We start from the raw sequence: 57,671 nt of genomic DNA on the forward strand, positions 1-57,671 counted from the left end.
ACCGTTCATCACCGACTCCGGGTAGTTCTCGCCCAGGGTCTTGAAGAAGCGCGCCATGCCATCGGGCTTGATGCCGGCGCGCGCCAGCAGGTAGATGGCCAGGGCATCGGCCGCGCTGTCGAATTTTTCGGGCATCGGGCGCAGGCCGCCGGTCCCGATCAGCATCGAGGTGTCCGGGCGCAGGCTTTGCAGATTGTCGATCATGCCGGCCGCGGTGCTGGTGGTGCGCTGCAGGCCCGGATGGCCGAGGATATTGTGGGCCATGTCGTGCGCGATCAGGAAGGCCAGTTCGGCCTCGGTTTCGGCCATCAGCATCAGGCCGCGCGTGATCAGGATGCGGTTGCCGTCGATATAGGTGTTGGCATTGTCGGCGTTGCCGAGCTCCACGCGGAAGGCGCAGGCGCGCGTGACGGGCAGCTGGATCTGCTGGGCGTCGCCATTGCGCACGATGCTCATGCGCAGGGCCGGCATGCTGGCCGCGAGCGGCCCGAGCACGCCACCGGCCACGCTTTCGGCATTCGGCCCGGTCGGCAGCGGACGGCCCTCGGCCGCCACCAGCTGGTCGCCGCGGCGCAGACCGGCGCGCGCGGCGCCGGAGCCGGCCAGCACGCTGGTCACCTGCAGGCGGTCGCCCATGCCCAGGCCCAGCTGGGCGGCGTCGACCAGATCACCCGGATACGAGTATTTGTTCTGCGCCGTGAAGCCGAGCAGATTGCGGCTATAGCTCTTGCACAGGTCGGCGTTATTGATCAACAGCGGCGCCGCCACCTGATACAGACGTTCGCGCGTCTGCGCGACCTTGATCAGGAGTTCGATGTCGGCCGCCATTTTCGGCGTCATCTGCGGCGTCTCCGGCTTGCTGGCTTCGACCGGGGCGGCAGGCGCCGGAGCGGGCGCGCGTTTCAGCAGGCTGCAGGCGGGCAGCAGCAGGGCCACGCCCAGACACAAGATCGTTTGCCTTACACCGGGGACGCGCGTCATGGAGATCCTTTCGTTCAGTGTTTGCCGGTGCTGCCAAAGCCACCGGCGCCGCGTTCACTCTCAGGGAAGTCATCGACCAGATTGAACTGAACTTGAACCACCGGCACCACCACCAGCTGCGCCAGGCGCTCGAAGGGATGGAGCGTGAACGGCGTCTGGCCGCGATTCCAGGTCGAGACCATGAGCTGGCCCTGGTAGTCGGAGTCGATCAGGCCCACGAGATTGCCGAGCACAATACCATGCTTGTGGCCCAGGCCCGAGCGCGGCAGGATCACGGCCGCATAGCCGGGATCGGCCAGATGCACGGCCAGGCCGGTCGGCACCAGCACCGTCTGGCCGGGCGCGATCTCGAGCGGGGCGTCGAGGCAGGCGCGCAGATCGAGGCCGGCCGAACCGGGCGTGGCGTAGGCGGGCAGATAGTCGCGCATGCGCGCGTCGAGGATTTTCAGGTCAACTTGCATGGTTCAGGTCAGGAGCGAATTCATTTCGATGCGCTTGGCGATCTCGGAGATCAGCTGGCGCGCCAGGGTCAGTTTGTCGGCGCGCGGCAGCACCGTGTGGCCGGTATCGTCGAACAGTACGATCTCATTGTCGTCCGAGCCGAAGGTGTGGTGGCCGATATTCCCGACCAGCAGAGGGATGCCTTTCTTGATGCGCTTGCTGGCCCCGTATTCGACCAGGTTCTCCGATTCGGCCGCGAAGCCGACGCAGTAAGGCCAGCCCGAGAGCGTGGTGGTGGAGGCCACCGAGGCCAGGATATCCGGGTTCTGGGCGAACTTCAGGTCGAGCGAGGCGCCTTCCTGCTTTTTCACCTTGTGGTCGCTGGCGTTGACGACGCGCCAGTCGGCCACGGCGGCCACGCCGATGAACACATGCTGGCCGCCGATCGCGCCCATCACCACGTCATACATCTGCTGTGCGCTCTTGACGTCGATGCGCTGCACGCCGTGCGGCGTGGGCAGGGTGGTCGGGCCGGACACCAGGATCACGTCGGCGCCGGCTTCACGCGCGGCGCGCGCCACCGCATAGCCCATCTTGCCCGAGGACAGATTGGTGATGCCGCGCACCGGGTCGATCGCCTCGAAGGTCGGGCCGGCCGTGATCAGCACGCGCCGCCCCTTGAGCACCTTGGGCTGGAAGGCGGCGATCAGTTCTTCCATCAGTTCGGCCGGCTCCAGCATGCGGCCCAGACCCGTTTCGCCGCAGGCCTGGGCGCCGGCGCCGGGGCCGAACACGTGCACGCCGTCGGCGCGCACGGTGGCCACATTGCGCTGCGTGGCCGGGTTCTGCCACATCTCCACATTCATGGCCGGGGCGATCATCAGCGGCACCCGCGCCGGGCGCGCCACGCACAGGGTCGACAGCAGATCGTCGCAGGCGCCGTGCGCCAGCTTGCGGATAAAGTCGGCCGAGCAGGGCGCGATCAGCACAGCGTCGGCCTCGCGCGTGAGGTCGATATGGGCCATGTTATTGGCGATGCGCCCGTCCCACTGGTCGGTGTAGACAGGCTGGCCGGACAGGGCCTGCATCGTCACCGGGGTGATGAAGTGGCAGGCCGCCTCGCTCATCACGACCTGCACGCTGGCGCCTTCCTTGCTCAGCAGGCGGCACAGTTCGGCCGCCTTGTAGCAGGCCACGCCGCCCGACAGGCCGAGGACGATACGCTTGCCTTTCAGGTCCATGCTCATGGGGCCTCCTAGTGCTTGTTCACGCGCCGCAGTTCATCGATGATGAAAAGGATAGCGCCAATCGTGATCGCGGTGTCGGCGATATTAAACGCCGGGAAGTGGCCGAGGGTCTCGTGATGGAAGTCGAGGAAGTCCACCACCTTGCCGTAGATGAGGCGGTCGATCACATTGCCGATGGCGCCACCGGCGATCAGGGCCAGGGCCCAGCAGAACATGCGCTGGCCGGCGTGGCGCTTGAGCAGGTAGATGATGTAGGCGGCCGCGCCGATGCCCAGGGCCGTGAAGAAGTAGCGCTGCCAGCCGCCGGCGTCGTGCAGGAAGCTGAAGGCGGCGCCCGGGTTGTACACGAAAACCAGATTGAAGAAGGAAGTCACCACCCGCGTTTCGTACAGCTGGAACAGCTTGGTGATGACGATCTTCGACAGCTGGTCGCACAGGATCACGATGGCGATCACGCCCAGCCAGGGGGCGAGCGTGCCGCGCGGACCGGCCGGCACGGCGCTGAAGGAGGGCTTACCTGCGGGTTTCTTAGCCTGGGCCATGAACGGTCCTTATGCGAACTGGCGCGCTTCGCCGGCGCCGAACAGATTGCTGTGGCAGCGGCCGCACAGGCCCGGATGCTCGGCATGGCTGCCGACGTCCGGACGATAGTGCCAGCAGCGCTCGCACTTGGCGTCGGGCGAAGCCGTCACCGTCACGCCTTCCTCGGCCTCGCTGGCGACCTGCTCCACCGTGGCCTTGGAGGTGATGAAGATGAACTTCAGGTCCTCGCCCAGGCTCGCCAGCAGCGCGTACTTGGCGCCGCTGGCCTTGATGTGCAGTTCCGCCTGCAGCGAGGAGCCGATCGCACCGGTGCCGCGCACGTCTTCGAGCTGCTTGGTCACCAGCGCGCGCACCTCGCGCAGCTGGGCGTACTTGGCCAGCAGGGCGGCGCCATCGGCCACGCCCGGCACCTGCCAGTGGGTCTGGGTGAAGATGGTTTCGTCGCTGGCCGCATACTGCTCCTTGCCGAACACCGCCCAGGCTTCTTCGGCCGTGAAGGACAGCACCGGCGCCATCAGGCGCAGCAGGGCATGGGTCAGGTGCCACAGGGCCGTCTGGGCCGAGCGGCGCGCGCGCGAGCCCGGCGCCGTCGTGTACAGGCGGTCCTTGAGCAGGTCCAGATAGAAGCCGCCCAGGTCTTCCGAGCAGTAGGTCTGCAGGCGCGCCACCACCGGGTGGAATTCATAGGCCGCGTAGTAGCCGCGCAGTTCGCCCTGCAGGGCCGCCATATTCGCCAGCGCCCAGCGGTCCACTTCGAACAGGTCGTCGGCCGCGATGGCGTCGCGCGCGGCGTCGAAGTCCGAGGTATTCGCGATCAGGAAGCGCAGCGTGTTGCGGATGCGGCGATAGGCTTCGGTCACGCGCTTGAGGATCTCGTCCGAGATCGACAGCTCGCCCGAATAATCGGTCGAGGCGATCCACAGGCGCAGAATGTCGGCGCCCAGGGTATCCGAGATCTTCTGCGGCGCCAGCGTGTTACCGAGCGACTTGGACATCTTGCGGCCTTCGCCGTCGACCGTGAAGCCGTGCGTCAGCAGGGCCTTGTAGGGCGCGCGCCCATTGAGCATCGAGGACGTCAGCAGCGACGAATGGAACCAGCCGCGGTGCTGGTCCGAGCCTTCCAGGTACAGGTCGGCCGGGAACTGCGACTGCGCCGCATGCGAGTGACGCAGCACCGTCTCGTGGGTGGTGCCGGAGTCGAACCAGACGTCGAGCGTGTCCTTGTTCTTTTCATAGACGTCGGCGTCGTCGCCGAGCAGGCTGCGCGGGTCGAGCGCGTGCCAGGCATCGATGCCGCTCTTTTCGATCAGCTGGGCGACCTGCTCCAGCAGTTCCGGCGTGCGCGGGTGCAGGGCGCCGGTTTCCTTGTGCACAAAGAAGGCCATCGGCACGCCCCATTGGCGCTGACGCGACAGCGTCCAGTCGGGGCGGTTGGCGATCATGCCGTGCAGGCGCGCCTTGCCCCAGGACGGGTAGAAGGCCGTCTCGTCGATCGCCTTCAGGGCCGTCTGGCGCAGGGTCGGGCCGCCGTCTTTCGGGGCCAGGTCCATGCCGGCGAACCACTGGCTGGTGGCGCGGTAGACGATCGGCGTCTTGTGGCGCCAGCAGTGCATGTAGGAGTGGTCGAACATCTTCAGTTCGAACAGGGCGCCGGCTTCGCGCAGGGCTTCGCAGATCGGCTTCGAGGCTTCCCAGATCGTCAGCCCGCCGAACAGCGGCAGGGTGGCGGCGAATTTGCCGTCGCCCAGCACCGGGGTCAGGATGTCCTTGTCCTGCAGGCCGTGCGCCTTACAGGACAGGAAGTCGTCCAGACCATAGGCCGGAGCCGAGTGCACGACGCCGGTGCCGGAGTCGGTGGTCACATAGTCGGCCAGGTACATCGGCGACAGGCGGTCGTAGAAAGCGTCGCGCGCGTGCAGCGGGTGCTTGAAGGCGATCCCGCCCAGGGCCGCGCCGTGGCAGGTGGCGATGGTGGTGCCTTCGAGCTTGTAGCGCGCCAGGCAGGCGGTGACCAGGTCCTGGGCGAGGATCAGCAGCAGCGGCTTGCCGTCGCGCTCGACCTGCACCAGCGCGTACACGACTTCCGGATGCACGTTCAGGGCCTGGTTGGACGGGATGGTCCAGGGCGTGGTGGTCCAGATCACGACGAAGCCATCCTGGGTGGGCAGGGCCGGCAGGCCGAAGGCGGCGGCGATCTTGGCGTGTTCGGCAAAGGCGAAGCCGACGTCGATGGCCGGGTCGCGCTTGTCCTGGTATTCGACTTCCGCTTCCGCCAGGGCCGAGCCGCAGTCGAAGCACCAGTTGACCGGCTTCAGGCCGCGGTAGACATAGCCCTTCTCGAGCAGCTTGCCGAGTGCGCGCAGCTCATTCGCCTCGTTCCCGAAGGCCATGGTCAGGTAGGGATTGTCCCACTCGCCGAGCACGCCGAGGCGGATGAAGTCCTTCTTCTGGCGTGCGATCTGCTCATGCGCGTAGGCGCGCGCCTTGGTCAGCACCTCGGCCGTGGGCAGGTTCTTGCCGAACTGTTTCTCGATCTGGATCTCGATCGGCATGCCGTGGCAGTCCCAGCCCGGTACGTAGGGCGCGTCGAAGCCATCCATGGTCTTCGACTTGATGACGATGTCCTTCAGGATCTTGTTGACGGCATGGCCCAGGTGGATGTCGCCATTGGCATACGGCGGGCCGTCGTGCAGCACGAACTTCGGGCGGCCGGCAGCGGCCTTGCGCACGCGTTCATAGATCTTCTTGTTCTGCCAGTCCTTGACCCAGTTCGGCTCGCGCTTGGCGAGGTCGCCGCGCATCGGGAAGGGCGTTTCCGGCATATTCACCGGGTACTTCTGTTCGGTTTTCTTGTCAGACATGTTGGTTTCGTTTCTGTGAAATTCGGGAAGGCGCAAAGGCGCAGACAGCAGCGTGCGGACGCACGCGCCTAAATTCGGTCGGTGGCATTCATGGCCCCGCTGCGGCGCGCGAACCAGGCGCGCGCCGTGCGCGCATCCTCGTCGATGGCGGCGGTCAGGGCCTCCAGACCGGCGAACTTGGCCTCATCGCGGATCTTGGCGAGGAATTCGACGCGCACCAGGCGCCCGTAGACCTGCTGATGGAAATCGAAGATATGCACTTCAAGCAGCATGCGCCCGGCGTTCTCGACCGTGGGACGCACACCGAGGCTGGCCACGGCCGGCAGCGGTTCAGGCCCCAGGCCATGCACCTGCACGATGAAGATGCCCGCCAGCGCAGGCCGATGGACGACGCGCACATTCAGGGTCGGATAGCCGATCGTGCGGCCCAGCTTCTGGCCATGCAGCACATGGCCGGAGATGAAGTAATCATGGCCGAGCAGATGCTTGGCCTCGACAAAATCGCCGGCGCCCAGGGCGGCCCGCACGGCCGAGGACGAAATGCGCTGGGCGCCGTGCATGACCGTGTCGAGCACGGCGACCTCGAAGCCATGGCGCGCGCCGGCCGCTTCCAGCGTGGCGATATTCCCGGCGCGCCGGGCGCCGTAGCAGAAGTCCGCGCCCACCATCAGCCATTTCACATGCAGACCAGCGACCAGCACGCGCTCGACGAACGCGTCCGGGCTCATGCTGGCGAAGTGGGCATTGAAGTGTTCGACGACGACGCGGTCGATGCCGGCGCGCTCGAGCGAGCCGAGTTTATCGCGCAGGGTAGCGATGCGCCTGGGCGCCTTGGACAGGTCCCCGATTTTCTCGGCGAAGAACTCGCGCGGGTGCGGTTCGAAGGTCATCACGGCGGCCTCGACGCCCATGGCCTCGGCCTGCGCGCGCACGCGGGCAAGCAATGCCTGGTGGCCGCGGTGGACCCCGTCGAAATTGCCGATCGTAAGCGCGCACGGAGCACGTGCCCGGTCATTAGGAAGACCGCGGAAAACCTTCATCAAAAGCGGTGGCGACAGTAAAACCTTGATTATACGGACAATCCGCCCAGCGGTCATGGTCTGTAACGGAACGGGGTCAGGTCCGGCAATCGGACATTTGAGAACTTTGCACGTCGGCGGCTGTCACGCCGTCGCTATGACAGCGCTGCGCGGCGAAAGTTCTCAAATGTCCGATTGCCGGACCTGACCCCGAAAAAAAACGCTGCCGGCTTGCGCGGGCAGCGTTGGCTGGGGGCAGGGCGGTTTAGCCGCTGATGCCGCGGTTGGCGGCCATCACCCAGTAACGGGCCAGAGCGGCCGAACCGTCGTTGCCACCGACCGATTTCCAGGTCGAGATGGCCTGGGCTTTCTTGCCCGCGACGTTGTAGGCGATGCCCAGGTGCAGCTTGGCTTCGTCCGGATACTTCATGCCGCCCGCTTTGATGGCGTTTTCCATCATCGTCAGGCCTTCCTGGGTCTTGCCGGCCCAGACCAGCTGGTAGCCGAGGGCCGCCAGGCCGTCGTTGTCCTTCTGCTTCTCGAGCGAAGCCTGGAGGGTGGCGACGTTCTTGGCGTTTTCTGCCACGTTCTTCTCGGCCAGGGCCTTCAGACGCTCGTGACGCTGGGCGTCGGCACCGCTGCCGAGCAGACCGGATTTGAAGCCCTTGTCGATCACCTTGACGGCTTCGGCGTTGGCGCCCGACTGGATCACCAGCTGGCCCATTTCCAGGTATTCCGACGGCTTCTTCAGCAGGCCATTGGCGAATTTCAGACGGTACACGTCCACGGCCAGGCGGCTCGAGAAGTTCTTGTCGGCCTGCACGCGCTGCAGCAGGTCGGTCCAGACTTCGGTGGTCGGGTAGGCCGAGGCCAGGCGCTCGATGGTCTTCACATAGCCAGCCTTGTCGCCGGTTTTGTTCTGCAGGTTGGCCAGCTGGGTCAGATTGTCCTTGGACGGGGTACGGCCGGCTTTCTCATCGGCCGAGATGTCCTGCTGGATTTCCTTCATGGCTTCCGCGGTCTTGCCCATCGCGATCAGGTTCTGGATCAGGTAGACACGCATCTTCGGATCGTTCGACTTGGCAATGGCGGCATTGGCCTTGTCGTAGGCCTTCATGCGGGTGTAGATCCCGATCAGGCCTTCATTGAATTTGGAGGCTTCGTCTTTCGACAGCTTGCCCGAGCTGAGCAGGGCTTCGAAAGCCTTGGCAGCTTGTTCGTTGTCGCCGGCAGCGGCAGCGGCGGCGGCGCGCGTGCGCTCGATCAGGTAGACCTCGTTCGGGGTCTTACCACCAACGCTATCGAGTTCGCGCAGCTTGGCCAGGGCTTCCTTGTGCTTGTTGGCCTTCATCAGCTTTTGCGCTTCCGTCAGCGGGCCGCCGATTTCCGGGCGCACCGATTCGGCAGCGATGGCGACAGAACCCAGACCCACGATCGGGGCAGCGGCGGTGAAGCCGAGGGCGGCGAGGGCGAAGCTCAGTTGCGCGAGGCGAATTTTATTCATGGAAAAAACTCTTTCTTTCAAATGCGAAATAGGCAGGATAGCCTGCCTATTTCGGATGCGGAACACCGGATTACTGGAACTGCTCGTTACCGATCATACCGATCTTGGCGACACCCAGACGCTGGGCCGAAGCCATCACGCCTGCCACCACCTTGTACGGCACCAGCTTGTTCGGACGGACATGCACTTCCGGCTGGTCTTTCTCGGTGATGGCGCCGACTTGGGCCATCTTCGCTTCCAGCGCCTGACGGTTCGGGATCACCTGGTTGTCCCAGGAAATCGTACCGTCGAAGTCCACGTCAATCGTCACCACGACCGGCTCAACGGTCGACGGCGGCGGGGTGCCAACCGGCATGTTCAGGTTCACCGAGTGGTTTTGTTTCGGGATAGTGATGATCAGCAGAATGATCAGAACCAACAGGACGTCGATCATCGGCGTCATGTTCATTTCCATCATCGGTTCCGGCTCGCTGCCACCGCCCCCCTGGGGCACACTCATACTCATGCTAAATCCTTCGAAATTTTGACGGATGCGGGGGAGGGGACTCCCCCGCGGCACTGACAGGATTAACCCTTATCAGGCGGTTCCGTGATGAAGCCAACCCGCTGGATGCCAGCACGCTGCGCCGTGTAGATCACCTTACCGATGAACTCATAACGCGTGTCCTGGTCGCCGCGCACGTGCACGACGGGTTGCGGAACCTTCACCGATTCCTTCTTGAGGAACTCGAACAGTTCGTTCGTGTCCGCAAGACGCTTCTGGTTCCACCAGAATTCGCCATCTTTGTTCACAACAATGTTGACGTCTTCAGGCGTGGTCTTGACCACCTGGTTGACCTCTTGCGGCAGATTGATCTTTTGCAGCTTGAGGACGACCGGGCTGGTAATCAGAAAGATGATCAGCAGAACCAACATGATGTCCACGAGGGGCGTCGTGTTGATCTCTGAATTCAGCTGATCCTCACCTCCGCTTTCGGAGCCGACGGACATCGACATAATTTAGCCTTTTTTGCCAGTAGCGGTCGACATGGCGCCGGACACCAGCACCGAGTGCACGTCAGCCGAGAAGGAACGCACGTCTTCCATGCAGGTCTTGTTACGACGCACCAGCCAGTTGTAACCCAGCACGGCCGGCACAGCGACCAGCAGACCGAAGGCGGTCATGATCAGGGCTTCACCCACCGGGCCGGCCACTTTGTCGATCGAGGCGTTACCGGTCATACCGATGTTGGTCAGTGCGCCGTAAATACCGATCACGGTACCGAACAGACCGATGAACGGTGCGGTCGAACCGACGGTGGCCAGGAAGGACAGGCCGTCTTGCAGGCGCGACTGGACTTTGTCCACAGCGCGCTGGATCGACATCGTCACCCAGGTCGACAGATCGATCTGTTCGAGCAGGGCGCCGTCGTGATGAGCGATGGCTTTGGTGCCGGTTTCAGCGATGAAGCGGAACGGCGAGCCAGCCGACAGGGTGGCGGTGCCAGCCTGGATCGAAGCGGCTTTCCAGAACTTGGCCTGGGTTTCTTTCGACTGCTTCATGATCTTGGCCTGGTCGATCAGTTTGGTGACGATGATGTACCAGGAGCCGATCGACATGATCGACAGAATGATCACGGTGCCTTTGGCGACCGGGCCCGAGTTCCAGGCGGCGGCGATGCCGTACGGGTTTTCCACTTCTTGCTTTTCTTCGGCTTTCATGGCCGGTGCTGCAGCAGGAGCGTCAGCAGGTGCGCTTGCCGCCGGAGCCGAGGCAGCAGCCGAGGCCGGCTCTTCGGCGAAGGCCGGGCTGGACACCAGCGCTGCGACCGCCGACACCGAGAACAGGACAGCCGCCAGGACAGCGGACAAACGGGTATTCTTAAACATGCTTCCTCCAAAAAATTTAAAGAATCAGTTCGCTGAACTACAGGAGATAGACAACGAATTCACTACCAAAAGGAAGCGGTGGATCGCACCGCCTCGATTTTATTCCAGCGTCCAGACGTACTGCATCTGACTCCAGGACTGCTCTGCCTTACCATCCGTCGTGCCAGGTTTGAACTTGCACTTCGAAATACCTACGACAGCGGCTTTATCCAGATCGCGGAAACCCGAGGATTTCACGATTTGGGCTTCCACCACGCGACCGTCGACACCGATCAGGAACTTCAGCGTCACGGTACCCGTTTCTTCATTCCGCAGCGAGGACTTCGGCCATTCCGGCTTGGCGCAGGTGCTGAAGTCGACGACGGCCGGGATATGCACCGGGGCGGTCGATTTCGGGGCCGGGGTCGGCTGCGGCAGCGATTTCTGGATTTCCGTCGTGGCCGGGCGCTGGCTCGTCGTCTGCGAGATGGTGTTCTGCACCGGCGGCGGGTTGGCGACCTGGACTTCAACCGGCGGGATGAAGGGCGGAGGCGGCGCCTTGGTTTCCGGCGGCGGCGGCGGCGGCGGCACTTCCTTCGGCGGCGGCGGTTTCACCTCCTCGATGATCTTCGTCTCGACCTCTTCCTTTAGCTTGGCCACCATGCGTTTGCCAAGACCGCTGACAATGCCGTAGCCCACGATAATGTGGAAGATGATGACGATGGTAATGCCCGTCATATTCTTCTTCGGGGCTTTGTCATGCGTAAAATCCATGCGTGCTCTCTCCAGTACCTACTCTCTGTGTTGCTAGTCACCCCACAAACACGACAAAAAAACTGGCCGCATCAGGGACATCGGCGAATTATACCTACGAATTCTTTTTTTCACAGCCATTTTTGACATCAAAAATCCCGTGATTGCCCTATAACACAAGGCTTTCTGGCGATTCCTGTAATCAAAAAAACAAGCAAAAAAATCACGCTTCTGAAGCAAATTTTTGGCAGGTCGCCAAAATTGCGCCGTTCACGCTGATCCGAATAATTTAATTCGAGCCACTTATGTTATCGCAAAATTTGATTGTGCACATTCGCAGAATCGATATCCACTTCATCTTCCGTATGCGTCAAGCCGGCCGGGGCCGATTGGACGCAAGAAAGACGGCGCCTGGGCAGGGCACCGTGTGCGGGCTATAAGCATAGCAGATATCAGGTATTAGAACTTCGATATGTATGTGAAATAATTTACGCGCGATTGCGTTTTTCACGTTTACATTCGATGCAGCTGACGACATTCCCTGAGGGATCAACGGTTTCCAAGCGGACATCAAAGCCCCACAGCCGGGCGACGTGCTTGAGCACTTCATTGGCCTGCTGATTGAGCGGCCGGCGCTGGAACTGGGTGTGCCGCAAGCAGAGCGCGCGGTCGTCGTTGCGGTTGACCGACCACACCTGGATATTCGGCTCGCGGTTGCCGAGGTTGTACTGGTCGGCCAGCTGCTGGCGCACATAGCGGTAGCCGGCCTCGTCGTGGATGGCTGAGACCGTCAGCTTGTCGCTGCGGTCGTCGTCGAGCACCGAGAAGAAGTGGAATTCGCGGATCAGTTTGGGCGACAGGAACTGGGCGATGAAGCTCTCATCCTTATAGTTGCGCATCGCGAAGTCGAGCGCCGTCAGCCAGTCCTTGCCGGCCAGGTCGGGGAACCAGGCGCGGTCTTCGGGCGTCGGCTGTTCGCAGATGCGGCGGATGTCGCTCATCATCGCGAACCCGAGCGCATACGGATTGATGCCGTTGTAATAGGGGCTGTTGACGGGCGGCTGATAGATGACATTGGTGTGACTTTGCAGGAATTCCAGCATGAAGCCGTCGCCGACGATGCCTTCTGCATAGAGCTGCTGCAAAATCGTGTAGTGCCAGAACGTGGCCCAGCCTTCATTCATCACCTGGGTCTGGCGCTGCGGATAGAAGTACTGCGAGATCTTGCGCGAAATGCGGATCACCTCGCGCTGCCAGGGCTCGAGCAGGGGCGCATACTTTTCTATGAAGTAAAGAACATTTTCTTCAGGCTCGGGCGGGAAGCGTTTGACCTCCAGCGGGCTGATCGCTTCTTCGCGGCGCGGAATCGTGCGCCACAATTCATTGACTTGCGATTGCAGGTATTCCTCGCGTTCCTTCAGGCGCGCGCGTTCCTGCTGCAGCGAGAGCCGGGCCGGGCGCTTGTAGCGGTCCACCCCGAGGTTCTGCAGCGCATGGCAGGAGTCGAGCAGTTCCTCGACGGCGTCGATCCCATAGCGCTGTTCGCATTCGGCGATGTAGTTCTTGGCAAAGACCATGTAGTCGACAATGGCTTCCGCATCCGTCCAGGTGCGGAACAGGTAATTGCCTTTGAAGAAGGAGTTGTGCCCATAAGCAGCATGGGCGATCACCAGGGCCTGCATCGCCAGGCTGTTCTCTTCCATCAGATAGGCGATGCAGGGATTGGAGTTGATCACGATCTCGTAGGCCAGGCCCATCTGACCGCGTTTATAGCTTTTCTCGGTGCTGAGAAAGTGCTTGCCAAACGACCAGTGGTGATACGACACCGGCATGCCGACCGAGGCATAGGCGTCCATCATCTGTTCGGCCGTGATGATCTCGAGCTGATTGGGATAGGTGTCCAGGCGGAAGGCCTTGGCCACGCGGCGGATTTCTTCATGCGCCTGCTCGATCAGGTCGAAAGTCCATTCCGACTGTTCGGGCAGGGCGCGCGGATTGGCAGGGTCTCGGGGCATGGCGCTTATTTCGGCTGTTTTTTGAACAGTTCGCGAAACACCGGATAGATGTCGGCCGGTGTCACGATCTTCTGCATCGCAAAGTTGGCGAATTGCTCCTGCACTTCGCTGTACTGCTCCCACAGGTTCTGCGGCGGGCCGTCGGTGATTTCGACATAGGTGTAGTACTGGACCTTTGGCATGATCTGATTGCTCAGGATCTGGCGGCACAGCACCGAGTCATTGTCCCAGTTGTCGCCATCCGAGGCCTGGGCCACATAGCTGTTCCAGTCGCCCTGGCCGAAGCGCTCGTCCATGATCTTGGCCAGCAGATGCAGGGCCGAGGACACGACCGTGCCGCCCGATTCGCGCGAATGGAAGAACTCGTCTTCGGTGACTTCCTGCGCGGCCGTGTGGTGGCGGATGAAGACCACCTCGATCTTGTCGTACACGCGTTTCAGGAACAGATAGAGCAGGATGAAGAAGCGCTTGGCCGTGTCCTTGCGGCTCTCATCCATCGAGCCCGAGACGTCCATGATGCAAAACATCACGGCCTGGGTCATGGGCTTGGGCACCTTGATGCGGTTGCTGTAGCGCAGGTCGAACGGATCGATGAAGGGAATCGCGTGCAGGCGCATGCGCAGATGGTGGATCTGCTGGCGCAGGCTTTGCACGCGCTCGTCTGTTTCCTCGACCTGCTCGTCGAGCAGATCGAGCAGGGCCTGCTCGGCCTCGGCCAGGGCCTTGCGCGGCCGGCCGCCGACGGCGATGCGGCGGCCGAGCGCGCCGCGCAGCGAGCGCAGCACGTGGATATTCGAGGGCGTGCCCGAGATGTTGTAGCCGGCACGCTGGCTTTTCAGATCGGTAGTGGCGGTCAGCTGGGTTTTGACCATATTCGGCAATTCGAGGTCTTCGAAGAAGTAATTCATGAATTCCTCGCGCGAGAGCTCGAAGATGAAATCGTCCTCGCTGGTTTCCTCGCTATTGCCGGCGCGCCCGCGGCCGGAACCGCCGCCGCCGCCTTTCGGTCGCGGAATCTGGTCACCCTTCTGGTATTCGGTATTGCCCGGGCTGACCACTTCCCAGACGCCGCCGCGCGCGTGGCCAAAGCGCGGCTCATTCACGTCCTTCACCGGGATCGAGACCTTTTCGCCGTTCTCGATATCGGTGATCGAACGTCCCTTGATGGCGCGCCCGACCGCGTCTTTGATCTGGTTCTTATAGCGCCGCAAGAACCGTTCGCGGTTGATGGCCGACTTGTTCTTGCCCTGCAAGCGCCGGTCGATAAGGTAGGTCACTGCGCCTCCCATACAAAACAGGGGAAGGCGGGGCACGCGGCCCCGCGTCACGGCTTAGGAGGACTTGCGCACGCGCAGGTACCACTCGCACAGCAGGCGCACCTGCTTGGCCGTGTATCCCTTTTCCACCATGCGCGCCACAAAGTCGGCGTGCTTGGTCGCTTCTTCGGAGCTGGCCTTGGCATTGAACGAAATCACCGGCAGCAATTCCTCGGTATTCGAGAACATCTTCTTCTCGATCACCGTGCGGAATTTTTCATAGCTGGTCCAGGACGGGTTCTTGCCGCCATTCGTGGCCCGTGCACGCAAAGCGAAATTGACGATCTCGTTGCGGAAGTCCTTGGGATTCGAGATCCCGGCCGGCTTCTCGATTTTTTCGAGCTCGGCATTGAGGGCTTCGCGGTCGAAGGATTCGCCGGTATCGGGATCGCGGAATTCCTGATCCTGGATCCAGAAATCGGCGAAGGTCACATAGCGGTCGAAGATGTTCTGGCCGTATTCGGAATAGCTTTCCAGATAGGCGGTCTGAATTTCCTTGCCGATGAAATCGACATAACGCTGCGCGAGGTGCTCCTTGATATAGGAGATGTACTTCTGTTCGGTCTCGGGCGGGAATTGCTCGCGTTCGACCTGCTGTTCGAGCACGTACAGCAGATGGACTGGATTGGCCGCCACTTCGGTGTTATCGAAGTTGAAGACCTTGGACAGGATCTTGAAGGCAAACCGGGTCGACAGGCCGGCCATGCCTTCATCGACGCCGGCGTAATCCTGGTATTCGTGGATCGACTTGGCCTTGGGATCGGTGTCCTTGAGGTTTTCGCCATCGTAGACCAGCATCTTGCTGAAGATGCTCGAATTCTCGGGCTCCTTCAGGCGCGAGAGCACGGCGAATTGCGCCATCATCTTCAAGGTGCCCGGCGCGCATGGCGCCTTGGACAGCGAGGAATTGCGCAGCAGCTTGTCGTAGATGCGGATTTCGTCATTGACGCGCAGGCAGTAGGGCACCTTGACGATGTAGATGCGGTCGAGGAAGGCCTCGTTATTGCGGTTGTTGCGGAAGGTCTTCCATTCCGATTCGTTCGAGTGGGCCAGAATGATGCCCTCGAAGGGAATCGCACCAAAGCCCTCGGTCCCCTTGTAATTGCCTTCCTGGGTGGCCGTCAGCAGCGGGTGCAGCACCTTGATCGGCGCCTTGAACATTTCGACGAATTCCATCAGGCCCTGATTGGCCAGGCACAGGCCGCCCGAATAGCTGTAGGCGTCCGGATCGTCCTGGGCATAGTCTTCGAGTTTGCGGATATCGACCTTGCCGACCAGGGAGGAAATGTCCTGGTTGTTTTCATCGCCCGGTTCCGTTTTCGAAATGGCGATCTGGCGCAGCACCGAGGGATAGCGTTTGACGACGCGGAATTTGGTGATGTCGCCGCCGTATTCCTGCAGGCGCTTGACGGCCCAGGGGCTGGGAATGCTGCGCAGATAGCGGCGCGGAATGCCGTAGTCTTCTTCGAGAATCTTGCCGTCCTCGTCCTCATTGAACAGGCCGAGCGGCGATTCGTTCACGGGCGAGCCCTTGAGGCAGAAGAAGGGCACTTCCTCCATCAGGGATTTGAGTTTCTCCGCGATCGAGGATTTGCCGCCGCCCACAGGGCCGAGCAGATACAGAATCTGCTTGCGTTCTTCGAGGCCCTGGGCCGCATGGCGGAAGTAGGAAACGACCTGTTCGATGACCTCCTCGCAGCCATAGAAATCGCGGAAGGCGGGGTAGAGCTTGATGACTTTGTTGGAAAAAATGCGGGACAGGCGGGTGTCGGTACGGGTATCGACCAGAGTCGGTTCGCCGATGGCGGCAAGCATACGTTCAGGCGCGGAGGCATAGGTCAAAGGGTCTTTCTTGCACAAGGCAAGGTACTCCGACAGGGAGTACTCCTCTTCGCGATGACGCTCATAACGCGCTGCGTAGTTGTCGAAGATGGTCATGGTCTGTCCTTTTCTAAACGAGTCACTGTGTATGGCCGCGAAAAAAGTCTGGCGGCCCAGTCCCCTGGTGTGGTCGTACTCCTTCTTTTTCTTGTGGCGTTTCCAGGCGCTTTAGTTTCACGGTTTGTGAAACAAAAATCCTGTCACGTTAGTCGTTGTTTGTCCCAGATCAAACTGGTGTTTTTGGCGGAGAGCGCAAGCCCTGTGAATTCATTATGTGCCTCTTGGTTCTGGAAGTAAACAATTTAGCTTGTGATGAAATGTTACTGAACTAAGCCATTGATTTCGCCTGCGAAAACACGGATTCCGGCGTGTTGTATTGTGCTGATTTTTGCGTGCGCGAATGGTGCCCGGACAAGACAAAAAGTCTGCCTGAAGTTGAGTCGGCGTGGCGCACCGCATGCACATGTTTTCGTCCTGGCATGAAGGCTGTTAGACTCGCCGGATCAACCAAGGAGTCAGCATGATGAATGAGAGCTTGCGCCAGATCGTGCGCGCGATGCCGAAGGCCGAATTGCATATCCACATCGAGGGTTCGCTCGAGCCTGAACTGATCTTCGCGCTGGCCCAGCGCAATGGCGTCAAGCTCAGCTATCCGACGGTCGAGGCCCTGCGCGCGGCCTATGCCTTCACGGACCTGCAATCCTTCCTCGACATTTACTACGCCGGCGCCAGCGTGCTGCTGCACGAGCAGGATTTCTACGACATGACCATGGCCTATCTGCAGCGCGCGGCGGCCGACCAGGTGCGCCATGCGGAGATTTTCTTCGATCCGCAAACCCACACCGAGCGCGGCGTGCCGTTTGCCACCGTCATCAACGGCATCCACCGCGCCTGCCAGGAAGGGCCGATCAGCGCCAGTCTGATCATGTGCTTCCTGCGTCATCTGCCCGAAGAGTCGGCGCTGGCCACGCTCGAACAGGCGCTGCCGCATCGCGACAAGATCATCGGCGTCGGACTCGATTCCTCCGAAGTCGGCCACCCGCCCGAGAAGTTCGCGCGCGTGTTCGCCCAGTGCCGCGCGCTCGGCCTGCATGTGGTGGCGCACGCGGGCGAGGAGGGGCCGCCGGCCTACATCGCGTCCGCGCTCGACGTGCTGCAGGTCGAGCGCATCGACCACGGCGTGCGCATCCTTGAAGATGCCGCGCTGACGGCGCGCGTGGCGCAGGCCGGCATTGCGCTGACCGTGTGCCCGCTGTCGAATGTGAAGCTATGCGTGTTCCCCGAGATGGGCGCGCACAATCTCGTGCAGCTGCTCGATGCCGGTCTGGCCGCGACCATCAACTCGGACGACCCGGCCTACTTCGGCGGCTACATGAACGCCAATTTCGAGGCCGCCTTCGACGCCTTGCCGCTTGGCCTCGCGCATGCGCAGCGCCTGGCGCGCAACAGCTTCCAGGCCGCCTTCCTGCCGCCCGCGGCCAAACAGGCCTTCCTCGCCGAGGTCGACACTTACTTCGCTCAGATCTGATGTTTGCCCAAGCCCTGCGTATGAGCTGGCGCGACTGGCGCGCCGGCGAACTCCGTTTCCTCGTGCTGGCCCTGATCGTGGCCGTGGCCGCGCTGTCGGCCGTGAACTTCTTTGTCGACCGTCTGCGCAATGGACTCGAACGCGATGCCCACCAGCTGCTGGGCGCGGACTTGGTGATCGGCGCCGACCTGCCGATTGCCCAGAGCTGGCGCGACGAAGCGCGCCGGCGCGGCCTGCAGCTGGCCGAGACCGTGATCTTCCCCAGCATGGCGCAGCAGAACGATCAGGTCACGCTGGCGGCGGTGAAAGCCGTGAGTAGCGGCTATCCGCTGCGCGGCAACCTGCGTGTGAGCGCGCGCAGCGGCGATCTGGATGGCCAGCCGACGCGCGAGGTGCCGGCGCCGGGCACGGTATGGGTCGATGCGAATCTGCTGACCACCCTGCATACCGATCTGGGCGCCACCCTGCGCCTGGGCGAACGCAGCTTCCGCATCGCGCGCCTGATCGCGCTCGAACCGGACAAGGGCTCATCCTTCGTGAATCTGGCGCCGCGCGTGATGCTCGCGCTCGATGATCTGGAGGCCACGGGCCTGAGCGGCAACGGCGCGCGCCTCGGCTACTTTCTGCAGGTGGCCGGGCCGGATATGGGCGCCGTGGCCGGCTTCGAACGCTGGGTGCGCGCCGAAATCAGCCAGCGCAATCTGAAGGGCGTGCGGGTCGAATCGCTTGAAAACGGCCGTCCCGAGATGCGCGCCACGCTGGAACGCGCGAACCGCTTCCTGTCCCTGGTCGGCCTGCTGTCGGCCATGCTGGCGGCGGTGGCCGTGGCGATGGCCGCGCGCCGCTTCATGCTGCGCCATCTGGACGCCTGCGCCATGCTGCGCTGCCTGGGCCTGACCCAGAACCAGGTCAGCCTCATGTACCTGATCGAATTTCTGCTGGTCGGCCTGGCCGGCAGCCTGCTTGGCGTGGCCCTCGGCTTCGGCGCGCATTATGTGCTGATCGAACTGGTGGGCAGCCTGGTGGTGGACAGCGGTCTGCCGCCGGCTGGCTGGCTGCCCGCCGTGCAGGGCGTGGCCACGGGCCTGCTGCTGCTGCTTGGCTTCGCGCTGCCGCCGATTCTGCAATTGCGTAATGTGCCGCATAACCGCGTGATCCGGCGCGAAGCCGTGCCGCCGCAGCCGGCCGCCGTGCTGACCTATGGCCTGGGCCTGGCTGCGTTTGGCGCGCTGCTGTGGTGGCAGTCGGGCGACCCGCAAATCGCGCTGTACACGGGCGTTGGCTTCGTGGCCGCGCTGGCCCTGTTTGCGCTGGTGGCCTGGCTCGGCCTGCGTCTGCTGCGCGCGCTGCGCGGCAGCCTCACCCACCAGGGCTGGCGCTTCGCCCTGAACGGGCTGCAGCGGCGTCCCGGCGCCACGGTGCTGCAGGTGGTCTCGCTCGCGCTCGGCCTGATGGCCCTGCTGCTGTTGACCGTGGTGCGTTCGGACCTGATCAGCGCCTGGCGCGCCTCGACCCCGCCGGACGCGCCGAACCGCTTCATCATCAATATCCAGCCCGACCAGACCGCGTCCCTGCAGGCGCGCCTGCGCACGCTGGGTGTACCCGAGGCGACCCTGTATCCGATGATCCGCGGCCGTCTGCTGGCCATCAACGACAAGCCGATCACCGCCACCACCTATGCCAGCGAGGATGCGCGCCGCATGGCCGACCGCGAATTCAATCTGTCGACGATGAAGGACATGCAGAGCACCAACCAGATCGTGGCGGGGCGCTGGTATGTCGACGGTCCGGGCGTGGCCGAAGCCTCGGTGGAGCAGGGCATTGCGCGCACGCTCGGCATCCGCATCGGCGACGCGCTGCGCTGGAACATCGGCGGGCAGATCGTCGACGTGAAGGTCACCAGTCTGCGGAAGCTCGAATGGGGTTCGATGCGGGCAAACTTCTTCGTCATCATCAACCCGGCGGCGATGGCCAACACGGCGCAGACCTTCATGACGGCCTTCCATCTGGCGCCGGCCGCTGGCCAGGGCGTGGCCGCGCTCACGCGCGACTATCCGAATCTGACGGTGTTCGACGTCAGCGCCATCGTCAAGCAGTTGCAGGACGTGCTCGATCAGGTGATCGCGGCGGTGGAATTCCTGTTCGCCTTTACCCTGGCTTCCGGCCTGCTGGTGCTGTATGCGGCCTTGATGGGATCGCAGGAAGAACGGATGCGCGAGGCGGCGCTGCTGCGCGCGCTGGGCGCCACGCGGCGTCTGCTGGCGCAGGCGCAGTGGATCGAATTCCTGCTGGTGGGGGCGCTGGCCGGGGCGCTGGCCGCCAGCGGCGCAGCCGTCATGGGCTGGGCGCTGGCGACCTACCAGTTCAAGTTCGCCTGGAGTTTTTCGCCGCTGGTCTGGCTGGCCGGTCTCGGTGCGGGTGCGCTGTGCGCGGCGGTCGGCGGCTGGTTCGGTCTGCGCCGCGTGCTTACACAGCCGCCGCTGCAAACGCTGCGTGAGGCGTGAGCCCGCTCTGGTGGGCGCGCCAGGACAGCACCGGCTGCGCGAGTACGCGCGCCGGTAGTTTGAACAGGGCCCAGTACCAGGTCTGGCGCCCGCTCAGCACGCGCGCCGGCTGCACGTAGCGGTACCAGTCGCTCGCGTTGGCGCGGCTGTACATGCCGTCGCCGTCGTAAAAATAGGGCACCACCACGCGGTCGCGCAGGGCGCTCACCAGCGCTGGCGGGGCATCGGTGTCGCAGGCCATTTCGTAATGCGCCTGCATGCCTTCCTCGGTCTGCAGCACCAGCAGCGAGGCGTCGCCATTGGCTTCCAGGAGCAGCACGCCGGCCGGATCGGGATAGACATAGTGCTCGACGAAGCCGTGGCGCGCGCGCAGATCGTCGACCAGAGCCACCACATTGGCGCTATTGACGAAGCTGAGGAACTGCACCGACAGCAGTTCGCGCAGCACCTTACCCTGGTCGAGGAAAAAGCGCTGCTCGAGGCGGGCGATGTCCGATTCGAGCGTGGCCAGCGCGTCGCGGTCGCCCTTGCGGAAGTAGCGGTCGATCAGGCCGCGGTGGAAGGCGTCGATGGCGATCTTCTCATCGGCCGCGCCGGTGAACAGGATCTTCTTGCAGGGCAGGTCCTGAATCGCTTCGCAAAATTCCAGCCCGTTCATCTGCGGCATCGAGTAGTCGACCACCAGCACCGAAGGCGTATGAAAGCGCGCGCCGTCAAAGGCCGCGTGGTGGATGGCGCCGACGTCGCACGAGACTGTGCACTGGCCGCTGTCGAAATGCGCGGCCAGGCCGGGCACGCGCGGCGGGCTGTGGCTGCGCAGCCAGTCGATGGCGGCGCGCGCGTCGGTGAAGCCGAGCGTGGCCCGTTCGGGGCCGAACTGAAAGGCCAGGCTGCGCAGGAAGCTTTCGCTGTCGTCTACCAGCACGGTGGTACTCGGATGCAGGCTAAGGGCAAGGGGCTGCATACTCACTCCGGAAAGTCGATGACCATGATGGTGTAGGCGCCTGCGCGGGACAGGCAGCGGATGCGCGCGTGCCAGGCGTGCAGGATGTCGCGGCACAGGGCCAGGCCGATGCCCGATCCGGAGCCCGCGGGGAAGCTGACAAAGCGGTCGAAAATCACAGGCAGGGCGTCGGGCCCGATGCCGCAGCCGGTGTCGATGAACAGCAGGCGGCGCTTGTCGACGATGACGCGCACGCGCCCCTTGCCGGCGCGGCGGATCGCCTTGAAGGCATTGCGCAGCAGGTTAAGCAGCACCACCACGCACAATTCCTGCTGGCCGTGAAACTGCAGCTCGTGGCGAATCTGGATGGCGACCGCAGCGCGCTGCTCCTCGCCGGTGAACGGATAGCGCTCGAGCATGGCCTCGAGGGCGGCGCGCACCGATACCGTCTCCGTATCGGCCGGACGGCGTTCGATCGCGCTGGCCGACAACAGAAACAGCTCGATCAGCTGATTCATGTGGCGCACCTCGAACTGGATGCGCTCCAGCGCCGGATGCTGGAGCTGGCGCGTGAGCCCGCGCGCATTGGCCTCCACGCTGGCCAGCGGCGTGCGCAGTTCGTGCGAGACGGTCGCCAGACCCTGGGCCATGCCGGCCAGCTTTTCCTGCTCCAGCACGCGCCGTCCCACCTTGGCCAGCGAAATCACCACGATGGTGAAGACATGCACGGGCCATTGGGCCAGTACGGCGCTGGAGAACAGCGGCGCGTCCGGCGCCAGCGACCAGGCCAGCAGGGCCGCCGCCGCCGTGCCGAGCAGGTAGGCGCCCAGGGCCATCGCAGTCGGGAAGTGAAACAGCACGATCAGCGCGATCAGCAGCGACTGCGACCAGACGGGCGAGGCCCCGTTCATCAGGTACATGAAGGTGAAGAAGAAGGGCAGCTCGAAGCACAGACCGAGAAACAGGTAGGGCGCCAGCAGGCGCGCCGGCATGCGCTCGCGCAGGAACAGCGCGGGCAGGCAGATCAGCACTCCGGTCAGGCGCAGGCCCAGGTTCTCGTAGGGCTGGGGGAACCACATGGTCCAGACCAGGAAGTAGAGCGGCATGCCGATCACGGCCACCCAGGCCAGGGCCATCAGGCGCATGGTGACGTCGCCATGGCGGTGCGTGCTGTACAGCCAGCCGCGCGCAAAGCGCTGCATCGGACGCAGCCAGGGGTCGGAAGGATCGGAAATCGCGGTCGTCGGCATAGTTGAGGTATATCAAGAACGCAGGGTGGGCCATTTGATATTTCTCAAACCTCGGTCTGGTGTTCAGGCGGCTTGTTATAGCGCTAACGAAAATGGAACTCCTTATTCATTCGGAGGAAGCTATGACCGCCATCCGCAAGACCCCCGCCCCGGCCGAGCGCCGCCTGCCACCGTTTATCACCCGCCGCATGGACGATCACTACGTCGAGCGCGTGCAGAAGCTGCTCGGCGGCGAGCATATGCATGTGTGGGCGCCGGCCCCGCAGGACGCGCTTTACCTGGCCAGTAACGACTATCTGTGCCTGCTGCGCGAGCCGGCTTTGCGCACAGCGCAGGCGCGCAGCCTGCTGGCGCAGGACGGGAGCCTGCTGATGTCCTCGGTGTTCCTGCAGGCGGGCAGCCGCCAGCACCGGCTGGAGGCGCGGCTGGCGGATTTTCTCGGCGCCGGCGACGCCGTGCTGACCCAGTCCGGCTGGGCCGCCAATGTCGGCCTCCTGCAAAGCCTGGCCGGGCCGGGCGTGCCGGTCTACCTCGACATGCTGGCCCATGCCTCGCTGTGGGAGGGCGTGCAGTCGGCCGGCGCGCAGGGCATCGGCTTCCTGCATAACGATATGCGCCACCTGGCGCGCCAGCTGAACCGGCATGGCGCCGGCGTGATCGTGGTCGATGCGCTGTACAGCACCAATGGCGCACTGGCGCCGCTGCCCGAGGTGGTGGCGCTGGCCGAGGCCAGTGGTTCGGTGCTGGTGGTGGACGAATCGCATTCGCTCGGCACCCACGGTCCCGGCGGGGCCGGTCTGGTGGTGGCGCATGGGCTGACCGAGCGCGTGCACTTTCGCACCGCCTCGCTGGCCAAGGCCTTCGCCGGGCGCGCGGGCCTGGTCAGCTGCTCGCCCGAGTTCAAAGGCTATTTTCTGTCGGCCTCGCGGCCGGCGATCTTCAGCTCCTGCCTGCTCGATCACGAGCTGGCCTGGTTCGATGCTGCGCTGACCCTGATCGAGGACGCCGAGGAGCGCCGCGCCGCGCTGCGCCGCCACACGCGTCAGGTGCGCAGCGGCCTGCGCGCACTCGGCTATCCGGTCGACAGCGGCACCGAGCAGATTATCGCCCTCGAGGCCGGGCCCGAGCCGCGCACGCTGGTGCTGCGCAAGGCCCTCGAGCGGCGCGGCATCTACGGCGCCGTGTTCTGCGCGCCGGCCACGGCCAAGAACCGCTCGCTGGTGCGCCTGACTCTGAACGCCGGCCTCAGTCAGGCCGATATCGCGCGCCTGCTGGCGGCCTGCGCCGACATGCGCGCCGAGGTCGAGCTGCAGGCCTGGGCGCGGCCACGGACCGCGGCCGCTGCGCTATCATGCCAGGATGAGCGAAACGAACACCCCCACCCTGTATGAGATCCTCGGCGGCGCCGACAAGCTGCGCGAGATCGTCGACCGTTTTTACGACCTGATGGCGCTCGAACCCGAGTTCGCCGGTATCGCCGCCATGCACCCGCGGCCCGACGACAGCTCGCGCGAGAAGCTGTTCATGTTCCTGAGCGGCTGGACCGGCGGGCCCAGTCTGTTCATCGAAAAGTACGGCCACCCGATGCTGCGCGCGCGCCATCTGCCGTTCGCCATCGGCACCAGCGAGCGCGATCAGTGGCTGCGCTGCATGGCCTGGGCGCTGGAAGAGTGCGGCATCGAGCAGGAGCTGCGCCTGCAGCTGATGCAGGCCTTTTTCCAGACCGCCGACTGGATGCGCAACAAGGCCGGCTGACATGGGGCAGACCGAATTCCTCGTGCTGCTGCTGCTCGGCGGCGTGGTGGTCGCGCTGCAGGTGCTGGCCATGCTGCGCGGGCGCGGCGAGATCGAGCGCGAACTGCGGCGCGAACTGGCCAGCACGCGCCAGGAGCTGGCCGCGCTGCTCGCCCAAAGCCGCGACGAGCAAAGCGCCAGTCTCAAACGCGTGGGCGATTCGCTGAACCAGGTGATCAGCAATCTGACCGAGTCGAACGCGCGGCGCCTGCTCGAAGTGCGCGCCACGCTCGAGATGAAGATCAGCGATCTGCAGAACGATAACGCGCGCCGGCTCGACGCGATGCGCGAGACCGTCGACGAGAAGCTGCAAACCACGCTCGAGACGCGCCTGAGCGAGTCCTTCCGCCAGGTCAGCGAGCGGCTCGAGAAAGTGCACCAGGGCCTGGGCGAGATGCAGCAGCTGGCCGTCGGCGTGGGCGATCTGAAGCGCGTGCTGACGAACGTGAAAACACGCGGCACCTGGGGCGAAGTGCAGCTCGAGATGCTGCTCGAGCAGATGCTCACGCCCGAGCAGTACGCGAAGAATGTCGAGACCATCCCCGGCAGCGGCGCGCGCGTCGAATTCGCGCTGCGCCTGCCGGGCGGCAGCGAAGGCGGCCAGCCCGTGTGGATGCCGATCGACGCCAAATTCCCCAAGGAGCAGTACGAGCGCCTGCTCGACGCGGCCGAGCAGGCCGATGCCGAGGGCGTGGCCCAGGCCGGGCGCGAGCTGGAGAAGGCCGTGCGCCACGAGGCGCGCACGATCGCCGAAAAATACCTGGCGCCGCCGCACACGACCGATTTCGCGATCCTGTTCCTGCCAACCGAAGGCCTGTACGCCGAGGTGGTCAAGCGCAGCGGCCTGGTGGACGAGCTGCAGCGGCAGCAGCGCGTGAGCGTCGCCGGCCCCTCGACCCTGCTGGCCTTGCTGAACAGCCTGCAGATGGGATTCCGCACTCTGGCGCTGGAAAAGCGCGCCTCCGACGTCTGGCAGGTGCTGGGGGCAGTGAAGACCGAGTTCGGCAAATTCGGCGACGTCCTGTCGGCCACGCGCCAATCGCTCGAGCAGGCCGCACGCAAGATCGAGAGCGCCGAAGTGCGCAGCCGCCAGATGGCGCGCAAGCTCAAGACCGTCGAAGCCCTGCCCGCCGACGAAGCCGAACGCCTGATCGGCCCCGACTAACAATCCTGAACGGTGTCAGGTCCGGCAATCGGACATCTGAGAACTTTGGCTGCTGCCGATTGTCTCGTCGTTCGCGCGACAAGTCTGGTGGCGGAAAGTTCTCAGATGTCCGATTGCCGGACCTGACCCCGTTCCGTTATACGAGGCCGTCGAAGAGGAGGATGTCGACTTCGTCGCCGGCGGCGAGGTCGCCTTGCTCGGCCGGTAGCACGACGATGCAGTTGGCTTCGACCATCGAGCGCAGGATGCCGCTGCCTTGGTTGCCCGTCAGGCGCACGTGCTGGCGGCCGTCGCCGCCCAGCTCGACGATGCCGCGCTGGTATTCGGTGCGCCCGGGCCTCTTGCGGATCGGGCCTTGGCTGCGCACGCGCAGCAGTGGCAGCGGCAGGCTCGCGCCCATCATCGTCAGCAGCGCCTCGCGCACGAAAAAGTAGAAGGAAATCATGGTCGCGACCGGATTGCCGGGCAGGCCGAACAGCATGGCGCGCGCGCCGATGCGGCCGAATGCGAGCGGACGGCCGGGGCGCATGGCCAGCTTCCAGAAGGCGACTTCGCCCAGGCGTGCCAGCACGGCGCGCGTGTGGTCGGCGTCGCCGCTGGAGACGCCGCCGCTGGTGATGATGGCGTCCGCGTCGGCACTGGCGGCGCGCAGCGCGGCTTCGAGCGCGTCGGGGTCGTCGCGCACGATGCCGAGGTCGCGCACCTCGCAGCCGAGGCGGGCGAGCATCGCGCACACGCTGCTGCGGTTGCTGTCGTAGATGGCGCCGGGGCCAAGCGGCTCGCCGGCCGCGCGCAGTTCGTCGCCGGTGGAGAAGACGGCCACTTTCAGGCGCCGCCGCACGCTCACGCTGGCGATGCCGAGCGAGGCGATGAGGCCGAGGTCGGCCGGGCGCAGCACGCGGCCGGCGTGCAGGGCGGGGCGGCCGGCGCGCAGGTCTTCGCCGGCGAAGCGGCGGTTGGCGCCGGGACGCACGCTGCCGGCCGTGATCGTGATGGCGGCGGCGTCGGCCGCGCTGACCAGCTCAAAAGGGATGACGGTGTCGCAGCCGTCCGGCATCACGGCCCCGGTCATGATGCGTACGCAGGCGCCGGCGGCGACGCTGCCGGTATAGGGCTGGCCGGCGTAGGCGGTGCCGCTCACGCGCAGGCTGGCGCTGCCGCTGGCGGGCAGGTCGGCGCCGCGCAGCGCGTAGCCGTCCATGGCGGAGTTGTCGTGCGCGGGCACGTCGATCGGGGACATCAGGTCCTGCGCCAGTACGCGCCCCAGGGCCTGGGCCAGCGGCAGGGCTTCGACCTCGGGGACGGGGTTCAGCATGGCCTGGATCACGCGCTGGGCGGCTGGCACGCTCATCGCGTCAGGATCGTAGCTGGGCAGGGTGGCGGTGGCTTGGCTCAGGCTGGGCATGGCGAAGGTGTGCAGGTCGGCGCGGCTGTTCATGTTGCGGAAGGCGGCGGCATCCGGAAAGCGGACTTCGGCCACCTTCAGGCCGGGCCACCACCCACGCATTTTACGCCCGCCGCCGGCCAGATAGGCCTGTAACTGCGGCGCCAGTGCGGTCTTGAGCAAACTGCAGGTCGGGTGCAGGCGTAGCTGGCCGTCGTCCTCGGTGACGGCGACAGCCAGATCGGCCTGCTCGGCTTCGAGCGCGGCCAGCAGGCGCGCGGCCAGGTCGGCTGGCAGGAAGGGCAGATCGCAGGGCACGACCAGCAGCAGCGGCGTGCGCGCCGCGCTCAGGGCGCGCTCGAGTCCGGCCAGGGGGCCGGCGAATCCCGGCAGCCGATCGGGCAGCACCGGATGGCCGTAGGCGGCGTAGCGGTCGCCGTTGCGGTTGGCGCTGATGCTGATCTGGGCGCACTGGGGACGCAGGCGCTCGAGCACGTGTTCGATCAGCGGCCGTCCCCGCAGCAGTTGCAGGCCTTTGTCGGCCTCGCCCATGCGGCTGCCGCGGCCGCCGGCCAGCAGCACGGCGCTGATGCGTTCGTCCACCTTAGCCGCCGATGTAGGACATTTCGACCTTGCGCGCGCCGTCGCCCAGACCGGGCGTGGCAGCGGTGCGCAGCTCCGAATAGCGGTCGGCGCGGCCGCGCCAGATCTGGCCGATGGCGCCGGCCAGTTCGGCATCGCTGGCGCCGCCGCGCAGCAGCGCGCGCAGGTCGTGGCCGCTGCTGGCGAACAGGCAGGTATACAGCTTGCCCTCGGTGGACAGGCGCGCGCGCGTGCAGTCCTGGCAGAAGGCCTGGGTGACGCTGGAGATCAGGCCGATTTCGCCGCCGCCGTCGCGGTAGCGGTAGCGCGACGCGGTTTCGCCGCTGTAGTTGGGGGCGATCGGCTCGAGCGGCATGTCGGCGCTGATGCGGCGCACGATCTCGGCCGAGGGCAGCACTTCATCCATGCGCCAGCCGTTCGAGGCGCCGACGTCCATGTATTCGATAAAGCGCAGCACGTGCGGCGTGGCTTTGAAGTGGCGCGCCATTGGCAGCACCTGGTCGTCGTTCATGCCGCGCTTGACCACCATGTTGATCTTGATCGGGCCGAGGCCGGCCGCATGCGCGGCGGCGATCCCGTCCAGCACATCGGCCACGGCGAAGTCGACGTCGTTCATGCGCTTGAAGGTGGCGTCGTCGAGCGCGTCGAGCGAGACGGTGATGCGCTGCAGGCCGGCCGCCTTGAGGCCGCGCGCTTTTTTCGCCAGCAGCGCGCCATTCGTGGTCAGGGTCAGGTCGAGCGGCTGTCCGGCCGGCGTGCGCAGTGCGGCCAGCATGGCCACCAGGTCTTCCATGTTTTTGCGCAGCAGCGGCTCGCCGCCGGTCAGGCGGATTTTTTCGACGCCGTGGGCGACGAACACGCGCGCCACCCGCGTAATTTCCTCGAACGACAGCAGGGCGCTGTGCGGCAGGTAGACGTAGTCCTTGTCGAACACGTGCTTGGGCATGCAGTAGACGCAGCGGAAATTGCAGCGGTCGGTGATCGAGATGCGCAGGTCGCGCAGCGGGCGCGCCAGCTGGTCGGCCAGCAGACCGCGCGGCGTTTCGGGCGCGGCGTCGAGGCGGGCCGGGGCCGGCTGGATGGGGATGGTCTTAGACATGTGCATACGATAGCATGAGGCCCGCAAACGCACAGGCGCCCACCACCTGCAGGGTGCTGGCTTTGAAGCGGAATAGCAGCAGGCAGGCCGCGCCGAACAGGGCCAGCGCGCGCCAGTCGATGGCGCCGGCCTGCACGAACACGTGCTGGCCAAAGAACACGGCCAGGCTGAGGATGACGCCGACCACGGCTGCCGAAATCGCCGTCAGCGGCGCGGTCAGGCGCACGTTGCCGCGCGTCGATTCGACCAGCGGCCCGCCGGCCAGAATGAACACGAAGGAGGGCAGAAAGGTGAAGAAGGTGGCGACCCAGGCGCCGAGCAGGGCGCCGCCGGCGCCGCCGGTCTGCCAGCCGCCGAGGAAGCCGACGAAGGTGACGATCATGATCAGCGGGCCGGGCGTGCTCTCGCCCAGGGCCAGGCCATCGATCATCTGGGCCGGCGTCAGCCAGTGCCAGGTGTCGACCGCGCCTTGCACCACGTAGGGCAGCACCGCATACGCGCCGCCGAAGGTGAGCAGGGCGGCCTTGCTGAAGAAGCCGGCCATCAGCGGGAAGGTGGTGTCGTGGCCGTAATGCCGGACCAGTGCGACCCAGCTGTAGACGCCGAGCTGCAGACCGAAGGCAGCCGTCCAGGCCAGACGCCGCCAGGAGAACAGGGCATGCGGCGGCGTCGGGGTGTCGTCATCGATCAGGGCGCGGCCGTAGGAGGCGTGCGGTGCGCCGGCGTGTCCGCCCGCGCGGAAGTAGTGCGGCGTCCAGCGGCCGCCGCCCCAGCCGATCAGTGCGGCCGCCAGCACAATGGCGGGGAAGGGCAGGGCAAACCAGCTGATGGCGGCAAAGGCCAGCACGGCCAGGGCCATCAGCAGCGGATTGCGCAGCGTGCGGCCGGCGATGCGCCAGGCGGCGGCCAGCACGATCGCCACGACGGCGGGTTTGACGCCGTACAGCACGCCTGCCACGGCCGGCAGGTGGCCGAACGCCAGATAGATCCAGCTGAGCGCAACCAGCAGCAGCAGGGCCGGCAGCACGAACAGCACGCCGGCCACCAGTGCGCCGGGCAGGCGGTGCATCAGCCAGCCGATGTAGATGGCCAGCTGGGTCGCCTCGGGCCCCGGCAGCAGCATGCAGTAATTGAGGGCATGCAGGAAGCGCTGCTCCGACATCCAGCGGCGCCGCTCGACCAGTTCCGCATGCATCAGCGCGATCTGCCCGGCCGGTCCGCCAAAGCTGATGCAGCCGAGCTTCAGCCAGTACCAGAAGGCCTGGCCGAGCGTGAGGGCGGCGGGGAGCTGATCCTTGGGCAGCGCTGCGCTGGTGCTCATGCGTCAGATAAGGGCGGCGTCAAATGCAATGGCGGAGATTGTACGTGTTTACGCCGGATCAGGTGATCGGGATGTCGAACCAGCGCCGGCCCGGCGTGCGTTCGACGCGGATCTGCCCGCCCTGCAGCTTGTAGCTCAGGTAGGCGTGGTGGCGCGGCTGGCTCAGCACGGCGGGATTGAAAATGACGGTGTTTTCGCCGCCGCTGCGGCGCGCCGACAGCGTCACCAGGCCGGGGTGGCCTTCGTGGCGGATGCGCGCGCCGACCGACTGCGCGAAACTGTAATCGCTCTTGTGCAGCAGGTCGGGAAAGTCGGCCGCCTTGGGGCGCAGGTCGAGCAGGGCGGCGCGGCAATGCACGGTGTAGATGCGGCGCTCGGCCGTCACGGCCTCGTGTTCGAAACCGGCGTCGCGGATCAGGCCGTGATACCAGTGCCAGGCCGTTTCCCAGGCCGTGGTCTCGACGCTGTCGCTGCCGTACCAGACCCCGTAGCGGCCGTCGGAAAAACGGCTCTGCTGCCAGTGCGCGAACGGCCACTGGATGGCATTGAACCAGGCCGCGTCCTCAAACGGGCGGTCGATCACGGGCTGGGGCGAGCGGTAGACCGGCGGCTTGCTGGCGTCTTCGACCTGCTGGGCCAGGGCCCAGTCGGCCGCTGCTGGGCTGAGGTCGTCGAACAGGTCTTCGCTGACGCGCAGCGAGACGATATTGCGCAGCAGGCGCGCATCGACCTCGACCAGGGCGAGGCCGCTGAAGATGGAACTCATCCGCGTGCCCGGTCGAGATAGGCGCGCACCATCAGCAAGCCGGCAAAGCCCCATTCGCTGACCACCTCGACCGGCGTGCGCTGGTCGAAGGCGCGGTTGCGCGTGCTCATCCAGCGGTAGGCCAGCTCGCGGTTGTGCGGGAACAGCAGGCGCAGGTTCTTGTGGATGCCGAGCAGATGGCCGACGCGCTCGAACTGGTCGCGGCTGGTGCCGATCGGTTCGCCCTTGCGGTAGCGCGCCAGAGCGGCGCGGTTGCTCGGCGCGAGGCCGAGCAGGCTGGCCTGGTCCTCGGTCGACAATTGCCAATGGTCGAGCAGCGTCATGACCATGCGGGCCAGGGCGCTGCGGTCGGTGCTGGGGGCGCTAAAGCTGTCGGCAAGGGCTGGCATGGCAGTTCCTCCTGCCAGCCAGTATAGACGGTTGTTGCGAAGCTTGCAGAATGTGTTGCGATCGAAACGAATCAGTCCAGCCGGGCTTCGATCAGGGCCAGCAGTCTGGCCAGGCTTTCGTCCACCGATTCGACCGCGCTATTGAGCACGAGTTCGGGCGCGGCGGGCGCTTCGTAAGGGTCGCTGACGCCGGTGAAATTGGCAATGCCACCGGCCTGTGCGCGCCGGTACAGGCCCTTCACATCGCGTTTGGCGCAGACGTCGAGCGGGCAGGCGCAAAAGACTTCCAGGAATTCACCCGCCGGCATCAGCGCGCGCACCTGGTCGCGTGCCGCCTGATAGGGCGATACCAGAGCCACAATCGCGTGCACGCCCGATTGGGCGACCAGGCGTGCAATTTCGCCGGCGCGGCGGACGTTTTCCATCCTGTCTTCGCGGCTGAAGCCAAGGTCCTTGCAGAGACGGTCGCGCATGTCGTCGCCGTCCAAAATCACGCTGGCGTGGCCGCGTGCCCGAAGTTGTGCTTGCAGTTGCAGCGCCAGCGTAGATTTGCCGGCGCCCGAAAGCCCCGTGAGCCAAATGACTAAACCCTTTGGCTGGGTCGTAGAATAATTCATCGCGCTATCGTATGCGATGCGCGCTGAAGTGACCAGTCTTTACAGGGCGTCTTCCACTCGTTGAAAGCCACCTTTCGCCAGCCAGGCCAGATACCCGTTCTGGCGCTGGCGCAAGGCCCGCATGCGCACATCGGTGGCCGTCAATGGCCCGCGCCAGCGCTGCAGCGCCAGGGCCAGGCAGACGTCGCCATAGTGGTCTTGGGCCGCGCTACTACCTTCCTCATTTGCCTGACTGACTTTCATGTTCGCGCTCCTCGGAGTTCGTGTAAGCCCCTGTCGTCAATCACCCTTCTGCATTAGGCCGATTCCTACATGGGGATCAGTGTAAGTCCTAAAAGCGCTTCGGATTTGATTTTCATCAATGTGTGGTTTCTTGGAAAAAAAGAAGGGGAGCCGCAGCTCCCCTTGCTTGATGACCGGCTAGGCCAGTTTAGTCGGCGCGCGTGTGCACCTGGACCAGCGGCTCGCTGCTGACCGGCGGGACCGGCTTGCGCTCACGCGGCACACGGACCGGCGGCACGGACTGGGCAGCGGCTTCCTTGGCAGCACGCAGTTTTTCCGGATCGGTCGTGGCCATGGTCAGGCCGGCGGCGGCCAGCACCGCATTCAGATCGGCCGGGGCCGCTGCTTGCACGGGTGCGGGCTCGAGATTGAGCGCAGCCTGGACGGGCGCCGGCGATTCGAGCACCGGGGTGGCTTCCACCACCACCGGCGCAGCCTCCACCACCGGAGCGGCTTCATGCGCCAGCGGCGCAGCTTCCGCCACCGGAGCGGCTTCAGGCGCTGCGGGTGCAGCTTCGGCCACCGGAGCGGCTTCGGCCGCCGGGGCAGGCTCGGCCACCGGGGCAGGCTCGGCCACCGGGGCAGGCTCGGCCACCGGGGCGGCATCGGCCACGCTGGCGGCTTCCACCACCGGTGCCGAAATGACGACATCATCGGCGGCGCTCGGCGCCGGTGCGGCTTGCGCGGTCACCACGGCAGCCGGGGCTTCCACTGCCGATTCCACAGCGACCATCACCGGCGTTGCGGCCGGAGCCGGTTCCACCAGCTCGGCGGCTTCGGCACCCTCGGCTTCGCCCTCGGCGCCGTCGGCGCTTTCCACGCCGCTCAGTTCGGCCTGGTCGCGGTCGCGTCGATTGCGGTTACGGCCGCCACGACGGCGGCGGCGGCGCGGCTCGCCTTCACCTTCGACCACTTCGACGATTTCCTCGCCGTTCGGGCCAATGGTGGTGATGGTTTTCGGCACGGCCGGGGCCTCTGCCTGTTCCGGACCGGCATTCGCCACCAGGGCGGCGGCGACGGCTTCTTCCGGTTTGGCCTCGGCGGCCGGCTGCTGGACGCGCGGCTCACGCGGCTCACGCGGTTCGCGCGGCTTGCGTTCGCCACGTTCGGCACGCTCGCCACGTTCAGCGCGTTCGCCACGTTCCGGACGTTCGGCCTTAGCGGCCTGTTCCGGTTTGGCCGATTCGGCGCCCTCGCGCTGCGGCTTGTTGCGCTGGCGGCGGTTTTCACCTTCGGGCTTGGCCGTCACCTCGTCCTTGGCCTGCTCATCACGCTCGCCACGGCCACGGCCGTTACGGCCGCGCTGACGCTGACCACGGTTGCCGCGTTCGCCACGCTCGCCAGCTTCCTTCTTGGCCGGGGCCGCTTCGGGAGCGGCGACGACCGCTTCCGGCTTCTTGCGGAAGAAACCAAACAGGCGGCTGAAGAAACCTTCCTCCTCGACCGGGGCGGCGACCACTTCGGCGGCCTTGGGGGCTTCGACGCGGTCCACCATCGGCGCCGGCTGGGCCGGAGTGATGCTCTTGACCACGGCTTCCTGGCGCGGCTTGGCTTCTTCCTTCTGGCGCTTGCTGAAGGCCATGTCGGTGTCGGCCTGTTCTGCCAGCGTGTAGGACGCGGCCTGCAGTTCCAGACGCGGATCGTCGTGCTTGATGCGCTCGAGCTTGTAGTGCGGGGTTTCCAGATGCTTGTTCGGCACCAGGGTGACCGAGATGCGGTGGCGGTTCTCGATCTTCATCACTTCGCCGCGTTTCTCGTTCAGCAGGAAGGCGGCCACATCGACCGGCACCTGGACGTGAATCGTGGCGGTGTTTTCCTTCATCGCCTCTTCCTGGATGATGCGCAGCACCTGCAGGGCCGAGGACTCAGCGTCGCGGATGTGGCCGGTGCCCGAGCAGCGCGGGCAGGCCACGTGGCTGCCTTCCGACAGCGAGGGGCGCAGGCGCTGACGCGACAGCTCCATCAGGCCGAAGCGCGAAATCTTGCCCATCTGGACACGCGCGCGGTCGTGGTGCAGGGCGTCCTTCAGACGCTGCTCGACTTCGCGCTGGTTCTTGGCCACTTCCATGTCGATGAAGTCGATCACGATCAGGCCGCCCAGGTCGCGCAGACGCAGCTGGCGCGCCACTTCATCGGCCGCTTCACAGTTGGTGTGGAAGGCCGTCGTCTCGATGTCGGTGCCGCGCGTGGCACGGGCCGAGTTGACGTCGACCGAGACCAGGGCCTCGGTGTGGTCGATCACGATCGCGCCGCCCGAGGGCAGGGGCACGACGCGCGAATAGGCCGTCTCGATCTGGTGTTCAATCTGGAAACGCGAGAACAGGGGCACGTCGTCGCTGTAGCGCTTGACGCGGTGAACCATGTCCGGCATCACATGGCTCATGAACTGGTGTGCCTGTTCATAGATCGTGTCGGTATCGATCAGGATCTCGCCGATATCGGGCTGGAAGTAGTCGCGGATGGCGCGGATCACGAGCGAGGATTCCTGGTAGATCAGGAAGGCGCCCGAGGCCGACTTGGCGGCGCCTTCGATGGCGCGCCACAGTTGCATCAGATAGTTCAGGTCCCACTGCAGTTCTTCGACCGTGCGGCCGATGCCTGCGGTGCGGGCGATCACGGACATGCCGCCGGGGATGTCCAGCTTGTCCATGGTTTCGCGCAGTTCCTGGCGTTCTTCGCCTTCGACGCGGCGCGAGACGCCGCCGCCACGCGGATTATTCGGCATCAGCACCAGGTAGCGGCCGGCCAGGGAGATGAAGGAGGTGAGTGCGGCGCCTTTGTTGCCGCGCTCCTCTTTCTCCACCTGCACCATGATTTCCTGGCCTTCGCGCAGGGCTTCCTTGATGGAGGCGGTGCGCACGTCCACGCCTTCGCGGAAGTAGGTGCGGGCCACTTCCTTGAACGGCAGGAAGCCGTGGCGGTCTTCGCCGTAATTGACGAAGCAGGCTTCGAGCGAGGGCTCGATGCGCGTGATCACGCCCTTGTAGATATTGGATTTGCGTTGCTCGCGCCCGGCCGTCTCGATATCGATATCGATCAGGCGCTGGCCGTCAACGATGGCGACGCGCAATTCTTCCTGCTGCGTCGCGTTGAACAACATGCGTTTCATTGTGTACTCCGCGGCCTCGAGGGCCGTTCAAGCCACCGGTGAGGGTGGCAGGACCAGTTGGAGTACGCCGGAGAGACAACGCGGGAGGTGGGTATGCCTTGACGCACGGCCAGACCGCTGAAAAAGCGGCCACCGTGACGGGGCGCAGACGGGCCAATCGTCAAACCGAGTGATAACAACAATCCTGCGATATCCCCGCCACAGGCAGGGGCGCACATCCGGCCAGCCCGAAGGCGGCCTGGGGCGCGATCGCGAAAACGGCAAGCGTTATCGGCGCCATCAACCCGGCGAGCCCACCAAACAGGCGCGCTTGCCGGTACTTTATCCTTACAATTCCTCGCGTAAGCTCATCAACTCTGCGACCTTACCGATGACAACTGTGGCTGGCACCTGGCTGGACGCAGGGAGGGGCGTACTTGTTTTCCATCAAATTTGCAAATGGCGAGGCCGATGGACAGGCCCCCGTGTAAAATATCGTTCTAATTCTTACACTAGCAGAGGTTTCACCGCCGCCTGTCGATTATATATTCAAAATGAAGGACTTAGAGAGAATTTCTGGGAAGACTGGCCAAACGGCAACGCAATCTCCGGTCCTGCCACAAGTCCAGCTGCTCACCATTGGTGAAGAAGACGCTGGCCAACGAATCGACAACTTCCTGATGCGCGTGTGCAAAGGCGTGCCCAAGAGCCACGTCTACCGCATCCTGCGCTCGGGCGAAGTGCGCGTGAACAAAGGCCGTATCGACCAGACCTATCGGCTGGCCGAGGGCGACGTGGTGCGCGTGCCTCCGATCAGAATTGCTGAAAAAGAAAGTTCCGGCGCCGCCCCGGCCGGCAGTTTCCCCATCCTGTTCGAGGACGCGCATCTGCTCATCATCGACAAACCGGCCGGCGTGGCAGTGCACGGCGGCTCCGGCGTGTCCTACGGCGTGATCGAGCAATTGCGCGCCGCCCGGCCCGAGGCCAAGTTCCTCGAGCTGGTGCACCGGCTCGACCGCGAGACCTCGGGTTTGTTGCTGCTGGCCAAAAAACGCAGCGCCTTAACCAATTTGCATGATCAGATGCGCGACGGCTTGACCGACAAACGTTATCTGACGATGGTAAAGGGCGACTGGCAGGACCAGCGCCGCCACATTAAGTTGCCACTTCACAAATATTCAACGCCCGATGGCGAGCGGCGCGTGGTGGTGCAGGCGGGCGGCCAGGCCTCGCACACGGTGTTCAACCTGATCCGCCGCTGGCCCGGCTACGCCTTGCTGGAGGCCGAGCTGAAGACCGGGCGCACGCACCAGATTCGCGTACATCTGTCATCGTCTGGTTTTCCTATCCTAGGTGACGATAAATACGGCGACTTCGCGCTGAACAAAGCCTTACAAAAAGCCGAAGGCCAGCGCGTGGCCCTGAAGCGCATGTTCCTGCATGCCTACAAAATCACCTTCACGCATCCGGCGACTGGCGAAAAGATGACGGTAAGCGCCAAGCTGCCCGAAGAATGCGAGCGCTTCGTCGCCAGCCTGGGCAGCGACAAGGCCCAAGCCCCAGCGAAGCCGAAGTACGAGTCGTAGGGCGGGTCTTTAGACCCGCGCATCGCCGCGAACACCCACGTGCCGGCCCATATCCCAACCGTCCCGGCGCATGTCCGGTCCGATACGCGTCCCGAAAGCAAAGCGAGCTCTACCGCAAAGACGCACTCAAAGCACAAGTCAACCAGATCGGCTGACAAATAAATGGCTCGCCAAGCCGTTTAGCTAAGCGGCCCAGCCACTCCCACTTTAAGCGCGCGGGAAGGACGGTCATTTAAACCCGTGCCCACCCGCGCTCCCATGCCAAAAATGCACCCATGCAAAAAAGCGCACGCCGCGCTCGCCAACCGGCCTGAAAACCGTCAAAATCACACCAAAGCCTGCGGCCGAACAACACCGCTTTGAAAAGCGAGCGGCCAGCCCCAACCATTGCAGTAGAAATGCCAAGAAAACAATTTGATCTGATCGTCTTTGACTGGGACGGTACGCTGATGGACAGCACTTCGACGATCGTGCGCTGCATCCAAGCCGCCGCGCGCGACCTCGGCCTGCCCATTCCCAACGAAGATGCCGCCTCCCACGTGATCGGTCTCGGCCTGCACGAAGCGATGCAAGTGGCGATGCCCGGCCTCGAGGCCAGTATGTACCCCCGGCTAGTCGAGCGATATCGCTACCATTACCTGTCAAAAGACCACGAACTGACGCTATTTAAAGGCGTGGAGCCGATGCTGCAGGAGCTGTCCCAAGACGGCTACTTTCTCGCCGTCGCCACCGGCAAAAGCCGGGTAGGCCTGAACCGCGCGATGAGCGCCGTCGGCGTAATGTCCCTGTTCGACGCCACCCGCTGCGCCGACGAGACCTTTTCCAAGCCCCACCCCGCCATGTTGCAAGAGCTGACGCGCGAGTTGGGCCAGGACCTGCGCCGCACCGTGATGATTGGCGACACCACCCACGACCTGCAAATGGCCAACAACGCCGGCGCCGCCGGCATCGCCGTGCGCTACGGCGCCCACCCGGGCGAGCATCTGGACAGTTGCGCCCCGATCTTCTCGGCCGGCACCGTGGCCGAGCTGCACGCCTGGCTGAGCGAGAACGCCTGATGAGCGACGCCCTGTACATCTGCGCGTCCGAAGCGGTGGCCGAAGGGGGGAAGGGCGTCCGTTTCCCTGTCACAGCATTTGGCGACGCCGCCACCGGATTCGTGGTGCGCTACGACGGCCAGGTGCGCGGTTATCTGAACCGCTGTGCCCACGTGCCCATCGAGTTGGACTGGAATGAAGGCGACTTCTTCGAATCCAGCGGCTTGTACATCATGTGCTCGACCCACGGCGCCATCTACGTGCCCGAAACCGGCCACTGCGCGGGCGGCCCCTGCAAAGGCGGACGCCTGCGACCGATTGCCGTGCACGAAGCCGACGGCAAAATCTACTGGACACCTGACGAATACATCCGTCCCCCACAAGCCTGATCGCCATGAACGAAGACCTGCCGACCGCCGAGACGCCCAAGGAGCCCAGCCGGGCGAACTGGGAGCGCGAGACCCTTGAAAAGCTCGTGTTTGCCACCGTGCGCGAGCAGCAGGCAGCACGGCGCTGGAGCATCTTCTTCAAACTGACCTTCTTAGGCCTGCTTTTCCTCGCCATCTACAGCTATTTTGATCTGCACTGGTTCGGCGGCGACGCCGACGCCGTGGGCCGACACACCGCCCTGATCGAAATCCACGGCAGTATCGAGTCCGAAGGTTCCGGCTCGGCCGCGGCCGTCATCCCGTCCTTGAACAAAGCCTTCGGCGACAGCGGCTCGGTCGCGATTGTCCTGCACATCAACAGTCCGGGCGGCAGCCCGGTGCAGGCCGGCATGATCGTCGACGAGATCTGGCGCCTGCGCAAAGGCTATCCAAACAAGCCGGTATATGTGGTGGTGGATGAGATCTGCGCTTCAGGCGGCTACTACATCGCCGCCGCCGCCGACAGAATTTACGTGAACAAAGCCAGCATTGTCGGCTCCGTTGGCGTGCTGATGGACGGTTTTGGCTTCACCGGCACGATGGAAAAGCTGGGTGTCGAGCGCCGCCTGCTGACGGCCGGCGCCAACAAAGGCTTCCTCGATCCGTTCAGCCCCCAGTCAGAAAAACACAAGGCCCACGCCCAGGCGATGCTGGACGAAATTCACCAGCAGTTCATCCAGGTGGTGCGCACCGGGCGCGGCAAGCGCCTGAAGGAAACTCCAGACATGTTCTCCGGCCTGTTCTGGACCGGCGCCAAAGCCGTGGACATGGGCCTGGCCGACGGCTTCGGCACGGTCGACAGCGTGGCACGCGATGTGGCCAAAGCTGAAGACATCATCGACTACACCCAGCATGAGAATCTGCCTGAGCGCGTGCTGAAGAAATTTGGCGCGGCGGTTGGGGCGGGTGCAATCAAATCCCTGCAATCGGCGCCCGCACCATTGTTAAAGTAAGGCTTGGCTATCTATACGTCTTGCTTGAGATGAAATCTACCACCCATGAGCCACGTAATGTAATTGGGTTCGCTTGAGTCGGGTTGTGTCGCGCATTGGTTTTGAGATGGCGTACCTGCCCGCCAGCGGAGCAGTGCAAGTCGATAAGTCAATTGTGCCACGTGAGCACGCGCAAGCCACCTCTTCTCCTGATTGTGGATTTCGCTGAGCGCGGTCTTTGCGGCTAAGCGGATCGGTGTCATCACAGCGCCTTTGCGAAAATTCATCCGGAGTAGATCAATTCTCCGTATTTCCTAGTTCTTGCTTAGGTATATTCCTACGACGATATTCAGTGTATTTCCTGTGGCGCGCTCTAGCCTAGTCTGCATTAAGACTCACGTAATGCAGTTCTCACCATTGTTTTTTCATCGTTATCATAATATTTAAAGTGCGTTGAGCGCTGGCGGCGCTGATTTGTATCGTCATGTATATCGGCCGGGTTTGCCGCAATCGCTCTGTTACAATTTCGGCGATAGCCGATGGGCAATTCTTGACGCAATATGAGTGCAGCGAACTTGGTTTGGCATAAAGGAACGATCGAGCGGCCGAGTCGCGCTGTCGCTAACCAGCACGGCAGTGGCGTGATATGGCTGACCGGCCTTTCAGGGGCGGGGAAGTCGACCATCGCGAGCCGGGTCGAAGCAAGTCTGCACGCAAGTGGTTGCCGTACGTTCGTCCTGGATGGCGACAACCTTCGCCATGGCCTTTGTTCCGATCTCGGCTTTTCGACAGAGGACAGGCGTGAAAACGTGAGGCGGGTCGGCGAGGTGGCGCGGCTCTTTGTGGATGCGGGCCTGATTGTCATCGTCGCCTTGATTTCTCCGTTCAAATCCGACCGTGAGCGCGTTCGCCAGCTTTTTGGTGCGAATGAGTTTTTCGAGGTCTACTGCGATTGCGCTTTGGATGTGTGCGAAGCTCGTGATCCGAAAGGACTCTATAAGCGTGCGCGCGCTGGGGAAATACCGAATTTCACGGGACTGGCTTCGCCCTACGAGCCTCCCGATCATCCCGAACTGATCCTGAAGACCGCGTCGGCGACTTTGGAGCAATGCTCACAAGAAGTGGTTGGCTTGCTGCATAGATACGATGTGGTGCCCAATATTTCCGTGCTCCCTTGATCCCGTGTAGTGCTTGGCCGTGACGGACGCCGGCCGCATCCGTGGCGCGGACTATATTTACAATTCTGATCGCGTCATTCGCGATGCCATTGCTGGCTGCTGACATATTGCGACGGATATAGATAAAATTTCATGACTTGATGTGTCATTGGTAGCATTATTGCTTGTAAAATGACGTGCTCCGATAGGCCGTTGGCGGCAAGCCAATATCGGTGCTCGGCTGTCGCACTACATTTCTCGGAGTAGTATTGAATCGTATGGCAATAATTTGTATCACGGGTTTCCGGCCGCAAGGCCTCTTGGAATTGCAACGAGTGCTAGAGCAGTGTGGCCTGCCTAAGGCCCGTGCGGCTTCCGGTGGATTCGAATTGACGTTTGCAGCGTGGAGCCAAGCTTTTCTGGAAATGGGGGCGGGAGCCTCAGAGGACCCGCGCTTGCTGGAGCAAGCAGGCGAATTGTTGGCGGCAAATCGGCATGCCACGCACTGCACCTGGATCGACCAGAACGGTCCGCATGCCCTGGAGACTTGGGCAAAGCTCGACGCCGATATTCGTTTTATCTTGGTTGGCTCGCGTCTGGAAGATGCTGTGGCGGCACATCTGTTCCTGAGTGAGTCACAGGCGGCGCCAAAGCCCTTGGACGAGGTCATTTCCAGATGGGAAGCTGTACATCGAAGCATGCTGCAATTTGCGTGTCGGCATGCCGAGCGCTGCCTTTTTATCTGGGATACCGCCTTGACCACGCTCGACGCCGATCTGCTGGATGCGCTCAGTACCCACTTGGCGATTGATGTTCAGCTGCCGGGAAAGCACATGTCGGAGATAGAGGCAGAGCCAGTCGCCACGGCTTTGGCTTTGAAGCTTGTTGCCCCCTACCGGCTGGCGTGCGAACTCGCCGATGAATTGGATGGCACCGTTCTTCAAGCGGGAACGGGCCTCCAAGCTACGATGACTTCGGCCAATTTGGCGGACGCCTATCATCGATTGGTTGAGCGGGCTTGGACTGCCGGCCGCGACCACGAGGTGGACCGACAGGCCGTCCTCGAGGGGCGCTATCGGGAGGCTGAGGCCGAGCATCGGGCATACCAAGCGCTGTTGGAAGCCAATATCGAAGAATCGAAGCAAGATTACGCGGTGCTCGATGAGCAGAATCGGCTTTTGCTCGAAGAATTGGACAATTTGCATCGTCAACGCAATGCGGACCTGCAGGCCAGCGCGGGCAAGGAGTGTCTGATTCAGGAACTCCAAGCGCAACTCGAGCAATTGCGCAAGGAAGCGATGCAATTAAGTGCATCAAAGTATGAGGCTCAGCTTCTCGCTGAATCGCAGATTGCGGACCTTCATGCTGAAATTGAGTTGATGCAAGCTCAAATCGATTTGCTGCCCTTATTTAGAGAGCGTATTAGCGCCTTGGAGAGCAAGGCCAACGAACGCGAGCAGTATTGGAAGGACTTCGAGCGCGCGCAGCAGGACGAATTGAGTTCTCTGCAAGCTTTGCAGCAGGAGGTCGAGCAACTGCGCGCTGAGCGATTAAGTGCAAGCGTTGATCAGGAAAGTTTGGCCACCGCTCGCGTAGAACACGAGCAGACCACGGCGGCGCTGCTGCAAAGTCAAGTCGAATTGGAAGCGGCCCTGGCCCTGAACGCCACCTTGAGCGCGCGGCTGCAACGCTTGGAGAACCAGGCAAGTAGCGCGCAGCGGTTGGACGGTGACTCGATCGAATACACGTTGGTCCGGGCCCAGTGTGTCGACTCGCCCTGCCCAGCCTGGCACTGGTGCTTTTCAAACGTCTATTGGCGCGGGCAGGCTTGGCCGCATTTGGAAATGCACAGCTTTCTGTTGGACGGGTTCAGCTTCTGCTTACCGGTGCAAGACGAGTTCGATGGCGAACTGGCCGCGTGCCGGCAGCGCCATCGCGAACTGACCACCAGCGAACATCTGCAGGCGCAGGCCGTGGCGCATATCCTGCAACACGCGCTGCCCACCAGCACTGCTCTCGTTGCGGATCTTGGGATTGATGCGCAAGCGTTCCTGGAGGGCTTAGCGCGTGTAGCGATGGAAGAAGATGGCGGTATCGCAGCCTTGCGCTTCGATGGGGTTGACCTGTACCGTGACTACGCGATCGGGAGTTACGAACACATAGGCCTGCGTATCAAGCGTCCTTCCATTGGTACGCGGAGTTGGGACAGCTGGGACGTGCGGCTCGCATGCGCTGCAATAGCGGAAACGAGTTTTGGGACACATTTGAAGCTGGAATTCCCGATTGGGGCCAGCTCGTCGGTGCTGGAATCCTGGTTCCCGGAATCGAAGGATGAATTTGGCGCGAAGTTGGAACTACGTTTTGCGCAACCTGACGCCCTCGATATCGAGGTCTGGTCTCGTCTGAGCTTGAACGACCGCCAATTGATCTTGGCGCTGGTGGAAGCCTTGCCGCGTCTGTTGGCCGTCGTTTTTGAACGTAACAAATTGCAACATCGCAGCCGGTCGGAATGGAAGAATCTGGCGGACGAGATGCGGCGGATCTTGCGTTTTCGCTTGGGCTTGCCGAACGTAGCGACCGAGCTCGTAGAACAAGAGATGCGTCCTAAGCGGGTACCGAAGGCGCGTCGCACAGTGAAGGAGACTGTAGTTTGATGGATGGGCATAAGTACTCGGTACCTCTCGCAGTCATCCTGGACCTGTTGTGGCAGCTGTATCCGAGCCAAGGCGTGGTGCACGTCGGCGCCGGTAACGGTTGTGGCGATGTGCACGTATGGCGTGGCTGGGACGTCGCGCAGGCGCTCTTGGTGGAAGCCGATGGCGAACGGGCTGACTGGCTTGCCCCCGAATTGAGCACCCATCCACACTGGCAATTCCGAGAGGCCTGTGTGGGCGCCGCGGAGGGGGAATCCGTATTTTACGAGTGCAGTGTTCGGTCCGAGTGTGGGTTGGTGCCGCCTGAACACTTGACCAAGTATTGGCCGAACATCAAGACCGTATCCCAGCGTGCGATAAGGACGCGCACCTTGGACAGTTTGGTCGCGGAATGCAACTTTACTGGCGACGACCTCTGGCTGATTGCCGATTGCTTGCCCTCCCACGACTTGCTCGCCGGGGCCTCGGCACTGCTCGATCGTAGCGCTGTCCTATGCCTCCGCATGGAGGCGAAGGGCGAGACGGGACTGGAAGGCGTGTTGCCCGCTTGGCGCGAGCGAGGCTGGTGTTTGCTACATTTCGCACAGGGGACGCATCCTGAATTGGGGCACGCTATCTTGGTGCGGGATCCGATCCGGCTGCGTCAGCATGCACAGGCCCAGCGAGAAAGCTGGGAAACCTCGGCGCAAGAAGCGGAACAGCGGATCGCGGAAGTCATCGCCGCGCGTGACGAACTTGCCACAACGGCACGTGAGCAGGCTGAGCGTGTCGTCGATTTGCGTGTGTGTCTTGCCGAACAAAGCGAGGCGCTGGGACTCAAGCAGAGGGCAATCGAAGAGCTTGAGGCGCGTTGCGCCGATAACGATCGCGAATTGGCGGAGCTTGGCGTGCAGCTCAGCCAGCGTGGACAAGAGCAGGCAGCGCAGGCGCAGCGCTTGCGGGAGTCGGAGCAAGCTCGGGTGAGTGCTGAGGGCGAAGCTGCCGAACTGCGCGCGCAGCTAAATACGCGTATTGTGCAACTGGAACAAGTTGAGCATGAACGCGGACTCCTCCAGCAGCAATTGCAGGCGAGCGAACTCGCCAGGACAGCGGCGAGCGAAGAGTCGGCGGCTTTGCGCGGGCAGTTGGACGCGCTGATGGCTCAGGCAGCGCAGGCCGATCAAGCGTCGGCGTCCTTGTTGAAGGAAAAGGAGGCCTTGCTGGCTAGCAGCATAGACAAGGAAGCGGCTCTGCAGCAAGTGGAGTTGGCGCGCCAGGCGCTGGAGTCGAAGCAGGTCGAGATGATGGCGGAGCTCGAGGCTGCGCGGACCCTCGTTGCCGACCTGGGGCAACAGACCGAGGCGCAGCAGCGGGCTTTGGATGCCAAGGTCGAGCAAGTCCTCGCCCTGGAGAGCGAGCTGCAAACAAAATCCCAAGTGGTCGCCGAGCTGGAAGCCGCGCTGCAACAGCAGATCAGCGTGGCAGACGTTCGGCAACAGGTGGTGGACAAACTTAGCCTGTATCGCGACGAGCAGGCCGCGCAGTGTCTTAGCCAGATCGCCGATATCGAGCGTTTGTCGGATGAGCTTGCGAAAGCGCAGCAAGCGTGTGATGCGAGCCAAGGTGCCTTGGATAGCGCGACGCGGGAACGGGAGCACTTGACCCAGCAGGTTGTCGAATATCAGCGCCGGGTTGGCAAGCTCGAGAGAGCCTATGACGAGCAAAAGGCGAGATCGGACGCTCAAGCTCGCGAGCTTCAGGAACGCGCCCAGGACTTGGCGGCCTTGCGGGCTTCAAGCGAGGAGGGGGCTGCCCAATTGCGTGCTTATGCTGAGCGTGAGCAGGTGTGGAAAGCAGAAGGAAAGGCCTTGCACGATCAGCTATCGGACTTGGAAGTCCAGGCGCGCGATTGGGAACAGGCCCGCCAGGCGTTGCAAAATACAGTCGAGCAGATGCGGAGCGAGCAGCAAGCCTTGGGCCAACGTCTCATGGAATTGCAGACCTATGTGCCTCAAGTCGAAGCGCAGCTGCTGGCTGAGCGGCAGGAGCGAGAAGAGCTCGCGCGTCGGACCATGCAAAGCGCCGAGCAAGTCACTGCGCTTGCCGCCGAGCGCGATGGCTTGCGCGAGTGCCTCTCGCAATTGGAAGGGACAGCGAAGTCCTTGCAAGACCGTGTCGCTGCCTGTGATGCCGAACGTAGCGCTTGGGAGCAGGCGAAAGCTGACTGGGAGGCGCGGGCTGCGCAGGGCGATGCGGAGCGCAATCAATTGCTTCAACGTATCGGGCAGTTTGATGCCTTGCAAGAGGAACTCGGCCGCTGCCAGGCAGCCTTGGCGCTGCGCGACGCCACCATCGAACAACAGCGGGGGCAAGTCGCCGAATTGGGCAAACAGGTTCAGGACGCAGAGACGCGCCAACGGCTGATAGATGCGGAGATGCTCAAGGCCGATGCACAGATTGAATTGATCAAAGACCTGATGCTGAGGGATTGAGGATTATGTTGGCCTTGTGTGTCGCGAAATTCTTGACTTGTCTGGGCTGATCGCCATGCCTCTTACCATAATGGCATCGATGCTGAGGCGCTTGTTTGGCTTGGCACCGGCGGCTCGCCAATCCGATCGGACTGCCATGGCAGCCGCCGATCGTGCTGCGCGGCCGCTGTCGTCCCAGGTGATCGAGGCGATGCCTTGCGCACATCCGTTTGATGAGCACCTGTTTGAGCGGGCGAAATTGCAGTGGCAATTCGGCGAATGGGAGAGTCTCGCGGCCATTGGCAGAGATGGACTCGCCCACCACCCGGAGCGCGCGACGATCAGTCTGCTCATCGCTTCGGCCTGTATCCAGCTGGGCGAGCCGGACGCAGCGCGTCCCTTGATCCACCAGGCGAAAGCTTGGGGATGTAGCCGCACCTTGATGGCCCGGATTTTGATTTCCGGTGTCCACAATTCCTTGGCGCGTACCGCCGTGTTAAGCGGCCGTGAGCAATTGGCCACGCGGCATTTTCGTGCCGCGGTACAAATCGGCAGCCCAGGGACTGATGTGCCCTTGCTGGCAAGGGCGAGAACAGAAACGCAACAACAGCAATTGCGCCGGCACGCGCACTTGTTGGCAAATCCGGTAGAAGGCCGTAGACCGGAAGATGGCGTTATTACTGGGGAAAACACATGACGATGGCAGCAGAGAATGAGTGAACAAAGACTCCGCGTGGCGGAAGCCAATGCCTTGTTCAAGGCAAAAGATTATGAGGCAGCCTTGGAAATGTACCGCGCACTTGCGCGCGATAGCGAGTTGTGGCAGCGATTGTTGGCACCCAATATCGCCGCCTGCGAAAAACGTTTGCAAAGTGCGCTCGCGCAAGCCGTCGCCCAAGTTACCGATACATTGAGCCATAAAGGCGCATCGGTAGCTCGGCCGCGCGTCTTGATCGCTGATTTTCGCTACCCGCGTTTCGATTCTTCTGCCGGCGAATTGGCGACATGGGGGATCATCGAGATATTTCGCCAGCTCGGCCATGAAGTGATCTTCATCCCCAAAGAATCGACCCCGCTCGATGTGCCTTATGTGTTGCGCTTGCGCGCCATGGGTGTGACTTGCATCGAAGATGTAAATTACGACAGCTTCGGTGAGCACGTGCTGTGTCACAGCCGCGATATCTCGCTGGCCTATATTTTTCGCCCGGATGTTGCTGAGCTATGCATACCGCGCATTCGTACCGTCAATCTTGAGGCGACAATCTTTTACCACGCGCCCGATGTGTATTTCCGGCGCGAGCGTGCGCAATACCTGGTCGAAAGCGCAGAGGGCGGAGAGCGTCCGGAACAGCTGAAGGCGCTCGATGCCGTTGTGCTCAATGAAGTCCGTTGCGCCGCCGCCGCCGATCACGTGGTGTGTGTTAGCGACTCCGATGCCGAGGCCATGCGCTTTGCGCTGGCGGACAGCAAGCTGAATCAGTCCGGCGTGGAACCGCCCGACGTCTCTGTGTTTCCCATCTTGTATCTGGAAGGACACGGGGAGGTCGTGTCCTTTGAGACTACGCGCGACCTGTGCTTCATTGGATCTTCCGAGCACACGCCGAATCGGGACGCGATCCGGTGGTTTCTCGCTAATGTATGGCCGCAGGCCCACGCCCGTCATCCCGACTTGATGTTTCGCGTCATTGGTAAGACCGACGCCGCGGAGCGGGCCCATTACGAATCGTTTCCGAATGTTGAAGTGCTGGGCTGGGTGGACGATATTGGCGCCGCATTGAAGCGTTTTCGCGCTTCAGTTGCGCCGCTGCGTTATGGGGCGGGTATCAAGGGGAAAGTAGGCACTTCGCTGATCAACGGTATCCCCTGCATCGCCTCGCGCGTCGCCGTCGAGGATATGGGATTGCAGGAGGGAGAAGAGATACTGCTCGCCGAACAGCCCGAGGATTATTGGGACGCCATTGATCTGCTGATGCGGGATGCCGGTGCCTGGCAGCGCTTATCCTCGCAGGGAGCGATTCGTGCCAGTCAGTTGTATTCGTCAGAGGCCACCTTGCGGCGCTTCGTTCGCATCCTCAACGATTGCGATGCTTTGCACCCCCTGGCCTACGGAGAATTCATTACAAGAGGCGCAGGCGATGGCGTTCGTCGAGCCTTGGGGCGGAAGAGCCAATCCGCGCCGCTGGTATCGGTCATTGTGCCTGGGTTTGGCAACGTCGAGATGACCGTCGCTTGCTTAACGTCCATATATTTTTCATCTCAGGCCCATGAACGGCAAGACATAGAGGTGATTTACGCCGACGATCACTCGGCGCCCGAGGTCCGCGCGGCCATTGCCCAAAAATTCCCTGACGTGCGCATTACTTGCACGCCGCGCAACCAAGGATTTGTCCAAAATGCGAATTGGGGAGCCGCTCATGCTAGTGGCAAATACTTGGTCTTGCTTAACAATGACACGATCGTCTTGCCGGGCTGGCTGGAGGGCTTGTTGGAGGTAATCGAAGGCGTGCCATCCTGCTATGTTGCCGGCTCCAAGCTTTTGTACGCCAATGGCTTGATCCAGGAAGCTGGCGCCGGTATCTGGACTGATGGCCGTACCTGTAGCATGGGTCGCGGCATCGATGGCACCGGCTTGCCCAGCACGCTGCCCTTGTACAACTACGTGCGTGAAGTCGACTATGTCAGCTTTGCCTCGGTGATCATCCGCCGCGATTTCTGGGAAGCACAAGGCGGTCTTGATACCGCTTATGGCTTCGGCTATTTTGACGACTCAGACTTTTGCATGCGTGTGCGAGAGCAGGGGGGGATCGTTGTCTTCGCCCCCAATTCCGAAGTGCTACACAATGAATCGGCGACCTTCTCGCAGCGCCCCAAGAAACAGGTTGGCGCTGAAAAGGCGCATAACAAGTTGATGTTCCGCGACAAATGGGCGCGTGCGCTGGCGGCCGATCACGCCTGCCAGGAGGTGGCCAGCTGGGATCCCGGCTATGCCGAAGCGACCGCGATGGCCACGGCCAGTCGCCATTTGTTGGCTCCGGCCACGCAGTGCGATGCCTCTGGCGCGCGCCAGCGTCACATTTTGTACTTTTCGCCCTTTCCTTCTCATCCGGCTAGCCACGGCAATCAGACGACGATTCAGAAGTTTGCGCACTTCCTTCAAGCGGAGGGCCATGCCGTGCATTTCGCTTTGTTGCAAAGTCATATGTTCACGGCAGTCCACGCGCGTGAAATGGCGGAGGCATGGGACAGCTTTGACATTCTGAGTATCCCTCACTTCCCGTCTTGCGATGGAAAGCTGATCCGCTACGACGGCTGGTATATTCCGGGACTGGGCGAACAGATCGCGCAGCTCTGCGCCAAGTATGCAGTCGATACAGTGATTTGTTCCTATGTGTTCCAGTCGCGCTTGTTGGATTACGTGCCGAACCACGTGCTGAAGATTTTGGATACGCATGATAAGTTTACCGACCGCTATGCCATCCTCGATGGGCTGGGCAAGCCACGCGAATTCTTCTCATGCACACGGGAAGAAGAAGGTCAGTATTTATCGCGTGCCGACGTCGCTCTTGCACGGCGCGATGAGGAGGCCGTTTTCTTCGACAGTATTTCCACTGCCCGCGTCTATACGGTGCCGCATTTGGAGGAGAAGTGTTATCTGCCGAAGGGAACACAAGCCTTACGTGAAGTCGGCATTGTCGCCAGCTGCAACCTGATTAATCTCGATATCGTGGTCAGTTTTATCCGTGAGTTGATCCGGCAGCAGCCTCGCGGCTGGCCGTTCAAGTTGCTGGTGGCTGGAGAAGTGCTGTCGCTGATGAATCGGGACGATGCTGAGCATCAGGCAATTCTCGCTCATCCTGATGTTGAATTCCTCGGATTTGTCGACGATATCCGGGACTTTTACCTGCGCGTCGACATGATCGTCTGCCCGATCATGTCGGGCACGGGGATCAACGTGAAGACTGTGCAGTGCTTGGCGTATGGGGTGCCTTTGTTGGCCACGCAACATGCCAGCAAAGGCGTGGCGACGGATCTGGCGGATCATCAGTTCCTCGACGTGCCTGGGCTTGTCGCGCATTTGTTGGGAGGCACGTTCTCTGCCGACGTGCTGCAGCGGATGGCAGCGGCATCGCGTGATATTTATGAGCGCTTTGTCGATGCGGGCTTCGGCAATTTCCGCCATGCGCTGGACTTGCGGGCGGTCGCGCGCCGCGGCGTTGGTAGTGTTGTGCATACCAGCCTGCCACAACTCGGTTCGCGCAAGGCCATGCGTGTCGAACGCATGAATTTGCGGCGCCAAAAACTGGGGCGTACTTACCTGCTTCGCAAGTTGCGGCGCCAGCTCGAGGATTTTGGCCCGTCATATATGAATCTGAACGAAGGTTTGCCGAATGTGCAATCCGATGGCGGGATAGGCTTTTGGTTCAAATTCGATCAGGCGGTGCCGGGCGGCGTGCAGTATTTCTTGGTCATCGATGGCCATCCCTATGTCTTGCATCGCTCTGATGACGGACTTATGCTGACTACGTCCGTATCACAACAGCACTTTAGCGATGAGCGCGTCCTGGGACTGGGCATGTTGTCCTGTTTTGAATGGGAGACTGTGCCGCCGGATGGTGCAGGACTTGGCGCGGAGGATTTTGAATTCGTAAAAGTAGTGCGACATTAAGAACTGGATCGAGAATATGAGTAAAACTGTAAGAAGCCGCGCTCCACTGCGTTTGGGATTCGCGGGCGGCGGCACGGATGTGGCGCCCTACTGCGATGAATTTGGCGGCTGCGTACTCAATGCGACCATCGACTTATACGCGCATTGCACGATCACCTTGAATCCTTCAGCGCGCAGCAAGTGCTTTCATGCGGCGGACCTTGGCGTGACAGAGACGCTGGAATTGGGGGATCTGGAACCGGCCGAAGCCAAACTGCAGTTGCATCACGCAATTCATCAACGCATTATTCGTGATTTTCATGGTGGCGTTGACCTCCCCGTCTCCGTGACCAGCTGGTCGGACGCGCCGCCAGGGTCAGGCTTGGGAACGTCTTCGACCTTGGTCGTGGCCATCCTCTCGGCTTATGTCGAGTTGCTATCGCTGCCACTCGGTGAATATGACATCGCCCACTTGGCCTATGAAATTGAACGTATCGATTGCGGCTTGGCAGGTGGGAAGCAAGATCAGTATGCAGCCACCTTCGGCGGCTTCAATTTCATGGAGTTTTCCAGCGGAGACAGGGTCATCGTGAATCCATTGCGGATCCGGCGCCACATCGAGTTGGAGTTGGAAGCATCGCTCATGCTCTATTTCACTGGACAGTCTCGCGAGTCGGCGCGAATTATTGAAGACCAGAAACGGGCTGCTGGCGATGTACGTGTCGCTAGCGAGGCCGTGCAAGCAATGCACGAAGTGAAGCAGGTTGCGTACGCGATGAAAGAATCCGTGTTAAAGGGTGATATCGCTTCGTTTTCTCGACATCTCGCGACCTCGTGGGAAGCAAAAAAACGGATGGCGAAATCTATTTCCTCGGATAGCATCGAAGCGATCGCTGCCCGCGCTCTTGAATGTGGCGGGCAAGCAGTCAAGATTTCGGGCGCGGGCGGTGGCGGCTTCATGATGGTATTTGTGGATCCTGCGCACCGTCATCAGACGGAAGCCGGCTTGCGGGACATGCGTGGACAATTCCGGGAGTTCCGGTTTACGCATGCTGGTGTTGAGACCTGGACCAAGCTGTGAGTCCGTGCTCGAGTGAGGCGTTTTGATGTCTGCAGGAAAAATACTCTCGATTTTTTCAATACCGAGAACGGGGACCAGCCACCTGTTTGAATTATTGACCAATGTTTCGAATCTGCTCGTATTAAAGGAAGTGTTGCACCCGGAAGCCGCGTATGGCTTCCAAGACCATTTTGAATTGCTGGAAGAACTTTCCCAGACGATGCGCCTGCCGCGTTTCGATTCGATCTTCGACCGCGATCTGGTGAACTGGCTGCGCACGCATCCCACGGAGTTGCTGGATTTCCTCGCCAGCCAATCTGGGCGTGTTCCCGCCTTTAAGATTTTCCCCGGTCATTTGCCGATCGATATAATCGATAGTGTGTTGCTACAGCGCGAAGATATCGTTCCCGCGTTGGTGTTCCGGCGACCGATCGATACCTATATTTCCGATATCAAGGCGATGCAGTTGAGCGTGCATCGAGAGGTGGATACCACGAGCGTACAGGTGATTCTCGATGCAGGACATTTCGTGTGCTGGTGGGAGGCCAACCGTGTGTGGTACTCGGCGATCACGGCGCGCATGAAGCGCCGTGGACTGACGCCGCTTCGCCTCAGCTATGAGGCCGATATCTGTGGCGATCCTCGCCTGATCACTTGGCATATTCTCAGCAAACTCAAGGCATGCGGCTTGGATTCGGGCGAGGTGAGATTTGAGAATGTTGGCTTGTTCAAGCAGGATTTACAGCCCGATTATGGAAAGAAGGTACTCAACTGGGAGGAATTCCTCGAATATATCGTTGTGAATAATCACACAGAAAAACTGTATGGCTATTTCCTCGATTAGCATTACATGCATGCGACGCGCACAGTGAAAAGGTGAGTCATGAACTTGTACCGCGTCAAGGACAGGATTTCCTATATTGAACATCAAGAGCGGCAGGCGGTGATGGTGGATGCCATGCACCAGCATTTAGCCGGTGTGATGGCAGGGGCGGGGGCAACGTTTTTTGTCCCTGGCTATTCCTATCCGGCCGGCCGCATGGTTGATTTTTTGGTCGATGACCAGTACGCCTGGGAAGAGGGGGTTATTAACTGGCGTGAACGCGTTGTGTGCCCGATCACTGGTTTTAATAACCGTATGCGCGCCACGATCCATATATTGGACTTGGAAGGTAATCTTTATCCGGACAGCACTATCTATTTGGCGGAGCAGCGTACGCCATTTTACAGTTTCTTAAAAGCGCGCTACCCGAATTTGATCGGTAGTGAACCGGCAGAGCTCGACCAAGAGAGTGGAATGGTGGACGACAGCGGCATCCGGCGTGAGCATGCCGCGCAGCTCAGTTTGCCGGACGCATCGGTTGAGTTGGTGTGTTCCTTGGATACCCTTCAAGGGGAGGCCGATATTCCGCGTGCCCTGCGTGAGTACTGGCGAGTCCTGAAGGTGGGCGCCTGCCTGATCTGGTCCGTGCCTTTCGCGCGTGAACGTTACGAACATGAGGATGCGTCCGATTTGCCATCCAGCGCGCGCCGTTGCGGGTGGCAGATGCTTGACCAAGCGAGAGCCGCGGGTTTCTTCGATGTCTATGCTCTATGCGTCAGCTCGATCGAGTTCGCTTATCTCGGCGAAGAGCAGTTGTTGTTCGTTGCCCGCAAATAGACTGAACATGAAAGAAAGCCTGAACGCGGTTTTTGAGTGGCAGCCTAGTGCGCAGACGCACAATCTGGGCGACCACCTAGTGCAATTGCTTGGGCCGCGCTGCTTCACGCATAGCGCCTGGCAGCGATTGCAGTCCGATACCGAACATCTTTATATTTTGATCGGCTCGTTCATCTGTGACTATAACTTGTCGCGAGTAGTTGATGCGGGCCGCAAACCCGTGTTGGTTGGCGCGGGATATCGTGGCGAGATCGTATCGGGCGCCCTGATCGACCAGTCCATATTCGTCGCTTGCCGCGGACGGCACACGCATGAACTCTTGCGACAGCATCGTTTGAACGTCCCCGTTATCGGCGATCCTGCAGTAGTTTTGCCAATTCTGGTCCCCCGCAGGCGACGTTTGCGGCGGCCCAGTCTGCTGGTCCCGCATATTGGCGACCCGCAACGCACGCAATATGTCCCCGGCGAACACGGCTGCGATGCCTTGGTGCAGGCTGAGACGCGCGATACCGACGATCTGATAAGATTGATTAGAGACATTTCTTCGGCTCGTTTTGTGCTGGCGGGAGCGATGCATGCCGCAATCATTGCGTATGCCTATGGCGTGCCTTTTGCCTTCTTCCGTCCCGCGAGTGGCTATCTGGACTGCCCCTACAAATGGGAAGATTGGCTGACCAGCATTTCCGAGACAATGATTCCGGTTCACTTTGTCGAACACTTGGCCGATGGTCAAGCCTGGTTTGACCGTTACTGTGCCAGTCTGCCGGCGCCGCGCATGGTCCCGGTACTCAGCGCATATGGACGGCTGGGCGACTTGCGGCCCTGGCTGGCGTTGCGGGCAGCGCTGCACGACGCTTGGGCAAATTTCCGCGAGTTGTATCAAGGCGCGCGTGGTTTGTCGGGCGGCGAAACCGATGTGATAGAGCAGGCGGCATCTACCCGTGGTGGAATCCGCATGCGGGATAGATTATAGAAGAATTTTTTTATTTACTGGAGAAAAACAAATGACGATGGATGCGCGTACTACCTATATCCGGGATACCCTGCTCGGTTCGGCGGCTTTGAAGCAACGCGTGGCTGAAGACGGAAACTTGCTTGCGGCTATTGAAGCGGTCGCAGCCGTGTGCATCGAAGCACTCCAACGCGGCAATCGCATCATTCTCGCGGGCAATGGTGGGAGTGCTGCGGACGCCCAGCACATCGCCGCGGAATTCGTGAGCCGTTTCATGTATGACCGTCCGGGTTTGCCCGCCATGGCCTTGACGACCGACACTTCGATGCTGACGGCGATTGGGAACGACTACGGTTTTGAGAAGCTGTTTGCACGACAATTGGAGGCGAACGCGCGCGCGGGCGATGTCTTCATTGGCATCTCGACTTCGGGTAACTCGCCAAATGTGCTGCTTGCTCTGTCCAAATGCAAAGAGATGGGCGTAATCTCGGTGGGCTTGGCGGGGCAAGGCGGAAAGATTCAGGAAGCATGCGATCATGTGATTGCGGTCCCGAGCTCGGAGACGCCGCGTATTCAGGAAACGCACATTACGATCGGTCATGCTATCTGCGGGCTGATCGAGTCTGCGATCTTCCCGCGTCACGGTTGATACGGGGCCGGCATGCAGGCTGTAATTCTTGTTGGCGGGCGCGGCACGCGCCTTGGCAAACTGACCGCCAATTGTCCCAAACCGATGCTGCCGGTTGCCGGTCGCCCGTTTCTGTTCTATGTCATCGAGGCTTTGCAACGCCATGGCGTGGACGAGATATTGCTGCTTACGGGTTATCTCGGAGCCACCTTTGATGCTCTGATCGCTGAATATTCGGACGAGCTTTGTCATTTACGTATCGTCCAGGAATCGGTCCCCTTGGGTACGGGCGGTGCCTTGTTGCATGCGCAGAAATATCTCGCTGAGCAGTTCCTGGTGTTGAATGGCGATACCTTATTCGACATTAATTTCTCCGATTTTTGCAGTACACCGCCCCCACCGGACGGCGCGCGCCTCGCGTTGCGCCGCGTGGAGGACGCGAGCCGCTACGGCAAGGTTGAGCTGCATGCTGAGCGTGTCGTGACCATGAACGAGAAAGGGGCATCCGGCGATGGCCTGATAAATGGCGGCATCTACTATGTGCATAAAGGTAGCCTGAGCTTGTTGCCAGCGGGAGAATCTTCGTTGGAGCGGCAATTGTTCCCTGCCTTGGCCGCGCAAGGCAAACTCGAAGGCAAGGCCTATGCAGGTTTTTTCTTGGATATTGGCGTGCCAGCCGATTTCGAGTCCGCGCAAGTCTTGATTCCGGCACAAAGGACACGCCCCGCGGTTTTTCTCGACCGCGATGGCGTGATCAATGAGGACAGACACTACGTGTTCCGTCCCGAGGAATTTGCCTGGATGCCCGGCGCCCGCGAGGCCATACGCTACTTGAATGAGCGCGGCTACTATGTATTTGTCGTCACCAATCAAGCCGGTATCGCCCGCGGCTACTATGGGCGCGATGATGTCGACGCCTTGCATCACTGGATGCAGCGCGAGCTAGCGACTGCCGGTGCCCACATTGATCGTTTTTATCTTTGTCCGCACCATCCGGATTTCAGCGGGCCGTGCGATTGCCGCAAACCCAAACCCGGCATGCTCGAGCAGTGCTTCGCGGATTGGCCGCTGGTGCGGGCGCAGAGCTTTTTGATTGGCGATAAGCAGTCCGACGTCGATGCCGCCAGCGCAGCTGGCATCCGCGGCTTCCTATTTGAGAGTGGGAACTTGCTCGATTGCGTAAAGGCCCTTACATCTTGATCGCATCCTCGATCACAGCCTTTCCATTCAAAAACTGGCCTGCCGTACCGCCCTTTCTATTTCCTCTTCTTCGCAGACAATTTTTTCTTCCTGTGCTGCCGACGGTGCGAAGACGGGCATCGTCGATGGTACCGATTGTGTCGTCGGTCCATTCAAGAAATGCTTAGTGAACAAGCGCATGACGTGGGCGACTTCGACGTCTGTCACTTGCCGGAGATCATCCGCGTCGTAGCGGTCGCCGCTCGCTGGTGAGGTGATTATTTCGTTGGAGGGGAAGTAGATCACGCCTTCCCGGCCATTGGCGACCTCGTCGGCAGCTACCCGCAGAATGGCTTTACTGACTGTGGTCGATGTCAACACATGCCTTTGCTCATAAATTGCCACCAAAGGCACTGGCGAAACATTCAGAATGAACTGGACGCCAGGATTGACGGAGCGGACCTTATGAAAAAGCTTCTTCAAATCGGCGATGACGCAAAGCAGAGGCTAGGCCCGCGGTCTGGCAATTGGAAGATACTACGATCCTTGGCGACATGAGTCATCCGTTTGAGACTGTGCTTGCGAGAAGCAAGCCGTGAAGGGTGTCCCTATTTTATGCGAGTACGAAAATTCTCGCCAACAAGACTGGGAAGATCTACTTGCTACTTATCCCTGACGCGAAGGGCTTTGCTGTACCATTGGACAATTGGTTCAAACTTGTATTGTGCTTGCATTGCAGCGTTTCACATTGAATTGGGGCGGGGGATGGTGAAGAAGTTTGATGAACGTGCCGAAGCTTTTGTCGGCGTAATTTTTGATGACTATTATGCGGGAAGTAAATCCGCCGAGAAGTATATTCAACATGATTGGACTGCGATTAAATTTGAGCCGCCGGCGGCTTGGTTGCGGGACACCTATCTCCATCAGGGTCATGTTCATGATGAGGACCTCAGGATTTTTCGCTGTTTCAATGACCCAGAAACTTGCGTCATTGATGTGGGCGCCAATTGGGGGTATAGCGTAACGTCTTTGTGGGCGGTAGGTGTCCAGGCGAAAATCTTCAGTTTCGAAGTCAATCCCATGAACCGGGACTGCTTGGACGTCATTCGCAACTTTGCGCCGGACCGGTACGACTTCGATATCGTGGGATTGGGGGACCACACCAACACGCTCAAGTTCGTCATTCCGCTGTGTAACAATATTCCGATTGCGGCTTTGTGCAGCGCGTCGTCTGCACCTAACACGCATCACCTTGCCCGGAACGTCGTATCCCACATGCGGACATATTGTCGCGACGACGATATTGATGTCGGAATCTTCACATACACAACGGAAGTCCGCAGTTTGGACAGCTATATTGCTGGCTCCGCTTGTTCTTTCTTGAAGGGGCCTATAGCGGCGATCAAAATTGATGTAGAAGGGCTCGAAAGCAAAGTTCTGGCGGGTTCGGTGTTAACGTTAAGTCAGCACAAGCCTTTGATCATGCTTGAAGGTGCCAATAGGGATCCCGAAGTGCGGGCTATCATGCAAAGCTTAGGTTACCTTTTTGCAAATCGAGACGGAGACAAACTGGTATTGCATGAAGAAATCAGTGGCAACGTCAACGGGTTTTTCGTGCACAAGAATTTACTGAACAGTTATCGTGACCTGGGAATACTAACACTGGCCTAGCCGCCGTATCTCGATGAGCGATCTTCGGATCAGATGCAATTCGCGTATCCAGTTTAAGAATTGCGATGTGAATGCATGACGTTGTTTCAGTGCTGGGTGCGGACTTGATCGCCCTGCACTGCGACGGTAGTTGACTGGTCTCGATTATTTATCGCAGCAGCACTCTAAAAATGTTCCTAAAGAAAATCTTATGAAGGTTTACTCGGTTGCAAGCTTCGACGAATTTCAACGTCACTGCGAATTGTCGGCTACAGCATATTCCGAACATATTCAGTCGCTCGAAGATGTATTGCCTGCTGATGACAGGCCTTTTACTCTACGTGGCTATTCCTGTTCAGCAGAAAAAGAGGTCGATTTCTATTGTGATTTCAATTGGGGCAGTGGCTTTCCGAATATGAATTGGCGAGAGCGGGTCGTGTGTCCGATTACGCATCTGAACAATCGAATGCGTGCGGCTCTCCACGTGTTCGAATTGTTCTCGAATGTCTAC

General features: G+C 61.9%; 47 protein-coding genes (2 of these 47 only partly in view). 22 read left to right on the plus strand and 25 right to left on the minus strand.

Annotation, left to right across the window (positions count from 1 at the left end; genetic code table 11):
- From LZ005_RS00295 to LZ005_RS00360, 14 genes are all read right to left on the minus strand, one after another.
- A protein-coding gene (locus LZ005_RS00295) for a M48 family metallopeptidase (protein WP_237802966.1) crosses the window boundary here: on the minus strand, positions 1 to 981 show its 5' portion. It extends 105 nt beyond the left edge of the window; the window shows 981 of its 1,086 coding nt (coding positions 1–981); the start codon lies at positions 979 to 981; its stop codon lies off the left edge, out of view.
- Positions 982 to 995: 14 nt separating this feature from the next.
- Entirely contained in the window at positions 996 to 1,442 is a 447-nt protein-coding gene (dut, locus tag LZ005_RS00300; protein WP_237802968.1) for a dUTP diphosphatase, read from the minus strand.
- A 3-nt stretch (positions 1,443 to 1,445) separates the two neighbouring features.
- Entirely contained in the window at positions 1,446 to 2,663 is a 1,218-nt protein-coding gene (gene coaBC, locus LZ005_RS00305; protein WP_237804694.1) for a bifunctional phosphopantothenoylcysteine decarboxylase/phosphopantothenate--cysteine ligase CoaBC, read from the minus strand.
- Between the two features lie 14 nt (positions 2,664 to 2,677).
- On the minus strand, positions 2,678 to 3,211 hold the full coding sequence (gene lspA, locus LZ005_RS00310; protein WP_237802970.1) for a signal peptidase II: 534 nt from the start codon (positions 3,209 to 3,211) through the stop codon (positions 2,678 to 2,680).
- Between the two features lie 9 nt (positions 3,212 to 3,220).
- Positions 3,221 to 6,073, minus strand: coding sequence for an isoleucine--tRNA ligase (gene ileS, locus LZ005_RS00315; protein ID WP_237802978.1), 2,853 nt, complete (start codon positions 6,071 to 6,073; stop codon positions 3,221 to 3,223).
- 68 nt (positions 6,074 to 6,141) lie between these two features.
- The gene (locus LZ005_RS00320; protein ID WP_237802980.1) at positions 6,142 to 7,113 is read right to left on the minus strand and encodes a bifunctional riboflavin kinase/FAD synthetase; all 972 of its coding nucleotides are present in this window, start codon (positions 7,111 to 7,113) and stop codon (positions 6,142 to 6,144) included.
- 244 nt (positions 7,114 to 7,357) lie between these two features.
- On the minus strand, positions 7,358 to 8,596 hold the full coding sequence (locus tag LZ005_RS00325; protein WP_237802982.1) for a hypothetical protein: 1,239 nt from the start codon (positions 8,594 to 8,596) through the stop codon (positions 7,358 to 7,360).
- A gap of 70 nt (positions 8,597 to 8,666) precedes the next feature.
- Entirely contained in the window at positions 8,667 to 9,101 is a 435-nt protein-coding gene (locus LZ005_RS00330; protein WP_237802984.1) for a biopolymer transporter ExbD, read from the minus strand.
- Between the two features lie 62 nt (positions 9,102 to 9,163).
- Positions 9,164 to 9,592, minus strand: coding sequence for a biopolymer transporter ExbD (locus tag LZ005_RS00335; protein ID WP_237802986.1), 429 nt, complete (start codon positions 9,590 to 9,592; stop codon positions 9,164 to 9,166).
- Positions 9,593 to 9,595: 3 nt separating this feature from the next.
- Positions 9,596 to 10,465, minus strand: coding sequence for a MotA/TolQ/ExbB proton channel family protein (locus LZ005_RS00340; RefSeq protein WP_237802994.1), 870 nt, complete (start codon positions 10,463 to 10,465; stop codon positions 9,596 to 9,598).
- Positions 10,466 to 10,564: 99 nt separating this feature from the next.
- Complete coding sequence (locus LZ005_RS00345; RefSeq protein ID WP_237802997.1) at positions 10,565 to 11,218, minus strand: energy transducer TonB; 654 nt, start codon at positions 11,216 to 11,218, stop codon at positions 10,565 to 10,567.
- A gap of 467 nt (positions 11,219 to 11,685) precedes the next feature.
- Positions 11,686 to 13,212: a SpoVR family protein gene (locus LZ005_RS00350; RefSeq protein ID WP_237803003.1), complete on the minus strand. Its 1,527-nt coding sequence runs from the start codon at positions 13,210 to 13,212 to the stop codon at positions 11,686 to 11,688.
- Between the two features lie 5 nt (positions 13,213 to 13,217).
- Complete coding sequence (locus tag LZ005_RS00355; protein WP_237803005.1) at positions 13,218 to 14,489, minus strand: YeaH/YhbH family protein; 1,272 nt, start codon at positions 14,487 to 14,489, stop codon at positions 13,218 to 13,220.
- A 54-nt stretch (positions 14,490 to 14,543) separates the two neighbouring features.
- Positions 14,544 to 16,466, minus strand: a complete 1,923-nt coding sequence (locus tag LZ005_RS00360; RefSeq protein WP_237803012.1) for a PrkA family serine protein kinase — start codon at positions 16,464 to 16,466, stop codon at positions 14,544 to 14,546.
- Positions 16,467 to 16,929: 463 nt separating this feature from the next.
- Here LZ005_RS00360 and LZ005_RS00365 point away from each other — a divergent pair, with 463 nt between their 5' ends.
- Both LZ005_RS00365 and LZ005_RS00370 read left to right on the plus strand, forming a co-directional pair.
- The gene (locus tag LZ005_RS00365; RefSeq protein ID WP_237803014.1) at positions 16,930 to 17,937 is read left to right on the plus strand and encodes an adenosine deaminase; all 1,008 of its coding nucleotides are present in this window, start codon (positions 16,930 to 16,932) and stop codon (positions 17,935 to 17,937) included.
- A complete protein-coding gene (locus LZ005_RS00370) occupies positions 17,937 to 20,441 on the plus strand; it encodes an ABC transporter permease (protein WP_237803027.1) in 2,505 nt (834 codons plus the stop codon). Before LZ005_RS00365 ends, LZ005_RS00370 begins: the two co-directional genes overlap by 1 nt.
- On the opposite strand, the gene LZ005_RS00375 is transcribed toward LZ005_RS00370, so the two are convergent.
- Both LZ005_RS00375 and LZ005_RS00380 read right to left on the minus strand, forming a co-directional pair.
- Positions 20,404 to 21,405 carry a response regulator gene (locus tag LZ005_RS00375; protein WP_237803030.1) on the minus strand — a complete coding sequence of 334 codons (1,002 nt, stop codon included), beginning with the start codon at positions 21,403 to 21,405 and terminating at the stop codon, positions 20,404 to 20,406. The two genes, LZ005_RS00370 and LZ005_RS00375, sit on opposite strands and share 38 nt — an antisense overlap.
- Before the next feature lie 2 nt (positions 21,406 to 21,407).
- A complete protein-coding gene (locus tag LZ005_RS00380) occupies positions 21,408 to 22,634 on the minus strand; it encodes a HAMP domain-containing sensor histidine kinase (protein ID WP_237803032.1) in 1,227 nt (408 codons plus the stop codon).
- Between the two features lie 122 nt (positions 22,635 to 22,756).
- Between LZ005_RS00380 and cqsA the strand changes: the two genes are divergently transcribed.
- From cqsA to LZ005_RS00395, 3 genes are read left to right on the plus strand one after another with little or no spacing between them, the layout of a single operon-like run.
- Positions 22,757 to 24,025 carry an alpha-hydroxyketone-type quorum-sensing autoinducer synthase gene (cqsA, locus tag LZ005_RS00385; RefSeq protein ID WP_237803034.1) on the plus strand — a complete coding sequence of 423 codons (1,269 nt, stop codon included), beginning with the start codon at positions 22,757 to 22,759 and terminating at the stop codon, positions 24,023 to 24,025.
- Entirely contained in the window at positions 23,994 to 24,389 is a 396-nt protein-coding gene (locus LZ005_RS00390) for a group II truncated hemoglobin (RefSeq protein WP_237803036.1), read from the plus strand. Before cqsA ends, LZ005_RS00390 begins: the two co-directional genes overlap by 32 nt.
- Position 24,390: 1 nt before the next feature.
- Positions 24,391 to 25,593, plus strand: coding sequence for a DNA recombination protein RmuC (locus LZ005_RS00395; protein WP_237803038.1), 1,203 nt, complete (start codon positions 24,391 to 24,393; stop codon positions 25,591 to 25,593).
- A gap of 136 nt (positions 25,594 to 25,729) precedes the next feature.
- On the opposite strand, the gene glp is transcribed toward LZ005_RS00395, so the two are convergent.
- The 8 genes from glp to LZ005_RS00435 all read right to left on the minus strand — a co-directional run bounded on the left by glp (position 25,730) and on the right by LZ005_RS00435 (position 35,163).
- Positions 25,730 to 27,580 (minus strand): gephyrin-like molybdotransferase Glp, encoded by a 1,851-nt coding sequence (glp, locus tag LZ005_RS00400; RefSeq protein ID WP_373889285.1) that lies wholly within the window; start codon positions 27,578 to 27,580, stop codon positions 25,730 to 25,732.
- Position 27,581: 1 nt separating this feature from the next.
- Complete coding sequence (gene moaA, locus LZ005_RS00405) at positions 27,582 to 28,679, minus strand: GTP 3',8-cyclase MoaA (protein WP_237803040.1); 1,098 nt, start codon at positions 28,677 to 28,679, stop codon at positions 27,582 to 27,584.
- Complete coding sequence (chrA, locus tag LZ005_RS00410) at positions 28,672 to 30,000, minus strand: chromate efflux transporter (protein ID WP_237803042.1); 1,329 nt, start codon at positions 29,998 to 30,000, stop codon at positions 28,672 to 28,674. The genes moaA and chrA overlap by 8 nt, the downstream gene beginning before the upstream one ends.
- A 58-nt stretch (positions 30,001 to 30,058) precedes the next feature.
- Positions 30,059 to 30,766: an RES family NAD+ phosphorylase gene (locus LZ005_RS00415; protein WP_237803044.1), complete on the minus strand. Its 708-nt coding sequence runs from the start codon at positions 30,764 to 30,766 to the stop codon at positions 30,059 to 30,061.
- Positions 30,763 to 31,155, minus strand: a complete 393-nt coding sequence (locus tag LZ005_RS00420; RefSeq protein WP_237803046.1) for an antitoxin Xre/MbcA/ParS toxin-binding domain-containing protein — start codon at positions 31,153 to 31,155, stop codon at positions 30,763 to 30,765. The genes LZ005_RS00415 and LZ005_RS00420 overlap by 4 nt, the downstream gene beginning before the upstream one ends.
- 71 nt (positions 31,156 to 31,226) lie before the next feature.
- Positions 31,227 to 31,772: an adenylyl-sulfate kinase gene (gene cysC / locus LZ005_RS00425; RefSeq protein ID WP_237803054.1), complete on the minus strand. Its 546-nt coding sequence runs from the start codon at positions 31,770 to 31,772 to the stop codon at positions 31,227 to 31,229.
- A 39-nt stretch (positions 31,773 to 31,811) separates the two neighbouring features.
- Positions 31,812 to 32,015 (minus strand): hypothetical protein, encoded by a 204-nt coding sequence (locus LZ005_RS00430; protein ID WP_237803061.1) that lies wholly within the window; start codon positions 32,013 to 32,015, stop codon positions 31,812 to 31,814.
- A 187-nt stretch (positions 32,016 to 32,202) separates the two neighbouring features.
- Positions 32,203 to 35,163, minus strand: coding sequence for an Rne/Rng family ribonuclease (locus LZ005_RS00435; RefSeq protein WP_237803063.1), 2,961 nt, complete (start codon positions 35,161 to 35,163; stop codon positions 32,203 to 32,205).
- Between the two features lie 533 nt (positions 35,164 to 35,696).
- Here LZ005_RS00435 and LZ005_RS00440 point away from each other — a divergent pair.
- The 15 genes from LZ005_RS00440 (at position 35,697) to LZ005_RS00510 (ending at position 55,531) form a co-directional block, all read left to right on the plus strand.
- Complete coding sequence (locus LZ005_RS00440) at positions 35,697 to 36,728, plus strand: RluA family pseudouridine synthase (protein ID WP_237803076.1); 1,032 nt, start codon at positions 35,697 to 35,699, stop codon at positions 36,726 to 36,728.
- Positions 36,729 to 37,126: 398 nt separating this feature from the next.
- The gene (locus LZ005_RS00445) at positions 37,127 to 37,786 is read left to right on the plus strand and encodes an HAD-IIIA family hydrolase (RefSeq protein ID WP_237803078.1); all 660 of its coding nucleotides are present in this window, start codon (positions 37,127 to 37,129) and stop codon (positions 37,784 to 37,786) included.
- The gene (locus LZ005_RS00450) at positions 37,786 to 38,154 is read left to right on the plus strand and encodes a Rieske 2Fe-2S domain-containing protein (protein WP_237803080.1); all 369 of its coding nucleotides are present in this window, start codon (positions 37,786 to 37,788) and stop codon (positions 38,152 to 38,154) included. Before LZ005_RS00445 ends, LZ005_RS00450 begins: the two co-directional genes overlap by 1 nt.
- Before the next feature lie 5 nt (positions 38,155 to 38,159).
- A complete protein-coding gene (locus LZ005_RS00455) occupies positions 38,160 to 39,146 on the plus strand; it encodes a S49 family peptidase (RefSeq protein WP_237803082.1) in 987 nt (328 codons plus the stop codon).
- A 539-nt stretch (positions 39,147 to 39,685) separates the two neighbouring features.
- On the plus strand, positions 39,686 to 40,303 hold the full coding sequence (gene cysC / locus LZ005_RS00460; protein ID WP_237803084.1) for an adenylyl-sulfate kinase: 618 nt from the start codon (positions 39,686 to 39,688) through the stop codon (positions 40,301 to 40,303).
- Between the two features lie 434 nt (positions 40,304 to 40,737).
- Positions 40,738 to 42,936, plus strand: coding sequence for a hypothetical protein (locus tag LZ005_RS00465; RefSeq protein WP_237803091.1), 2,199 nt, complete (start codon positions 40,738 to 40,740; stop codon positions 42,934 to 42,936).
- Positions 42,936 to 45,407 (plus strand): hypothetical protein, encoded by a 2,472-nt coding sequence (locus tag LZ005_RS00470; RefSeq protein ID WP_237803099.1) that lies wholly within the window; start codon positions 42,936 to 42,938, stop codon positions 45,405 to 45,407. The genes LZ005_RS00465 and LZ005_RS00470 overlap by 1 nt, the downstream gene beginning before the upstream one ends.
- Before the next feature lie 136 nt (positions 45,408 to 45,543).
- Positions 45,544 to 46,083, plus strand: coding sequence for a hypothetical protein (locus tag LZ005_RS00475; protein WP_237803101.1), 540 nt, complete (start codon positions 45,544 to 45,546; stop codon positions 46,081 to 46,083).
- Positions 46,084 to 46,098: 15 nt separating this feature from the next.
- Positions 46,099 to 50,052 carry a glycosyltransferase gene (locus LZ005_RS00480; protein ID WP_237803114.1) on the plus strand — a complete coding sequence of 1,318 codons (3,954 nt, stop codon included), beginning with the start codon at positions 46,099 to 46,101 and terminating at the stop codon, positions 50,050 to 50,052.
- A gap of 16 nt (positions 50,053 to 50,068) precedes the next feature.
- Positions 50,069 to 51,112 (plus strand): dehydrogenase, encoded by a 1,044-nt coding sequence (locus LZ005_RS00485; RefSeq protein ID WP_237803121.1) that lies wholly within the window; start codon positions 50,069 to 50,071, stop codon positions 51,110 to 51,112.
- A 25-nt stretch (positions 51,113 to 51,137) separates the two neighbouring features.
- Positions 51,138 to 51,935 carry a hypothetical protein gene (locus LZ005_RS00490; protein WP_237803129.1) on the plus strand — a complete coding sequence of 266 codons (798 nt, stop codon included), beginning with the start codon at positions 51,138 to 51,140 and terminating at the stop codon, positions 51,933 to 51,935.
- Between the two features lie 39 nt (positions 51,936 to 51,974).
- Entirely contained in the window at positions 51,975 to 52,751 is a 777-nt protein-coding gene (locus LZ005_RS00495; protein ID WP_237803136.1) for a methyltransferase domain-containing protein, read from the plus strand.
- A gap of 7 nt (positions 52,752 to 52,758) precedes the next feature.
- Complete coding sequence (locus LZ005_RS00500) at positions 52,759 to 53,724, plus strand: polysaccharide pyruvyl transferase family protein (RefSeq protein ID WP_237803138.1); 966 nt, start codon at positions 52,759 to 52,761, stop codon at positions 53,722 to 53,724.
- 31 nt (positions 53,725 to 53,755) lie between these two features.
- Positions 53,756 to 54,352, plus strand: coding sequence for a D-sedoheptulose 7-phosphate isomerase (locus tag LZ005_RS00505; protein ID WP_307727761.1), 597 nt, complete (start codon positions 53,756 to 53,758; stop codon positions 54,350 to 54,352).
- A gap of 12 nt (positions 54,353 to 54,364) precedes the next feature.
- Positions 54,365 to 55,531: an HAD-IIIA family hydrolase gene (locus LZ005_RS00510; protein ID WP_237803152.1), complete on the plus strand. Its 1,167-nt coding sequence runs from the start codon at positions 54,365 to 54,367 to the stop codon at positions 55,529 to 55,531.
- Positions 55,532 to 55,558: 27 nt separating this feature from the next.
- On the opposite strand, the gene LZ005_RS00515 is transcribed toward LZ005_RS00510, so the two are convergent.
- Positions 55,559 to 55,993: a GSCFA domain-containing protein gene (locus tag LZ005_RS00515; RefSeq protein WP_237803155.1), complete on the minus strand. Its 435-nt coding sequence runs from the start codon at positions 55,991 to 55,993 to the stop codon at positions 55,559 to 55,561.
- A gap of 282 nt (positions 55,994 to 56,275) precedes the next feature.
- Between LZ005_RS00515 and LZ005_RS00520 the strand changes: the two genes are divergently transcribed.
- The gene (locus tag LZ005_RS00520) at positions 56,276 to 57,181 is read left to right on the plus strand and encodes an FkbM family methyltransferase (RefSeq protein WP_237803161.1); all 906 of its coding nucleotides are present in this window, start codon (positions 56,276 to 56,278) and stop codon (positions 57,179 to 57,181) included.
- Positions 57,182 to 57,311: 130 nt separating this feature from the next.
- Positions 57,312 to 57,671 carry the start of a class I SAM-dependent methyltransferase gene (locus LZ005_RS00525; RefSeq protein WP_237803174.1) on the plus strand. The gene runs 549 nt beyond the window's last position, so only the first 360 of its 909 coding nucleotides appear in the window; the start codon lies at positions 57,312 to 57,314; its stop codon lies beyond the right edge, outside the window.

Origin of the sequence: Massilia sp. TS11 (assembly GCF_022012445.1) — a bacterium.
Taxonomy (GTDB): domain Bacteria; phylum Pseudomonadota; class Gammaproteobacteria; order Burkholderiales; family Burkholderiaceae_D; genus Telluria.

Bases quoted from the DNA above. Each gene is read 5' to 3' on its own strand.
- chrA (WP_237803042.1), bottom strand. From the start codon at position 30,000: ATGAGCACCAGCGCAGCGCTGCCCAAGGATCAGCTCCCCGCCGCCCTC.
- LZ005_RS00485 (WP_237803121.1), top strand. From the start codon at position 50,069: ATGAGTAAAACTGTAAGAAGCCGCGCTCCACTGCGTTTGGGATTCGCG.
- LZ005_RS00480 (WP_237803114.1), top strand. From the start codon at position 46,099: ATGAGTGAACAAAGACTCCGCGTGGCGGAAGCCAATGCCTTGTTCAAG.
- LZ005_RS00450 (WP_237803080.1), top strand. From the start codon at position 37,786: ATGAGCGACGCCCTGTACATCTGCGCGTCCGAAGCGGTGGCCGAAGGG.
- LZ005_RS00345 (WP_237802997.1), bottom strand. From the start codon at position 11,218: ATGGATTTTACGCATGACAAAGCCCCGAAGAAGAATATGACGGGCATT.
- LZ005_RS00440 (WP_237803076.1), top strand. From the start codon at position 35,697: ATGAAGGACTTAGAGAGAATTTCTGGGAAGACTGGCCAAACGGCAACG.
- ileS (WP_237802978.1), bottom strand. From the start codon at position 6,073: ATGTCTGACAAGAAAACCGAACAGAAGTACCCGGTGAATATGCCGGAA.
- cysC (WP_237803054.1), bottom strand. From the start codon at position 31,772: ATGAATTATTCTACGACCCAGCCAAAGGGTTTAGTCATTTGGCTCACG.
- LZ005_RS00505 (WP_307727761.1), top strand. From the start codon at position 53,756: ATGACGATGGATGCGCGTACTACCTATATCCGGGATACCCTGCTCGGT.
- LZ005_RS00415 (WP_237803044.1), bottom strand. From the start codon at position 30,766: ATGAGTTCCATCTTCAGCGGCCTCGCCCTGGTCGAGGTCGATGCGCGC.
- LZ005_RS00325 (WP_237802982.1), bottom strand. From the start codon at position 8,596: ATGAATAAAATTCGCCTCGCGCAACTGAGCTTCGCCCTCGCCGCCCTC.
- LZ005_RS00395 (WP_237803038.1), top strand. From the start codon at position 24,391: ATGGGGCAGACCGAATTCCTCGTGCTGCTGCTGCTCGGCGGCGTGGTG.
- dut (WP_237802968.1), bottom strand. From the start codon at position 1,442: ATGCAAGTTGACCTGAAAATCCTCGACGCGCGCATGCGCGACTATCTG.
- LZ005_RS00380 (WP_237803032.1), bottom strand. From the start codon at position 22,634: ATGCCGACGACCGCGATTTCCGATCCTTCCGACCCCTGGCTGCGTCCG.
- LZ005_RS00510 (WP_237803152.1), top strand. From the start codon at position 54,365: ATGCAGGCTGTAATTCTTGTTGGCGGGCGCGGCACGCGCCTTGGCAAA.
- LZ005_RS00470 (WP_237803099.1), top strand. From the start codon at position 42,936: ATGGATGGGCATAAGTACTCGGTACCTCTCGCAGTCATCCTGGACCTG.
- LZ005_RS00375 (WP_237803030.1), bottom strand. From the start codon at position 21,405: ATGCAGCCCCTTGCCCTTAGCCTGCATCCGAGTACCACCGTGCTGGTA.
- coaBC (WP_237804694.1), bottom strand. From the start codon at position 2,663: ATGGACCTGAAAGGCAAGCGTATCGTCCTCGGCCTGTCGGGCGGCGTG.
- cysC (WP_237803084.1), top strand. From the start codon at position 39,686: ATGAGTGCAGCGAACTTGGTTTGGCATAAAGGAACGATCGAGCGGCCG.
- LZ005_RS00455 (WP_237803082.1), top strand. From the start codon at position 38,160: ATGAACGAAGACCTGCCGACCGCCGAGACGCCCAAGGAGCCCAGCCGG.
- LZ005_RS00370 (WP_237803027.1), top strand. From the start codon at position 17,937: ATGTTTGCCCAAGCCCTGCGTATGAGCTGGCGCGACTGGCGCGCCGGC.
- LZ005_RS00490 (WP_237803129.1), top strand. From the start codon at position 51,138: ATGTCTGCAGGAAAAATACTCTCGATTTTTTCAATACCGAGAACGGGG.
- LZ005_RS00360 (WP_237803012.1), bottom strand. From the start codon at position 16,466: ATGACCATCTTCGACAACTACGCAGCGCGTTATGAGCGTCATCGCGAA.
- cqsA (WP_237803034.1), top strand. From the start codon at position 22,757: ATGACCGCCATCCGCAAGACCCCCGCCCCGGCCGAGCGCCGCCTGCCA.
- LZ005_RS00330 (WP_237802984.1), bottom strand. From the start codon at position 9,101: ATGAGTATGAGTGTGCCCCAGGGGGGCGGTGGCAGCGAGCCGGAACCG.
- LZ005_RS00365 (WP_237803014.1), top strand. From the start codon at position 16,930: ATGATGAATGAGAGCTTGCGCCAGATCGTGCGCGCGATGCCGAAGGCC.
- LZ005_RS00430 (WP_237803061.1), bottom strand. From the start codon at position 32,015: ATGAAAGTCAGTCAGGCAAATGAGGAAGGTAGTAGCGCGGCCCAAGAC.
- LZ005_RS00420 (WP_237803046.1), bottom strand. From the start codon at position 31,155: ATGCCAGCCCTTGCCGACAGCTTTAGCGCCCCCAGCACCGACCGCAGC.
- LZ005_RS00350 (WP_237803003.1), bottom strand. From the start codon at position 13,212: ATGCCCCGAGACCCTGCCAATCCGCGCGCCCTGCCCGAACAGTCGGAA.
- LZ005_RS00520 (WP_237803161.1), top strand. From the start codon at position 56,276: ATGGTGAAGAAGTTTGATGAACGTGCCGAAGCTTTTGTCGGCGTAATT.
- moaA (WP_237803040.1), bottom strand. From the start codon at position 28,679: ATGTCTAAGACCATCCCCATCCAGCCGGCCCCGGCCCGCCTCGACGCC.
- LZ005_RS00475 (WP_237803101.1), top strand. From the start codon at position 45,544: ATGGCAGCCGCCGATCGTGCTGCGCGGCCGCTGTCGTCCCAGGTGATC.
- lspA (WP_237802970.1), bottom strand. From the start codon at position 3,211: ATGGCCCAGGCTAAGAAACCCGCAGGTAAGCCCTCCTTCAGCGCCGTG.
- LZ005_RS00445 (WP_237803078.1), top strand. From the start codon at position 37,127: ATGCCAAGAAAACAATTTGATCTGATCGTCTTTGACTGGGACGGTACG.
- LZ005_RS00390 (WP_237803036.1), top strand. From the start codon at position 23,994: ATGAGCGAAACGAACACCCCCACCCTGTATGAGATCCTCGGCGGCGCC.
- LZ005_RS00320 (WP_237802980.1), bottom strand. From the start codon at position 7,113: ATGAAGGTTTTCCGCGGTCTTCCTAATGACCGGGCACGTGCTCCGTGC.
- LZ005_RS00495 (WP_237803136.1), top strand. From the start codon at position 51,975: ATGAACTTGTACCGCGTCAAGGACAGGATTTCCTATATTGAACATCAA.
- LZ005_RS00500 (WP_237803138.1), top strand. From the start codon at position 52,759: ATGAAAGAAAGCCTGAACGCGGTTTTTGAGTGGCAGCCTAGTGCGCAG.
- LZ005_RS00335 (WP_237802986.1), bottom strand. From the start codon at position 9,592: ATGTCGATGTCCGTCGGCTCCGAAAGCGGAGGTGAGGATCAGCTGAAT.
- LZ005_RS00435 (WP_237803063.1), bottom strand. From the start codon at position 35,163: ATGAAACGCATGTTGTTCAACGCGACGCAGCAGGAAGAATTGCGCGTC.
- LZ005_RS00340 (WP_237802994.1), bottom strand. From the start codon at position 10,465: ATGTTTAAGAATACCCGTTTGTCCGCTGTCCTGGCGGCTGTCCTGTTC.